Source organism: Pseudomonas serboccidentalis (assembly GCF_028830055.1).
GTDB lineage: Bacteria > Pseudomonadota > Gammaproteobacteria > Pseudomonadales > Pseudomonadaceae > Aquipseudomonas > Aquipseudomonas serboccidentalis.
On the sequence record NZ_CP101655.1, the window covers coordinates 3,849,147 to 3,904,199 of the forward strand.

At 58.1% G+C, this 55,053-nt stretch carries 60 protein-coding genes, 5 tRNA genes and 2 pseudogenes (2 of these 67 running past the window's edge); 22 read left to right on the forward strand and 45 right to left on the reverse strand.

Going from position 1 to position 55,053, the window contains the following annotated elements; all coding sequences use genetic code 11:
• Together NN484_RS17460 and NN484_RS17465 are read left to right on the forward strand one after the other, a co-directional pair.
• A protein-coding gene (locus tag NN484_RS17460; protein ID WP_274657551.1) for a hypothetical protein crosses the window boundary here: on the forward strand, positions 1-54 show its final stretch. The gene continues 222 nt to the left of window position 1, outside the view; the window shows 54 of its 276 coding nt (coding positions 223-276); its start codon lies beyond the left edge, outside the window; the stop codon is at positions 52-54.
• A gap of 70 nt (positions 55-124) precedes the next feature.
• Entirely contained in the window at positions 125-331 is a 207-nt protein-coding gene (locus NN484_RS17465) for a hypothetical protein (protein WP_274659305.1), read from the forward strand.
• A 114-nt stretch (positions 332-445) separates the two neighbouring features.
• Here the strand turns inward: NN484_RS17465 and NN484_RS17470 are convergent, their stop codons facing one another.
• Positions 446-889: a tautomerase family protein gene (locus NN484_RS17470; RefSeq protein WP_274657552.1), complete on the reverse strand. Its 444-nt coding sequence runs from the start codon at positions 887-889 to the stop codon at positions 446-448.
• Positions 890-994: 105 nt separating this feature from the next.
• Between NN484_RS17470 and NN484_RS17475 the strand changes: the two genes are divergently transcribed.
• Together NN484_RS17475 and NN484_RS17480 are read left to right on the forward strand one after the other, a co-directional pair.
• Entirely contained in the window at positions 995-1,957 is a 963-nt protein-coding gene (locus tag NN484_RS17475) for a GlxA family transcriptional regulator (RefSeq protein WP_274659306.1), read from the forward strand.
• A gap of 23 nt (positions 1,958-1,980) precedes the next feature.
• Positions 1,981-2,556 (forward strand): NADPH-dependent FMN reductase, encoded by a 576-nt coding sequence (locus tag NN484_RS17480; protein ID WP_274657553.1) that lies wholly within the window; start codon positions 1,981-1,983, stop codon positions 2,554-2,556.
• Positions 2,557-2,650: 94 nt separating this feature from the next.
• On the opposite strand, the gene NN484_RS17485 is transcribed toward NN484_RS17480, so the two are convergent.
• Entirely contained in the window at positions 2,651-3,553 is a 903-nt protein-coding gene (locus NN484_RS17485) for a LysR family transcriptional regulator (RefSeq protein ID WP_274657554.1), read from the reverse strand.
• A 117-nt stretch (positions 3,554-3,670) separates the two neighbouring features.
• On the opposite strand from NN484_RS17485, the gene NN484_RS17490 reads away from it, so the two are divergent.
• Genes NN484_RS17490 through NN484_RS17500 form a run of 3 tightly spaced genes read left to right on the forward strand, consistent with a single transcriptional unit; the run spans position 3,671 to position 5,748 of the window.
• Positions 3,671-4,090, forward strand: coding sequence for an ester cyclase (locus NN484_RS17490; RefSeq protein WP_215502573.1), 420 nt, complete (start codon positions 3,671-3,673; stop codon positions 4,088-4,090).
• 3 nt (positions 4,091-4,093) lie between these two features.
• Positions 4,094-5,155 (forward strand): SDR family oxidoreductase, encoded by a 1,062-nt coding sequence (locus NN484_RS17495; protein ID WP_215502572.1) that lies wholly within the window; start codon positions 4,094-4,096, stop codon positions 5,153-5,155.
• A 50-nt stretch (positions 5,156-5,205) separates the two neighbouring features.
• Positions 5,206-5,748, forward strand: a complete 543-nt coding sequence (locus tag NN484_RS17500) for a histidine phosphatase family protein (protein ID WP_274659308.1) — start codon at positions 5,206-5,208, stop codon at positions 5,746-5,748.
• A gap of 81 nt (positions 5,749-5,829) precedes the next feature.
• On the opposite strand, the gene NN484_RS17505 is transcribed toward NN484_RS17500, so the two are convergent.
• A complete protein-coding gene (locus NN484_RS17505; RefSeq protein ID WP_215502571.1) occupies positions 5,830-6,891 on the reverse strand; it encodes an acyltransferase family protein in 1,062 nt (353 codons plus the stop codon).
• Positions 6,892-6,972: 81 nt separating this feature from the next.
• Between NN484_RS17505 and NN484_RS17510 the strand changes: the two are divergent.
• Together NN484_RS17510 and NN484_RS17515 are read left to right on the forward strand one after the other, a co-directional pair.
• A pseudogene (locus tag NN484_RS17510) lies at positions 6,973-7,140 on the forward strand (DUF159 family protein); the annotation flags it as partial.
• A gap of 88 nt (positions 7,141-7,228) precedes the next feature.
• Positions 7,229-7,433 (forward strand): annotated as a pseudogene (locus tag NN484_RS17515) (tyrosine-type recombinase/integrase); the annotation flags it as partial.
• A 103-nt stretch (positions 7,434-7,536) separates the two neighbouring features.
• On the opposite strand, the gene NN484_RS17520 reads toward NN484_RS17515, so the two are convergent.
• The 9 genes from NN484_RS17520 to thrS form a co-directional block, all read right to left on the reverse strand.
• A tRNA-Pro gene (locus NN484_RS17520) sits at positions 7,537-7,613 on the reverse strand.
• Positions 7,614-7,702: 89 nt separating this feature from the next.
• Positions 7,703-8,059, reverse strand: a complete 357-nt coding sequence (locus NN484_RS17525; protein ID WP_003179985.1) for a MerR family transcriptional regulator — start codon at positions 8,057-8,059, stop codon at positions 7,703-7,705.
• Positions 8,040-8,342, reverse strand: a complete 303-nt coding sequence (gene ihfA, locus NN484_RS17530; protein WP_002553164.1) for an integration host factor subunit alpha — start codon at positions 8,340-8,342, stop codon at positions 8,040-8,042. Before ihfA ends, NN484_RS17525 begins: the two co-directional genes overlap by 20 nt.
• A gap of 3 nt (positions 8,343-8,345) precedes the next feature.
• Positions 8,346-10,724 (reverse strand): phenylalanine--tRNA ligase subunit beta, encoded by a 2,379-nt coding sequence (pheT, locus tag NN484_RS17535; protein ID WP_274657555.1) that lies wholly within the window; start codon positions 10,722-10,724, stop codon positions 8,346-8,348.
• Positions 10,725-10,750: 26 nt separating this feature from the next.
• Positions 10,751-11,767, reverse strand: coding sequence for a phenylalanine--tRNA ligase subunit alpha (pheS, locus tag NN484_RS17540; protein ID WP_127926600.1), 1,017 nt, complete (start codon positions 11,765-11,767; stop codon positions 10,751-10,753).
• A gap of 109 nt (positions 11,768-11,876) precedes the next feature.
• A complete protein-coding gene (rplT, locus tag NN484_RS17545; protein WP_002553161.1) occupies positions 11,877-12,233 on the reverse strand; it encodes a 50S ribosomal protein L20 in 357 nt (118 codons plus the stop codon).
• 30 nt (positions 12,234-12,263) lie between these two features.
• On the reverse strand, positions 12,264-12,458 hold the full coding sequence (gene rpmI, locus NN484_RS17550; protein WP_002553160.1) for a 50S ribosomal protein L35: 195 nt from the start codon (positions 12,456-12,458) through the stop codon (positions 12,264-12,266).
• 60 nt (positions 12,459-12,518) lie between these two features.
• Entirely contained in the window at positions 12,519-13,070 is a 552-nt protein-coding gene (gene infC, locus NN484_RS17555) for a translation initiation factor IF-3 (RefSeq protein ID WP_170929410.1), read from the reverse strand.
• On the reverse strand, positions 13,070-14,992 hold the full coding sequence (gene thrS / locus NN484_RS17560; RefSeq protein ID WP_007961251.1) for a threonine--tRNA ligase: 1,923 nt from the start codon (positions 14,990-14,992) through the stop codon (positions 13,070-13,072). The genes infC and thrS overlap by 1 nt, the downstream gene beginning before the upstream one ends.
• Positions 14,993-15,373: 381 nt before the next feature.
• Here thrS and NN484_RS17565 point away from each other — a divergent pair, with 381 nt between their 5' ends.
• Together NN484_RS17565 and NN484_RS17570 are read left to right on the forward strand one after the other, a co-directional pair.
• Entirely contained in the window at positions 15,374-15,679 is a 306-nt protein-coding gene (locus tag NN484_RS17565) for a hypothetical protein (RefSeq protein WP_274657556.1), read from the forward strand.
• A 292-nt stretch (positions 15,680-15,971) separates the two neighbouring features.
• Positions 15,972-16,184, forward strand: coding sequence for a cold-shock protein (locus tag NN484_RS17570; protein ID WP_003179963.1), 213 nt, complete (start codon positions 15,972-15,974; stop codon positions 16,182-16,184).
• A 72-nt stretch (positions 16,185-16,256) separates the two neighbouring features.
• Here NN484_RS17570 and NN484_RS17575 read toward each other — a convergent pair whose 3' ends face one another.
• A complete protein-coding gene (locus NN484_RS17575) occupies positions 16,257-16,574 on the reverse strand; it encodes an I78 family peptidase inhibitor (RefSeq protein WP_102356741.1) in 318 nt (105 codons plus the stop codon).
• Positions 16,575-16,742: 168 nt separating this feature from the next.
• The gene (locus NN484_RS17580; RefSeq protein WP_127650464.1) at positions 16,743-17,048 is read right to left on the reverse strand and encodes a hypothetical protein; all 306 of its coding nucleotides are present in this window, start codon (positions 17,046-17,048) and stop codon (positions 16,743-16,745) included.
• A 132-nt stretch (positions 17,049-17,180) separates the two neighbouring features.
• Between NN484_RS17580 and NN484_RS17585 the strand changes: the two genes are divergently transcribed.
• Positions 17,181-17,393, forward strand: coding sequence for a hypothetical protein (locus NN484_RS17585; protein ID WP_274657557.1), 213 nt, complete (start codon positions 17,181-17,183; stop codon positions 17,391-17,393).
• A gap of 32 nt (positions 17,394-17,425) precedes the next feature.
• Here the strand turns inward: NN484_RS17585 and NN484_RS17590 are convergent, their stop codons facing one another.
• From NN484_RS17590 to NN484_RS17625, 8 genes are all read right to left on the reverse strand, one after another.
• Complete coding sequence (locus NN484_RS17590) at positions 17,426-18,454, reverse strand: nucleoside hydrolase (protein WP_127650460.1); 1,029 nt, start codon at positions 18,452-18,454, stop codon at positions 17,426-17,428.
• Positions 18,455-18,499: 45 nt separating this feature from the next.
• On the reverse strand, positions 18,500-18,904 hold the full coding sequence (gene rbsD, locus NN484_RS17595; RefSeq protein ID WP_274657558.1) for a D-ribose pyranase: 405 nt from the start codon (positions 18,902-18,904) through the stop codon (positions 18,500-18,502).
• Positions 18,901-19,818, reverse strand: a complete 918-nt coding sequence (gene rbsK, locus NN484_RS17600; RefSeq protein ID WP_274657559.1) for a ribokinase — start codon at positions 19,816-19,818, stop codon at positions 18,901-18,903. The genes rbsD and rbsK overlap by 4 nt, the downstream gene beginning before the upstream one ends.
• A 24-nt stretch (positions 19,819-19,842) precedes the next feature.
• Positions 19,843-20,862 carry a LacI family DNA-binding transcriptional regulator gene (locus NN484_RS17605; protein ID WP_127650455.1) on the reverse strand — a complete coding sequence of 340 codons (1,020 nt, stop codon included), beginning with the start codon at positions 20,860-20,862 and terminating at the stop codon, positions 19,843-19,845.
• A 3-nt stretch (positions 20,863-20,865) separates the two neighbouring features.
• Positions 20,866-21,843, reverse strand: a complete 978-nt coding sequence (locus NN484_RS17610) for an ABC transporter permease (RefSeq protein WP_025111208.1) — start codon at positions 21,841-21,843, stop codon at positions 20,866-20,868.
• Positions 21,840-23,393 (reverse strand): sugar ABC transporter ATP-binding protein, encoded by a 1,554-nt coding sequence (locus NN484_RS17615; protein WP_274657560.1) that lies wholly within the window; start codon positions 23,391-23,393, stop codon positions 21,840-21,842. The genes NN484_RS17610 and NN484_RS17615 overlap by 4 nt, the downstream gene beginning before the upstream one ends.
• Before the next feature lie 57 nt (positions 23,394-23,450).
• The gene (locus tag NN484_RS17620; RefSeq protein WP_274657561.1) at positions 23,451-24,407 is read right to left on the reverse strand and encodes a sugar ABC transporter substrate-binding protein; all 957 of its coding nucleotides are present in this window, start codon (positions 24,405-24,407) and stop codon (positions 23,451-23,453) included.
• 201 nt (positions 24,408-24,608) lie between these two features.
• Positions 24,609-25,064, reverse strand: coding sequence for a hypothetical protein (locus NN484_RS17625; RefSeq protein WP_215502825.1), 456 nt, complete (start codon positions 25,062-25,064; stop codon positions 24,609-24,611).
• 349 nt (positions 25,065-25,413) lie between these two features.
• Here NN484_RS17625 and NN484_RS17630 point away from each other — a divergent pair, with 349 nt between their 5' ends.
• From NN484_RS17630 to NN484_RS17640, 3 genes are all read left to right on the forward strand, one after another.
• Entirely contained in the window at positions 25,414-26,502 is a 1,089-nt protein-coding gene (locus tag NN484_RS17630; protein WP_127650448.1) for an asparaginase, read from the forward strand.
• 199 nt (positions 26,503-26,701) lie between these two features.
• Positions 26,702-26,971 carry a DUF1654 domain-containing protein gene (locus NN484_RS17635; RefSeq protein WP_371262577.1) on the forward strand — a complete coding sequence of 90 codons (270 nt, stop codon included), beginning with the start codon at positions 26,702-26,704 and terminating at the stop codon, positions 26,969-26,971.
• A 4-nt stretch (positions 26,972-26,975) separates the two neighbouring features.
• Positions 26,976-27,665 (forward strand): endonuclease, encoded by a 690-nt coding sequence (locus NN484_RS17640; protein ID WP_127650446.1) that lies wholly within the window; start codon positions 26,976-26,978, stop codon positions 27,663-27,665.
• Between the two features lie 54 nt (positions 27,666-27,719).
• On the opposite strand, the gene NN484_RS17645 is transcribed toward NN484_RS17640, so the two are convergent.
• Both NN484_RS17645 and NN484_RS17650 read right to left on the reverse strand, forming a co-directional pair.
• On the reverse strand, positions 27,720-28,631 hold the full coding sequence (locus NN484_RS17645; protein WP_274657562.1) for a siderophore-interacting protein: 912 nt from the start codon (positions 28,629-28,631) through the stop codon (positions 27,720-27,722).
• Between the two features lie 86 nt (positions 28,632-28,717).
• Positions 28,718-29,086 (reverse strand): SPOR domain-containing protein, encoded by a 369-nt coding sequence (locus NN484_RS17650; RefSeq protein WP_215502822.1) that lies wholly within the window; start codon positions 29,084-29,086, stop codon positions 28,718-28,720.
• A 250-nt stretch (positions 29,087-29,336) separates the two neighbouring features.
• Here NN484_RS17650 and csrA point away from each other — a divergent pair, with 250 nt between their 5' ends.
• On the forward strand, positions 29,337-29,531 hold the full coding sequence (gene csrA / locus NN484_RS17655) for a carbon storage regulator CsrA (protein ID WP_003179932.1): 195 nt from the start codon (positions 29,337-29,339) through the stop codon (positions 29,529-29,531).
• A 224-nt stretch (positions 29,532-29,755) separates the two neighbouring features.
• Here csrA and NN484_RS17660 read toward each other — a convergent pair whose 3' ends face one another.
• Entirely contained in the window at positions 29,756-30,211 is a 456-nt protein-coding gene (locus NN484_RS17660) for a DUF2214 family protein (protein WP_274657563.1), read from the reverse strand.
• A 1,193-nt stretch (positions 30,212-31,404) separates the two neighbouring features.
• Here NN484_RS17660 and NN484_RS17665 point away from each other — a divergent pair.
• The 3 genes from NN484_RS17665 (at position 31,405) to NN484_RS17675 (ending at position 34,122) form a co-directional block, all read left to right on the forward strand.
• Positions 31,405-32,028: a hypothetical protein gene (locus tag NN484_RS17665; RefSeq protein WP_274657564.1), complete on the forward strand. Its 624-nt coding sequence runs from the start codon at positions 31,405-31,407 to the stop codon at positions 32,026-32,028.
• Positions 32,029-32,191: 163 nt separating this feature from the next.
• Positions 32,192-32,743: a recombinase family protein gene (locus NN484_RS17670; RefSeq protein ID WP_274657565.1), complete on the forward strand. Its 552-nt coding sequence runs from the start codon at positions 32,192-32,194 to the stop codon at positions 32,741-32,743.
• Between the two features lie 365 nt (positions 32,744-33,108).
• A complete protein-coding gene (locus NN484_RS17675; RefSeq protein WP_274659310.1) occupies positions 33,109-34,122 on the forward strand; it encodes a RelA/SpoT domain-containing protein in 1,014 nt (337 codons plus the stop codon).
• Between the two features lie 47 nt (positions 34,123-34,169).
• Here NN484_RS17675 and NN484_RS17680 read toward each other — a convergent pair whose 3' ends face one another.
• Both NN484_RS17680 and NN484_RS17685 read right to left on the reverse strand, forming a co-directional pair.
• Positions 34,170-34,421: a bacteriocin immunity protein gene (locus NN484_RS17680; RefSeq protein ID WP_274657566.1), complete on the reverse strand. Its 252-nt coding sequence runs from the start codon at positions 34,419-34,421 to the stop codon at positions 34,170-34,172.
• The gene (locus NN484_RS17685) at positions 34,421-35,767 is read right to left on the reverse strand and encodes an S-type pyocin domain-containing protein (protein ID WP_274657567.1); all 1,347 of its coding nucleotides are present in this window, start codon (positions 35,765-35,767) and stop codon (positions 34,421-34,423) included. Before NN484_RS17685 ends, NN484_RS17680 begins: the two co-directional genes overlap by 1 nt.
• Before the next feature lie 294 nt (positions 35,768-36,061).
• Between NN484_RS17685 and NN484_RS17690 the strand changes: the two genes are divergently transcribed.
• Positions 36,062-36,649 (forward strand): hypothetical protein, encoded by a 588-nt coding sequence (locus tag NN484_RS17690; protein ID WP_274657568.1) that lies wholly within the window; start codon positions 36,062-36,064, stop codon positions 36,647-36,649.
• A 383-nt stretch (positions 36,650-37,032) separates the two neighbouring features.
• Here NN484_RS17690 and NN484_RS17695 read toward each other — a convergent pair.
• Positions 37,033-37,109, reverse strand: a tRNA-Val gene (locus NN484_RS17695).
• A 184-nt stretch (positions 37,110-37,293) separates the two neighbouring features.
• Between NN484_RS17695 and NN484_RS17700 the strand changes: the two genes are divergently transcribed.
• A complete protein-coding gene (locus NN484_RS17700; RefSeq protein ID WP_274657569.1) occupies positions 37,294-38,577 on the forward strand; it encodes an NAD(P)/FAD-dependent oxidoreductase in 1,284 nt (427 codons plus the stop codon).
• Positions 38,578-38,639: 62 nt separating this feature from the next.
• On the opposite strand, the gene NN484_RS17705 is transcribed toward NN484_RS17700, so the two are convergent.
• From NN484_RS17705 to NN484_RS17720, 4 genes are read right to left on the reverse strand one after another with little or no spacing between them, the layout of a single operon-like run.
• Positions 38,640-39,611: an XdhC family protein gene (locus NN484_RS17705; protein ID WP_274657570.1), complete on the reverse strand. Its 972-nt coding sequence runs from the start codon at positions 39,609-39,611 to the stop codon at positions 38,640-38,642.
• Between the two features lies 1 nt (position 39,612).
• Positions 39,613-40,848 (reverse strand): c-type cytochrome, encoded by a 1,236-nt coding sequence (locus NN484_RS17710; RefSeq protein ID WP_127650434.1) that lies wholly within the window; start codon positions 40,846-40,848, stop codon positions 39,613-39,615.
• A gap of 2 nt (positions 40,849-40,850) precedes the next feature.
• Positions 40,851-41,390, reverse strand: coding sequence for a (2Fe-2S)-binding protein (locus tag NN484_RS17715; RefSeq protein ID WP_025111196.1), 540 nt, complete (start codon positions 41,388-41,390; stop codon positions 40,851-40,853).
• Complete coding sequence (locus NN484_RS17720) at positions 41,383-44,214, reverse strand: xanthine dehydrogenase family protein molybdopterin-binding subunit (RefSeq protein ID WP_215502507.1); 2,832 nt, start codon at positions 44,212-44,214, stop codon at positions 41,383-41,385. The genes NN484_RS17715 and NN484_RS17720 overlap by 8 nt, the downstream gene beginning before the upstream one ends.
• A gap of 194 nt (positions 44,215-44,408) precedes the next feature.
• On the opposite strand from NN484_RS17720, the gene NN484_RS17725 reads away from it, so the two are divergent.
• Positions 44,409-44,678, forward strand: a complete 270-nt coding sequence (locus tag NN484_RS17725) for a hypothetical protein (RefSeq protein ID WP_215502506.1) — start codon at positions 44,409-44,411, stop codon at positions 44,676-44,678.
• A gap of 8 nt (positions 44,679-44,686) precedes the next feature.
• Here NN484_RS17725 and NN484_RS17730 read toward each other — a convergent pair.
• The 13 genes from NN484_RS17730 to NN484_RS17790 form a co-directional block, all read right to left on the reverse strand.
• A tRNA-Asp gene (locus NN484_RS17730) sits at positions 44,687-44,763 on the reverse strand.
• Between the two features lie 94 nt (positions 44,764-44,857).
• Positions 44,858-44,934 (reverse strand) — tRNA-Asp (locus NN484_RS17735).
• Between the two features lie 54 nt (positions 44,935-44,988).
• A tRNA-Val gene (locus NN484_RS17740) sits at positions 44,989-45,064 on the reverse strand.
• A gap of 183 nt (positions 45,065-45,247) precedes the next feature.
• Complete coding sequence (locus tag NN484_RS17745) at positions 45,248-46,024, reverse strand: SDR family oxidoreductase (protein WP_127650428.1); 777 nt, start codon at positions 46,022-46,024, stop codon at positions 45,248-45,250.
• The gene (locus NN484_RS17750) at positions 46,021-47,232 is read right to left on the reverse strand and encodes an O-succinylhomoserine sulfhydrylase (protein WP_127650426.1); all 1,212 of its coding nucleotides are present in this window, start codon (positions 47,230-47,232) and stop codon (positions 46,021-46,023) included. The genes NN484_RS17745 and NN484_RS17750 overlap by 4 nt, the downstream gene beginning before the upstream one ends.
• Positions 47,233-47,312: 80 nt before the next feature.
• On the reverse strand, positions 47,313-48,818 hold the full coding sequence (gene purF / locus NN484_RS17755; RefSeq protein WP_127650424.1) for an amidophosphoribosyltransferase: 1,506 nt from the start codon (positions 48,816-48,818) through the stop codon (positions 47,313-47,315).
• A 41-nt stretch (positions 48,819-48,859) separates the two neighbouring features.
• A complete protein-coding gene (locus tag NN484_RS17760) occupies positions 48,860-49,420 on the reverse strand; it encodes a CvpA family protein (protein ID WP_007961197.1) in 561 nt (186 codons plus the stop codon).
• A 98-nt stretch (positions 49,421-49,518) separates the two neighbouring features.
• Positions 49,519-50,172: an SPOR domain-containing protein gene (locus NN484_RS17765; protein WP_274657571.1), complete on the reverse strand. Its 654-nt coding sequence runs from the start codon at positions 50,170-50,172 to the stop codon at positions 49,519-49,521.
• Complete coding sequence (gene folC / locus NN484_RS17770; RefSeq protein ID WP_127650420.1) at positions 50,156-51,463, reverse strand: bifunctional tetrahydrofolate synthase/dihydrofolate synthase; 1,308 nt, start codon at positions 51,461-51,463, stop codon at positions 50,156-50,158. The genes NN484_RS17765 and folC overlap by 17 nt, the downstream gene beginning before the upstream one ends.
• A complete protein-coding gene (gene accD, locus NN484_RS17775) occupies positions 51,460-52,380 on the reverse strand; it encodes an acetyl-CoA carboxylase, carboxyltransferase subunit beta (RefSeq protein ID WP_127650418.1) in 921 nt (306 codons plus the stop codon). Before accD ends, folC begins: the two co-directional genes overlap by 4 nt.
• 200 nt (positions 52,381-52,580) lie before the next feature.
• Positions 52,581-53,225 carry a phosphoribosylanthranilate isomerase gene (locus NN484_RS17780; protein WP_274657573.1) on the reverse strand — a complete coding sequence of 215 codons (645 nt, stop codon included), beginning with the start codon at positions 53,223-53,225 and terminating at the stop codon, positions 52,581-52,583.
• Between the two features lie 65 nt (positions 53,226-53,290).
• Complete coding sequence (gene truA / locus NN484_RS17785) at positions 53,291-54,115, reverse strand: tRNA pseudouridine(38-40) synthase TruA (RefSeq protein WP_064588347.1); 825 nt, start codon at positions 54,113-54,115, stop codon at positions 53,291-53,293.
• A 269-nt stretch (positions 54,116-54,384) separates the two neighbouring features.
• A protein-coding gene (locus tag NN484_RS17790) for a motility hub landmark protein FimV (protein ID WP_274657574.1) crosses the window boundary here: on the reverse strand, positions 54,385-55,053 show its 3' portion. The gene runs 1,977 nt beyond the window's last position; 669 of the gene's 2,646 nt are visible here — the last part of the coding sequence; the start codon falls outside the window, past its right edge — the gene reads right to left on this strand; it ends in the stop codon at positions 54,385-54,387.

Consider the following 55,053-nt stretch of genomic DNA (forward strand, 5'->3'; position numbering starts at 1 on the left):
GACGCGGCCACCTCCAGCGACTCGGAAGATATTCAGAGCACGCCGAAACAGTAACCACTGGATTGAATGACAGCGAACGCCGATCATGCGGCAGATCGTCAATGACCTGCAGATGAATGACCGAATGCCGAAAAAGCCACCGCAACCCCCAGCCGCGACGACCACCGCAGCTGACATCGAACGCTCGATTCAGGCGCTTAACAAAATGGCCGAGCGCCTTTGGGGCGACGGCCGAGAAGCGGAGGCAAAGGCGCTGCTGGATGCACTGGATGCGCTGAACCGGGCGCTGGACCGGATCAGGATTGGTGAGAGCCGCCGGGTTCTGCATTGAGCCCGGTCTGCGCGCAGCGATCTAGGAGCCTTCGCGCAAAGCTCACGCGCATGAAAAAGGCCGATGTCAGTTCATCACCAGCAACAGGCGCGCATCGAGCCATTGGCATCTATCCTAGTGCGCAAGATGTCCGTATCCGGCAGCACGGGTGAAGTCGGCCAAATGCCAGATATCACCGTTCGCCCCCCAGGTTCCGTCAACAACATCCTCGATTTGTATTGAACTCAGCAACTGGCGCTGATCCCCCGCTGCCAGGCTCGATTGCATCGCGTAATGCAGGTCGCGCACGTAGCGCTGGCGCATCGGCGCATCAAGAACGCCGGCAGGCACCTTGACGATGACCATGCATGGGACAACCCGGGCATGAGGAGCAACACCACCGCACAGCCATTCATCAGCCTGTACCTCCTCGATGAGCACCCAGCACAAGGCGCGCTGCTGAGGGGCATCGCCCATGTGTTCATTAATCATTGCCGCGTCACTCACGCTTCTAAGCAATTGCTGGCGCTGTAGCGGATTGAAAGCGCCGGTAGGCACCTTGATCAGGATGTTTGGCATGGCGAAACCTCGTTGTGACTCGTGGTTGACTGGAGGCGCCATTGGGCCAGTTATCTCCCGACTCGATAAGTGACCGATTCGTCTTCTTTCGGGCATAATCGGACAATGTATGATTTCACTGTTCTGGTCTTCCCCGGGTCGTTCAGCTCAAGCGTAGCCGTCACCCTGGATATCCTCGGCACCGCCGCAACACTTGCGCAGCGGCGAGGCCTTGCCGTGCCACGCTGGCGAGTGTGTGGACCTCAGTCAGGGCTGATAACGCTAGGGCAAGGCATGCAACTGTTGATCGACGAACTGACGACAGACGTCGAGGACCACTCCTGCTGGATCATTCCGGGCCTTGGCATCAGCGACTTCGACGCGCTGCTGCAGCGTCTTGAGGAGGACTGGGTACTTCAGACGCTGCCCGCGCTGAGGGTACATGTGAATAAGGGAAATGAGATTGCAGCCTCGTGCTCGGCAGTCTTTCTCCTGCATGCCGCAGGACTACTGGGTGGTCGACAGGTAACCACCTCCTGGTGGCTCGCTCCCTGGCTGTCGAGCATTGCGCCTGATTGCATTGTCGACCCCAACGTCATGGTGCTCTGCGACGCACCCTTGACGACTGCTGGCGCAGCCTTCGCGCAAACTGACCTGATGCTGCACCTGCTGCGCAGACGCCTGTCGCCGGAGCTCGCCGACTATGTGGGCAAGGCTCTTCTCCTCGACAGCCGCCAATTGCAATCCCCATTCATCAATCCGGCAATCATGGCCCAGGGCAATACGCTGGTCGCCAACCTCACTGCCTACATAGAAGCACGCCTGCCCCACCCCCCCAGTGTCCCGAGCCTTGCGGCGTATGCCGGCATGTCTGAGCGAACGCTGTCGCGGCACCTTCGCAAAGCAACCGGCCTCTCAACCCAATATCTGATCCAGCGTGTGCAACTGAACAGAGCCCGCGTGCTACTGGAAACCAGCAGATACTCCGTTGAATCCATCGCCGAGCAGGTGGGATACCAGGATGCCACGGCCCTACGGCGACTGATGCGCCGCCTGTTGAACGCGTCCCCAAAACAACTGCGCCGGTAAAATCTGTGCATGAGTTCAGGCTCGTGCGAAACTTCACCGACTTGCGAATCACGGACGTTGTTGAAATGGTGTGCCTGCTTGCTGTCTCTGGAAGTCTGCGCCAGACCTCCTCCAACTCGATTTTGCTACGAGCAACTGAGCGTCTATGCCCCGACGGGGTATTGGTCAGGCATTACGAAGGTATAGGTGAATTGCCTCACTTCAACCCGGATCTGCTCGAGGATCCCCCCGAGACAGTCATAGCGTTATGGTCAATTATCGGGCAAGCGGATGGGCTGTTGTTTTCATGCCCCGAATACGCTCGAGGTATTCCCGGCTCATTCAAAAACATGCTCGATTGGCTCGTGAGCAGTGAAGAGTTTCCGGGCAAGCCTGTCGCGCTTTTCAACGCTTCGCCCAGAGCCAGTCACGCGCAAGCTGCATTGCGTCTGGTACTGGATACGATGTCAGCGCGCATCATCGAGGAAGCGTCAATGACTGTTAACCTCCTGTCCAGCCGATTGAGCGCCGAAAGCATTGCCGCCGACCCGGTGCTGGGACCAATGATCGGTACTGCGCTCGACGCTTTTAAACGACGCCTCGACAATCAAAACCTATGATGCTCCAACATGGGTTTCACCCGGTGAAATCGGGTCTTCCTTCGAATTGCCATAGATACCCCGTACGCGGCAGAGATCGGTACTCTTCCGATACTCACAGGCCGCCCCCCAAGCGGTAGCCCTCGCCATTTTCCATGGACAGGGCTTCGAGCATCACCTGCTCCAGGATGACAAAAAAACATTTGATGTGGGCCTGTTTCAAGGCCTGAGGCCGGGTCACCAGATAGACCTCCATATCAGGAAGGTGGATATCCGGGAACAGCTCGATCAGATCCTTCGCCAGTATCCGGGGCAATACAGCCACCCCCATACCTCGCCTCACCGATTCGAGTTGCGCAGCGAACGAGTTCACGCTGATCTGCGCGCGTTCCAGGCCTGCGGCCTTTGCCGTCCGCATTTGCGGCAACATATCCAGCGGAGGAAGCAAGGCAATGGTGACCGCAGTGGCCGGAGTCACCCCCGGATACCGTTTCAGATAACCGGCATCGGCGAAGACACCATAAGCGAGCCTGCCTATGGGTCGATAAATCAGCGACGGTTCGCCCAGGTGGGCAGTGCGTACAGCAATGTCCGCCACACCGCGGACGATCTTGTGAAAGTCGGTGGTTACCATCAACTCCACCGAGCAACGTGGGTGCAGAGACGTGAAACGACTCGCGGCCTCCAGCACGCACGACGAGAACCCCTCTCCGGCACTGACCAGGACACTGCCAGACAGCTCTGTGTTCAGCTCGGATATGCCCGCAGCGGCTTGACGCCTCAAACCCGCTTCCGCCGCCAGAGCCACTTCCACGAGGGATTGGCCCCGCGAGGTCAACCAGCATCCTTCAACACCCCGCTCGATGAGTGGCTCGCCCAGTGCGACCTCCAGTTGGGTCAGGCGGCGGGACACGGTAGACGCCGCGATCCCCAGAAACTGGCCAGCTTGAAGGAAGCTGCCACGCCGAGAAACTGCCAACAGCAGACGAAGATCGTCCCAATTTGCTTGCAACGCCATGCGTCCTGTCCTCCCTGGTCTGCATATGTGCAAAGCCATTATGCAGTAGTCGCTGTTTTTCGGGAGAGGCCTCAAAGGTATATCTGCAGGCCCTCGAAAACGAATGGAATGGACGATATGGCTACTGGCCCCAACGACTTTGCGGAACGCGCCGCCAGCGCCTTCAATCGCCATGATGTGGAGGCGATGCTTGCGCTGTTTTGCGAAGACTTCATCTACCTCGACAGCATGGGAATACAAACCGGTCGCGAAGCCATGCGCAAACGAGAGAACGCATTGCTCGAAGCACTCCCCGATGCCCATGTGATCTTCAGCCCATTCGCCGCCAGTCACGATCGCTTGGCGCTGACTGCCTTCCTGACCGGCACATTCGCCGCACCCTTGGTACTGCCGGACCGGGTGATTCCACCTCATGGACGCCATATCACCGCGTACTACGCCGCACACTTCACGTTCAAAGACGGGCTGGTCATTCGTGAAGAGGCCTTCTTCGACAGTGCAGTGCTGCTGCCGTTAACCCATCCGGCTGAGGGTTGAGCCATGCACAGTGTATTCGTTACTGGCTCGACCGGTTTGTTGGGTAACAACCTGGTACGTGAACTGGTCGCTCGTGGTTACGCGGTCAAAGCCCTGGTCCGTTCAAAAGCCAAAGGAGAACAGCAGTTCGACAATTTGCCGACTGTGGAACTGGTCGTCGGGGACATGGCCGATGTCGACGCATTCGCAGCGTCACTGCAAGGTTGCAATACGGTGTTTCACACCGCGGCGTTCTTTCGCGACAACTACAAGGGCGGCAACCACTGGAAGGAACTCGAAAAGATCAATGTCGCCGGTACGCGTGACCTGATTCACCAGGCCTACCGCGCCGGTATACGACGGTTCATCCATACGTCCTCCATAGCCGTGCTCGACGGCGCACCTGGCTCGCTCATTGATGAAACATGCCTGCGGGCGGACGCCGACGCGGATGACTACTACCGCAGCAAGATCCTCGCCGACCGGGTCGTCTTGTCGTTCCTGCAAGCACATCCCGAGATGCATGCCTGCATGGTCCTGCCCGGTTGGATGTGGGGCCCTGCCGACATTGGCCCGACCTCCTCGGGACAGTTGGTCAACGATGTCGTGCAGGGCAAGTTGCCCGGACTGATCCCAGGCAGTTTCTCCGTCGTCGATGCACGTGATGTGGCATTCGCGCTGATTGCTGCCGCCAAACATGGCCGACGCGGTGAACGCTATCTCGCGGCGGGTCGGCATATGACGATGCGTCAGTTGGTCCCTGTTCTAGGACGTATCGCGGGCGTCAAGACACCCGTTCGACAACTACCGTTCCCCCTTCTATACACTTTGGCGGCTGTGCAGGAGATCTATGCGCGCCTTACCGGCAAGCCCATTCTGCTGAGCATGGCCACGTTGCGTCTGTTAAGACGAGAGAATGACCGCAGCTGTTTCAACCATCACAAGAGTGAGCAGGAGCTTGGCCTGAGCTTCAGGTCGCTAGAGCTGACAATCACTGACACCGTGGCGTGGTACCGTGATCATGGCTGGTTTGAAAACCACAGTGCCTCGAAGAATAAAAGCTCATCCGTCATGATCGACATCTGACGTTAGGAAAAAACAAGGACGTAAAAACTGTGAAAAGGGAAATCATCCTGATGCGTCACGGCCAGCCAAAACTGGCCGCGACGGATAAAATTTCAGTGCACGAGATGAAAGACTGGATCGAACAATACGACCGATCCGAAATTACCCACCACCCGGTCCCACAGGCCAGTGTGCAACTCGCCGCAACCGCCACGGTGATTGTTTCAAGCAGCGCACCGCGTGCGCTGAGCTCCGTCCAGGCGCTCGGCTTGAAGCCTGCACTGGTCGACGGGCTTTTCTGCGAAGCACAACTACCTTATGGTCATTGGAAACTGCCACGGCTATCGCCGTTTACCTGGGCAATTATCCTTCGCGTCTTATGGCTGTGCGGTTACTCACGCAACGTCGAATCCGCCGGCGTTGCGAGGAGGCGCGCCAGTACGGCAGCCAAGCGATTGCAGTCCATTGCCAGCGATGGACCGGTTTTGCTGCTCGGTCATGGCTTGATGAATCGAATGATCGCCAAACAACTGATGGCCGATGGGTGGGCACGCCAAAAACGTAACGGCAGCCAGTATTGGAGTGCGACTGTGTACCAATATGGCGGTGTGTAAGAGGCGCCAACTGATCGGTTCTGCCGAACGAAAAAATCCAGACCCAATAAATAGGCCCGCTCAGCGGCGGGCCTATCCGGCCTAAATGTGAGAAAGCTCTCTGCGCTCTGGCCGCTTCATCACGCGGTGTATCCAGTTCTGGCTTGGTTTCTCGATCACCTGATAGCTCAGGAACCCAAAAGCCAGGGCGATCACGCCCCAGATGAACAAGATCAGCAGACCGGGCAACACATCAAAAAGGCCTGACATTTCGGTCAGCTTGAGCAATATCGCCAGCACCAGTTGGTGCCAGATGTAGATCGAGTAGGACGAGTCGCCCACCTTCTGCAACCAGGCCGGTAGTGTAACGCCGCTGGATATTTCAATGGCGATGGCGCCATAAACAATCAACGCGCAAGGGATAGTGAAGTACAGCGAGCGCCACCACGGTGCCCAGTTACCATTTTGAGAGTGAGCCCAGACCGCAACGCAAAACAGCGCCACACCCGCCATCAGGGACTGCCAGCCATACGCCTTTACGCCACGATCCACCATGAAGGCCAGGATGCATCCGGCGCCGAACTCAAGAATCAGCGGGCTCAGTGGCACGTAGTTGAACATTTGCAAGCCGCCGCCACTGGCCCAGATGGTCAGGCCGATCTGTAAAGCGATCCATCCAAGCACCAGCTCATACACCTGCTTTGGCCGAATCAGGATGATCAGCGCCAGCACCAAATAGAAGAACAGCTCGTAACAAAGTGTCCAGGCCAGTACCACACGGTTGTTGTTCGTAGTGGCCAGCGTCACCAGCCGCCAAACGCGCTCGGCTGCCATGCCTGGGTCAGCAGTCTGCACGTATGGCGCCAGGGCAAAGGATACTGCCAGGACGATCCAGTAGACGGGATACACCCGGAACAGGCGTTTAATGCCGAAGCGAGTTGCTGCCGTGATTGGGGCAAGATCCTCCCGACCGGCCTTCGCCGCCGTGTAGCAGACGATGAAGCCCGATATGACGAAGAACAGATCCACGCCAGCCGGGCCCACCCACCACCATTTGAAAAGAAACCAGTCAGCGCCCAAGCCGTGCTTGGTGCTGAGCAGATGAATTAGAAAGACCATGCAAGCCGCAACGCCGCGCATGGCCTGGAGGTTGTAGAATTTCATTCCCTGATCCTTTTTTAATTGCGCGGATCATATACACAACCGCATGTATCCTCCAGCTATCGGCCTCCCGGTGGTGCTGACGCCGGATTGGCCCAAGAATGGCGGGCCCCGGCCACGCCGAAAGAATGCACCGAGCAGATGGTCCTGCACCAGGGCGAGCCGACAGCGGTTTTCGAATGGTTCAAGGTTGATCGGGCTGTAGGGAATGTCCGCAACCAAGGCTCGGAGCTAATCAGACCAGCCGACTGACTCAGCTCTTCGTCAGCATCTTCAGGCGCTCCACCAGCGCAACTTCAAAAATGATGTACAGCCTTTCAGCTGTCGCCGGCGCGCAATCAAGGTCAACACCGGTTGCCGGGAGCAGGAGGTTTACAAAGCTTCAGTGGAATCGGGAAATTGCGGTATCGGAACTGGGAACAAGTGTGTTCTTGATCCCGGCAGGGTTTGGGGGCAGTAGCGCCAGGTCTGGCGTGAAGAACCGAGACGAACGTCCGGTCATTTTGAACGACGTGGCCAAGTTCGTGATCGAGAAACCATTCGGGCGCTGAGCCAGGGCATTTGATCGAGTTTTGCGCGGGTTTTGCGCAGGCACAAAAAAGCCGATCTTACTGATCGGCTCAAGTGTCTGATTTTACTCAGGAATAATGGTCGGGACGGAGTGATTCGAACACTCGCCCCCTAGCACCCCATGCTAGTGCGCTACCGGACTGCGCTACGCCCCGACTGGTTTGGAACCTTGCCCTTCATCTCGAAGAGCGCTCAAGAATATATCGCAAGCTTTTGAAAACTGGAAGTATTTAAAAGCCGCTTTTTATTTCTTGAGAACCACCAGTACATCTTCAAGCTCAGCGATCATCTGGCGGATCATTTGCTTGTATTGGGTGGTGTCGTCTTTGGCTTCATCGCCGGACAAACGCAGGCGCGCGCCGCCGATGGTGAACCCCTGATCGTAAAGGAGCGCGCGGATCTGCCGGATCATCAGCACGTCCTGGCGCTGATAATACCGGCGGTTTCCGCGGCGTTTGACGGGGTTGAGTTGAGGAAACTCCTGCTCCCAGTAGCGCAGCACGTGTGGTTTTACCGCACACAGCTCGCTGACTTCACCAATGGTGAAGTAGCGTTTGCCCGGGATGACGGGTAGTTCGTCGTTATGACTTGGTTCCAGCATAAGCCTCAACTCGGGCCTTCAACTTCTGCCCTGGACGAAAGGTGACCACACGGCGAGCCGTGATCGGGATTTCTTCCCCCGTTTTCGGGTTGCGGCCAGGCCGCTGGCGTTTGTCCCGAAGGTCGAAATTGCCGAAACCGGACAATTTGACCTGCTCGTTGTCTTCAAGAGCGTGCCTGATTTCCTCGAAAAACAGTTCAACCAATTCCTTGGCTTCCCGCTTGTTCAGGCCCAGCTCTTCATACAGACGTTCCGCCATCTCAGCTTTCGTCAAAGCCCCCATACGTCACTTCCTTAACGTGGCGTTCAACCTTTGTTCGAGCGAGGTGAGGATATTTTGCGTCGTCGAATTCACCTCATCGTCATTAAGAGTGCGCGATGGATGCTGCCAGGTCAAGCCAACTGCAAGGCTTTTTCTATCAGGATCAATACCTTTACCCTGATACACGTCAAACAGCCTGAGATCCGTGAGCCATTCGCCTGCATTTTCACGGATTACGTCCAGCACTGCCGAGGCCGCGACGTCTTTGTGCGCGATCAGGGCAAGGTCACGACGCACTTCAGGAAAGCGCGACAACTCGTGGAATTGCGGCATTTTTCCGGCTGCCACTTCCGCCAGAACCAGCTCAAAGACGAAGACTGGACGATCCAGACCCAAGGCTTTGGACAATTCAGGGTGGATTGCGCCGATAAAGCCGACTTCACGCCCGTCACGTTCGATGCGCGCGGTCTGACCCGGGTGCAGCGCCGGGTGTTTGCCCGGGGCGAAAGTGAAGGTATCCAGAGCACCGGCGAAACCCAGCACGGCTTCAACGTCAGCCTTGACGTCGAAGAAATCGACCGTGTCACGACCTTGCGCCCAGCCTTCCGGCAGGCGGCTGCCGCACACGACACCCGACAGCATCGGTTCTTGCTTCAGGCCTTCCAGCTGACCGACGAAGCGCAGACCGCTTTCGAACAGACGCACGCGATCCTGCTGACGGTTCAGGTTATGTTGCAACGCCTTGACCAGACCGGGCCACAGCGACGAACGCATGGCGGCCATGTCATTGGAAATCGGGTTGGCCAACAACAGCGGCTCGACGCCTGGGTTGAACAGTTCGAACTGCTTCGGATCGATGAAGCTGTAAGTGATCGCTTCCTGATAGCCACGGGCTACCAGCAGACGACGCAGCTCAGGCAATTCGCTGCGCGCTTCAGTCTTGGCTTGTGGCGCCAGACGCGCTTGCGGGTAACGAACCGGCAGACGGTTGTAACCGTACAGGCGAGCCAGTTCTTCGATCAGATCGACTTCCAGGCTGATGTCGAAGCGATGGCTTGGCACGTCTACGCGCCACTGCCCTGCTCCGTCAGCGGTAATTTTCAGCCCCAGGCCGCTGAGCAGACGCTCGACCTGAGCCGAATCCATTTCCATGCCCAGCATCTGGGTGATGCGTTGGGCACGCAGGGTGATCGGCGCGATCGACGGCAGGTGCTGCTCGCTGACGGTCTCGATGATCGGACCGGCTTCGCCACCAGTGATTTCCAGCAGCAGGCCAGTGGCGCGCTCCATGGCTTCACGGGCCAGTTGCCAGTCCACGCCACGCTCGTAACGGTGCGAAGCGTCGGTGTGCAGGCCGTAGGAACGTGCCTTGCCAGCCACAGCGATCTGATCGAAGAACGCCGACTCAAGGAATACGTCGCGCGTGGTCGCAGACACACCGCTGTGCTCGCCACCCATCACGCCGGCAATCGCCAACGCACGAGTGTGGTCGGCGATCACCAGCGTATCGCTACGCAGACTGACTTCCTGACCGTCGAGCAAAACCAGTTTCTCGCCCTCTTCCGCCATGCGCACACGGATGCCGCCATTGATTTCGGCGAGATCGAAGGCATGCAGCGGTTGACCCAGCTCGAGCATCACATAGTTAGTGATGTCGACGGCAGCGTCGATGCTGCGTACTTCGGCGCGGCGCAGACGCTCAACCATCCACAGCGGGGTTGGCCTGGACAGGTCGACGTTGCGGATGACGCGGCCCAGGTAACGCGGGCAGGCGGCTGGTGCCAGCACTTCTACCGATCGCACTTCGTCGTGCACGGCTGGAATGGCCATGACCACCGGACGGGTGACCGGAGCAGCGTACAGAGCGCCGACTTCACGGGCCAGACCGGCCAGCGACAGGCAGTCGCCACGGTTCGGGGTCAGGTCGACCTCGATGCTGGCGTCTTCCAGGTCCAGATACACGCGGAAGTCTTCGCCCACCGGCGCATCGGCCGGCAGCTCCATCAAACCGTCGTTGCCCTCACCGACCTGCAGCTCGGTTTGCGAGCAGAGCATGCCGTTGGACTCGACACCACGCAGCTTGGCCTTCTTGATCTTGAAGTCGCCCGGCAGCTCGGCGCCGATCATGGCGAACGGAATCTTCAGGCCCGGACGCACGTTTGGCGCACCGCATACGACCTGGAAGGTTTCCGCGCCATTGCTGACCTGGCACACACGCAGCTTGTCGGCGTCAGGGTGCTGCTCGGTGCTCAGCACCTCGCCCACCACCACGCCGCTGAATACACCGGCGGCCGGGGTCACGCTATCGACCTCCAGGCCCGCCATCGACAGACGAGCAACCAGCTCGTCGCGACTTACCTGCGGGCTAACCCAGCCACGCAGCCATTGTTCACTGAATTTCATCCTGCTCTCCTAAGAATTCGTTACGACTAGCGAAATTGCGCGAGGAACCGCAAGTCGTTGTCGAAGAACAGACGCAAGTCGTTCACGCCGTAACGGAGCATCGCCAGACGCTCGACGCCCATGCCGAAGGCAAAGCCGGAGAACTCTTCCGGGTCGATGCCGGACATGCGCAGCACGTTCGGGTGCACCATGCCGCAGCCCATCACTTCCAGCCAGCCGGTCTGCTTGCAGACGCGGCAGCCTTTACCGCTGCACATCACGCATTCCATGTCGACTTCAGCGGATGGCTCGGTGAACGGGAAGTACGAAGGACGGAAACGTACGGCCAGCTCTTTTTCGAAGAACACCCGCAGGAATTCTTCGATGGTGCCTTTGAGATCGGCGAAATTGATGTCGCGATCGACCAGCAGGCCTTCGACCTGGTGGAACATCGGCGAGTGGGTAATATCGGAGTCGCTGCGATATACACGGCCCGGGCAGACGATGCGGATCGGTGGTTGCTTGGACTCCATGGTGCGGACCTGTACCGGCGAGGTATGGGTGCGCAGCAACATGTTCGCATTGAAATAGAAGGTGTCATGCATCGACCGGGCCGGGTGATGACCTGGGATGTTGAGCGCTTCAAAGTTGTGGTAGTCGTCTTCGACCTCAGGGCCTTCGGCGATGCCGTAGCCAATGCGGGTGAAGAACTGTTCGACACGTTCCAGAGTCCGGGTCACCGGATGCAGACCACCGGAGGTCTGGCCACGGCCCGGCAACGTCACGTCAATGGATTCGGCAGACAGTTTGGCAGCCAGTTCGGCTTCTTCAAACACAGCCATGCGCGCATTGAGAACGCCTGTGACACGTTCCTTGGCAACGTTGATCAGGGCCCCGACTTGCGGACGCTCTTCTGCCGGCAAATTCCCCAGGGTCTTCATCACCTGAGTCAATTCACCCTTCTTGCCAAGGTATTGAACCCGGATTTGCTCCAGGGCATTGATATCTTCAGCGCTTTGCACAGCCTCTAGTGCTTGAGAGACCAGCGCATCCAGGTTTTCCATGTACAGACTCCAGATACAAAATAGGGGAAGAGCTTGAAGGCTCTTCCCCTATTTATGACGTTTAACACCTGGCCCCACAGAGGTGAGGCCGGGTGACTGTCGGGGGTACTTAAGCCAAGGTGGCTTTAGCTTTCTCGACAATCGCAGCAAACGCCGCTTTTTCGTTCACTGCCAGATCAGCCAGAACCTTACGGTCGATCTCGATGGACGCTTTTTTCAGGCCAGCGATGAAACGGCTGTAGGACAGACCGTTAACACGAGCACCAGCGTTGATACGAGCGATCCACAGAGCGCGGAACTGACGTTTTTTCTGACGACGGTCACGGTAGGCGTATTGGCCTGCCTTGATTACCGCTTGCTTGGCAACACGGAATACGCGGGAGCGTGCACCGTAGTAGCCTTTAGCAAGTTTCAGAATTTTTTTGTGACGTTTACGGGCAATGACGCCACGCTTTACACGAGCCATGAGTTACTTCCTCTATTCTTGATCCAAAAATTAACGAAGGCGCAGCATGCGCTCGACTTTTGCCACGTCAGACGGATGCAGCAAGCTGCTACCGCGCAGTTGACGCTTACGCTTGGTCGACATTTTGGTCAGGATGTGGCTCTTGAAAGCGTGCTTGTGCTTGATACCGTTAGCAGTTTTCAGAAACCGCTTAGCAGCACCACTTTTGGTTTTCATCTTTGGCATGTTCGGATACTCCGCATTCAGTTGATAAACATAATCAGAAGGCCTGCCGTGCCCTGTTGATTACTTCTTCTTTTTCGGGGCGATGACCATGATCAGCTGGCGTCCTTCCATCTTAGGATGCTGTTCGACCGAACCGTACTCGAGCAGGTCAGCTTCAACCCGCTTGAGGAGTTCCATCCCCAGCTCCTGGTGGGCCATCTCACGGCCGCGGAATCGCAAGGATACCTTGGCCCTGTCCCCGTCACTCAGGAAACGTACCAGGTTGCGCAGTTTTACCTGGTAATCCCCTTCCTCCGTCCCTGGACGAAACTTGATTTCTTTTACCTGAATCTGCTTCTGGTTTTTCTTCGCCGCTGCAATCTGCTTCTTCTTTTCGAAGATCGATTTGCCGTAGTCCATCACCCGGCAAACCGGTGGGACTGCGTCAGCAGAGATTTCTACCAGATCAAGCTTTGCTTCTTCAGCAATACGAAGCGCTTCATCAATCGAGACGATGCCAATCTGCTCGCCATCAGCGCCAATTAACCGAACCTCGCGTGCCGAGATATTCTCGTTGATCGGGGCTTTCGGTGCAGCTCGTTTATCTTGTCTCATTTCACGCTTAATAATAATTACTCCGAATCTGGGCGACCACGCCGGGAAACCGCTTGCGCGAGAAACTCAGCGAACTGGGCGACGGGCATCGAGCCCAGGTCAGCACCTTCACGAGTACGCACAGCGACAGTCTGCATCTCGACTTCCTTATCTCCGATAACCAAAAGATAGGGAACCTTGAGCAAAGTATGCTCGCGGATTTTAAAGCCGATCTTTTCATTTCTCAAGTCGGACTTGGCACGAAATCCGCTTTCGTTGAGAGTTTTTTCAACCTGGGCGACGAAATCTGCCTGTTTATCAGTGATATTCATGATCACTGCCTGGGTTGGCGCCAGCCACGCAGGGAACGCACCTTCGTAGTGCTCGATCAGAATCCCGACGAAACGCTCGAACGAACCGAGGATCGCACGGTGCAGCATCACCGGGTGTTTGCGGCTGTTGTCTTCGGAGACGTATTCGGCGCCGAGACGGACAGGCAGGTTGAAATCGAGCTGCAAGGTACCACACTGCCACACGCGGCCGAGGCAATCTTTCAGCGAGAACTCGATCTTCGGACCGTAGAACGCACCTTCACCCGGCTGCAGATCGTACGGCAGGCCCGCGGAATCAAGGGCTGCAGCCAGTGCCGCTTCGGCGCGGTCCCACAATTCGTCGGAACCGACGCGCTTTTCCGGACGAGTGGACAACTTCATCTCGACATCGGTAAAGCCGAAGTCGCGGTAAACGTCCATGGTCAGTTTGATGAACGCAGCGGATTCAGCCTGCATCTGCTCTTCGGTGCAGAAAATGTGGGCGTCGTCCTGGGTGAACGCACGTACACGCATGATGCCGTGCAGCGCACCCGACGGCTCGTTACGGTGGCAGGCACCGAACTCGGCCAGGCGCATCGGCAGCTCGCGGTAGCTCTTCAGGCCCTGATTGAACACCTGCACGTGGCACGGGCAGTTCATTGGCTTGATGGCGTAGTCGCGGCTTTCCGACTCGGTGGTGAACATGTTGTCGGCGTAGTTGGCCCAGTGCCCGGATTTCTCCCACAGGCTGCGATCGACCACTTGCGGGGTCTTGATCTCGAGGTAGCCGTTGTCACGCTGCACCTTGCGCATGTACTGCTCGAGCACTTGGTACAGGGTCCAGCCGTTCGGGTGCCAGAACACCATGCCCGGCGCTTCTTCCTGGGTGTGGAACAGGCCCAGGCGCTTGCCGATCTTGCGGTGATCGCGCTTTTCCGCTTCTTCGATGCGTTGGATGTAAGCCGCCAACTGCTTCTTGTCAGCCCAGGCTGTGCCGTAAACGCGCTGCAATTGCTCGTTCTTGGCATCGCCACGCCAGTAGGCGCCGGACAACTTGGTCAGCTTGAAGGATTTCAGGAAGCGGGTGTTCGGCACGTGCGGACCGCGGCACATGTCGACGTATTCTTCGTGGTAGTACAGGCCCATGGCCTGTTCATTCGGCATGTCCTCGACCAGGCGTAGCTTGTAGTCTTCGCCACGGGCCTTGAACACTTCGATCACTTCGGCGCGCGGAGTGACTTTCTTGATGACGTCGTAATCTTTGTCGATCAGCTGATGCATGCGCTGCTCGATGGCGGCCATGTCGTCCGGCGTGAAAGGACGTTCGAAGGCGATGTCGTAATAGAAGCCTTCGTCGATGACCGGACCGATGACCATTTTGGCCGTCGGGTACAACTGCTTGACCGCGTGGCCAACCAGGTGCGCGCAAGAGTGGCGAATGATCTCCAGCCCCTCTTCATCCTTTGGCGTGATGATTTGCAGCGTCGCGTCGCTGTCGATGATGTCGCAGGCGTCGACCAGCTTGCCGTTGACCTTGCCGGCCACGGTGGCCTTGGCCAGGCCTGCACCAATGGATGCGGCGACCTCGGCTACGGAAACCGGGTGATCGAATGAACGTTGACTGCCGTCGGGAAGAGTAATAGTTGGCATGGCGCCTCCTCTCCTAGTGGTGACCCCTACCAAAGGTCACGTGGGTTGGGATGAGCCAGTACAAGATCCGATCCAGGCCATTCAATGACGAACGCCTGCCTTACAGCGGCAGGAGCCTTGCGGCCAACCGGAAAACCGAACCAGAGTGACTGGGATTCAAATCAGAATGTTCGCACGCTGACCGCTGCCGGGGCTGAAGGCCGTCCGGAGCCTGAGAGCGCTTGAGCCCGGCATGCTAGCACAGATGAGCGGTCATCGACTCGAACGATTTGCAGCGCTGAAGATTTGTGCATTTTTGCGGCGCGAAGTGAACTTGGGATATACGCTTTGCCTCAAATAGGCTGAGAATCGTCGCCGATATCACACCAAGGAGTTTCAGACATGCGCCTTATCCGACTTTTTGCTTTCGCGGCCCCGCTGGCCCTGCTGCTGCCGCTGAGCGCCAACGCTGCGTGGCCTGCTGGCGTCAAAGCCCAGTACATGAAGGACTGTACAGCTGCTGCAAGTCAAAATAACAAAGTCAACACGGCCGAAGCCGAAAAACACTGCGGCTGCGGCGCCGACGTTTTGGAGAAGAAATTCACCACGCAGGAAATCTCGCAACTCATGGATCCAAAAACGCCGCCAACTGCAGAACTGGGTCAGCGCGCACTGAAAGAAATCTCGGTTTGCCGAGTGCAGAAATAAGCGCTGACGATTGCTTTTTCGGGTCTGCGACAGCCTTAAAACCGCCAAAAAGACCCTGATTTCGATAATTTACGCAGGTTTTATAGCTTTTTTTACGCCCTTGAATCTCGGCTGAAAGCCTCTGAAACCGGGGCCTGCAGACATTTCAGAGACTGAAATGAATGCAATATGAAAGCAAACAGCACGTCCAGGGGGCTACCAAAGCGAACATTTCGACTATGATACCCGGGTGTGCCCAGTTGGCCTGAGCAGCACAGTACTACTGAAAATATATGTTTCTTGGAGATACACCATGTCTAATCGCCAAACCGGCACCGTTAAATGGTTCAACGATGAAAAAGGCTTCGGCTTCATCACTCCTCAAGGTGGCGGTGACGACCTGTTCGTACACTTCAAAGCTATCGAATCCGACGGTTTCAAAAGCCTGAAAGAAGGCCAGACCGTCTCCTTCGTGGCTGAGAAAGGCCAAAAGGGTATGCAAGCTGCACAAGTTCGCCCAGAGTAATTTCCCGGCGCACTAAAAAAACCCCGTCCATGTGACGGGGTTTTTTATGCCTGCAACAAAAGCTTTCTGTGATCAGCCGCAGTTGACGCGGGTGACCACCAGATTGGCGTCTGTGTTCAGGTTCAGGCGATCGGAACGATACTCCAGGGTGATCATGTCGGTCGGCTTGAGAAATCGGGCATTTTGCGCGCCAGCCTTGGCGCGAGCTTGATCCAGCAGCTCAGGCGAAGCCTTTTTACCAATGGCAAATTCCGCTGCCTTTGCTTCACAGCGGCTATGACCGGCATCGGTCGCCACAGGATCCTTTGCCGACTCGCTGGAGGTTGTGCTGCAACCGGCCAACATGGCAACGGCCATAAGTGCACCCAGAGACGCGAACTTCAAAGGCATGAAGCCTCCTTCTTTCAAATGGTTAAGCTGAGATCGTGCGACCGCCAATCCGGCGTTTGGTTTCACAGCGAGTGCCATCACCCTGCCCCACGATCCGGAAAAACGCTGAGTCTGCCTGAACAGCAGGCAATGCATCCTCAGACAATCGTCACCGAATATTAACCAAGCTCAGTAGATGTCGATGTAGTCGAGCGGTGGATTCGGCCAGTTGTCCTTGAGCGCATTGAAAATCTGCATGACCCAGACTTCATCACTGGCCGCGACGTTGCCTACATAACCCGAACCCTTGGCCCAGGTCTCCAGCCGAAACAATAGGCCGTCAATGTCCTGGCCACCCGTCACGCCCGAAGAAATATAGGCAATCCCGCCCTTGGTCACGCGCAACTGCGTGTGCACATCATCGCTGGCCGAGGCCAGCAACTGGCGCACCGCCTCGAGTGTCAGGCCGTCGGGGGCGTTCAAATCAATCTGCACAGCGCATTCCTTGGATCAGTCGGAAAAGACCAAGTGTCGCATAGCGTCGCGCTCATGCCTAAGTCGCAGTGCCAAATGCCCGCCAAAGTGGTTAACTCAACTCCAAGATCTTCCGATTTTTCGAGCGCTCTCATGACCACCATCAGCATCGACGCCGACATCAAAGCCAAATGGGCAGACGGACACAGCTCTTACAGCCCGGGAAACACCGAAGAACTGGCGCTGATTGGTATCGATCTATTGGTCAAAGAGCTGGGCACTGAAGCGGCCCAGCAATTCATAAAGCAGATTTTCGAGCGTTACCCGACCGAACAGGTCGACCATGAACACGCAAAGAAGGGATAAAACCCGCAGGCTGGCACCTGCGGGCGAATAATTTACTTCAGGCGTTTCAGACGCTCGGTCAGCAAGTCAAAGAAACCCTGCGCATCGCCATTTTCAACCCAAAAGGCGTTCTTGGGTGCCTTCAGGCCGTCGTACCAATCGACAATGGTCTGGCCGAAAGTCGGCCCTTCACGGCTATCGACAACGACATTCACCGAACGGCCGGTGAACAATTCTGGCTTGAGCAGGTAGGCGATGACGGTAGCGTCATGCACCGGGCCACCCGGAATACCGTAGTGTTCCATATCACCCTTGATGTACTCATTGAGAATGTCGCCCACAATCTTGCTCGCATTATTGTTGAGCGCAGCAATCTGCTTCAGGCGGGCGTCGCTGGTGAGGATCTTGTGGGTCACGTCCAGCGGCAAGTAGGTCAGTTTCACGCCGCTCTTGAGTACCACTTCTGCCGCTTGCGGGTCGGCAAACAGGTTGAACTCGGCCACCGGGGTGATGTTGCCGCCATTGAAGTGCGCACCGCCCATGATCACCACTTCCTTGATGCCCTGAACGATCTCCGGTTCCTGGATCAGCGCCAGCGCCAGGTTGGTCTGCGGGCCGAGCATGGCGATGGTGATGCTGTGCGGCTTGGCCTTTTTCAGGGTGTCGATCAGGTAGTTGACCGCATTGCCTTCGGCCAGGCCTTTTTTCGGCTCATGCACCGTAACACCCGACAGGCCTTCCTTGCCGTGGATGTTCTCGGCATAGATCGGCGTGCGCATCAGCGGCTTTGGCGCGCCGGCGTAGACCGGGACGTCCTCGCGCCCTGCCCACTCGCGAGCCAGGCGCGCGTTGCGCGAGGTCTTGTCGAGCCGCACGTTGCCGGCCACGGTGGTCAATGCGCGAATGTTCAGTTCCTCCGGCGATGCCAGGGCAAACAGCAAGGCGACCACGTCGTCAGCACCCGGATCGGTGTCGATGATCAGATCGATCTTTTCAGCGGCCTGAGCGCCGGTGGCGGAGATAAAAGACAAAAGCAGCAGACTCCGAAGCAATTGGTGCAGTTTTTGAGCGTAGCGGTGCATGGCGCATTCCTTGTGCTTATGAAAATTTAAGGGGCGAAACCCCGATTAGAAGATAACTCCCGCCACGAGCACGATGTTGCAGTACGGCTGACATTCGCCTGTACGAACAATCGCCCGTGCCTGTCGGCTGAGTACCTTGAATTGCTCATGAGTCAGCAGATCACGCCGACCGAGGGCGCCCTCTTCTTGCAACTCATCCAGCGTGCTCAACGCCGTCGGCTGCTTGTCGAGAATTTCGTTGGCCAGCACATGGCTTTCCACCTGCATCTCGCTGAGCACGACTTTCAGGGTGCTGATGAAATCCGGAACGCCGTGAGTCAACGCCAGATCGATCAATTCAACACCCGGCGGCACCGGCAGCCCGGCATCACCGATGACCACCATGTCGCCATGCCCCAGGGAGGCGATCAGCCGCGACAAGGCGACATTGAGTAAAGGAGTCTTTTTCATGCGGGTTTGAACGCCTGTACGTCGGACATGGTTGGAATGGAAGGCTGCGCACCAGCCCGGGTCACAGACAGCGCCGCAGCAATCTGCCCGTAACGGATGGCTTCGGCCTCGGACTTGCCACTGGCGAGCGCCGCCGCAAACCCGCCAACGAAGGTGTCCCCCGCTGCCGTGGTATCGACCGCTTTCACTTTGGGTGCCGGAAAATGCTCGAACCCCTGTCCATTGGCGAACAGCGAGCCTTGCGCACCGAGGGTGATGATGACCTTGCCTGCGCCCATGGCAATCAGGTGGCTGGCCGCGCTTTCAGCGGTTTCCAGCGAATCCACTGGCAACCCGCTCAACGCAGCGGCTTCGCTTTCGTTGGGAATCAGGTAGTCAATCGCCGCAAACCAGTCTGCCGGCAGCGGACGACTGGCCGGTGCCGGGTTGAGGATCACTGTCTTGCCCAGCTCACGCGCACGCTTGAGCGCATGGCCCACCGTTGCATCCGGAATCTCGAGCTGACAGATCACCACATCGGCGGCCTGCAGCACGGCATCAAAGCGGTCAATCACTGCGGGGGTCATCGCACCGTTGGCGCCGGCGACAATCACAATGGCGTTCTGACTGTTGTCGTCCACGATGATCAGCGCCACCCCACTGGAATCCTCCACCGTGCTCACTGCCCGGCAATCGATCTGCTCGGCCAGCAATGCGTCGCGCAATTGCACCCCGTAATCATCGTTGCCAACACAGCCGACCATCGCGACCTGCGCCCCCAGGCGCGCAGCAGCCACCGCCTGATTGGCGCCCTTGCCGCCGGACACCGTGGCAAAGGAATGACCGATCAGCGTTTCACCGCCCTTGGGCAGCCGCGGCGCCCGGGTCACCAGATCCATGTTCAGGCTGCCTATTACCACTACATTTGCTGGCATACATCGCTACTCGTCAATTCGGTTTCAGCGGTACTCGGTGAATACGCCGGACAGCGGCGCAGTCGATTCGCGCAAGACAATACTCGGGGTCACGATCCGTTGATCGGTGACCAGGCTCGGGGTGGCAATTCTTCGCAGCAACACTTCGGCAGCCATCTCGCCCAATTGCAAGATCGACTGGCCGACTGTGGTCAGCGCCGGGTACACATAACGGCTCATCTGGATATCGTCGAAGCCGATCACCGACAGCTCGCTCGGCACCCGCACATTGCGCTCGGCCGCCGCACGGAGCACGCCGATACCGATCATGTCGTTACCGGCGAAAATCGCGCTCGGTGGGCGGCTTTCGAGCAGGATCGCTGCTGCGTTGTAGCCGCCGGTGCTGGTGAAATCGCTTTCCAGCATGCGCTCCGGGCGCACCTTGATGCCAGCCTCCTTCAATGCCCGGCAAAAACCGGCCTGACGCATTTGCGCCACGCTGGTACTCGACGGACCGCCGATGGTGGCGATGTCGCGATGCCCCAACTCCAGCAGGTGCCGGGTCGCCAGATACGCGCCATATTCATGGTCGATGCGCACCAGATCCGCATCCACGCCTTCCAGCCCCCGGTCGACAATGACCATCGGCGTTTTCACGCCAGCCAACCCTTGCGCCAGGCCGATGTCGCCACCGGCGGAAGCGACGATCAGACCGTCGATGCGTTTCTCCAGCAGCACTCGTAAATAGCTGCGCTGTTTTTCCGGGTTGTCGTCAGAGTTGCAGAGGATCACGCAGTAGCCGTTACGCTCGCAGTAATCCTCGATACCCCGAGCCAACTCGGCAAAATACGGGTTTAGGCTGTTGGGCACCAATAAGCCAATGGTCGCAGTGGTCTTGGCTTTCAGCGAGCGCGCCACGGCACTGGGCACGTAGTCGAGGCTTTTGATGGCCGCCTCGACCTTCAGCCGCACTTCCTGGCTGACCGGGCGCGTCTTGTTCACCACATGCGAGACGGTCGTGTAGGAAATCCCTGCGAGCGCCGCCACATCCTTGATCGTTGCCATGACTTAGCCCCGTCGACTGGCGCGTTGACTGCGATAGGTATCAAGCACGACCGCGATGACAATCACCGCGCCGGTGATGATGCGTTTGGTGGGCTCAGTCGCACCGATTTGCGCCAGGCCGGCAGCCAGTACCGAGATGATCAACACACCAAAGAAAGTACTGATCACCGAGCCGCGCCCGCCCATCAGACTGGTCCCGCCGATGACCACGGCAGCGATCACTTGCAGCTCCAGGCCGGAGCCGGCATTCGGATCTGCCGCTTCCAGACGGGAAATCTGGAACAGTGCGGCGATGCCGGCCAGCAACCCCATCAGGCTGAACACCAGAATCTTGTACGGTTTGGGGTTGATCCCGGCCAGACGCACGGCTTCTTCGTTGGTGCCGATACCGATCAGGTAGCGCCCGAACACCGTGCGAGTCAGAACGGCCTGCGCAATGAAGATCACCAGCAAGGCAATGATGAACGACGGCGAAATACCGAAGGCGATCGGGTTCGAAAGCCAGGCAAACGAGTCACCGATGTAGGCGGTGCGCGAACCGGTCATCTGGTACGCCAGGCCCCGCGCCATTTCCAGCACACCCAGCGAAACGATGAACGACGGAATCCGCCACGCCACAGTAATCGACCCGGTGACCGTACCGGCCAGTGCCGCCACCGCCATGCCGAGCAACGCGGCCGGCAACACGCTCCAGCCCCAACCGAGAATCGCCACGCTGACCGTCGAGGCGGCAAGCGCCAGCACCGAACCCACCGACAGATCGATGCCGCCGATGATCAACACGAAGGTCATGCCCACCGCCAGCACCATCAGATCGGGGATCTGGTTGGCCAGGGTGCTGAAGGTGTTATAGGACAGAAAGTGGCTGCTCATCACCGAGAACAGCGCCACCATCGCCAACAAGGCACCGGCCAGGCCCAGATAGGTGCCCAGACCGTAGAAATTGCCACTACGTTTGCCGGCAGAAGATGCAGTTTTCATGGGAGTTCCCTAGGCGCCGCTTCATTGAGCAACGCATCACGTTTTTGGTAGCCGGCGAACGCGGCGGCAAGCAAATCATCCTGAGTCCAGCTGTCGCGCTCGAAGGTATCGATCAAACGCCCTGCCGACAGCACACCGATCCGGTCGCAGATCAGCATCAGCTCGCGCAGGTCACTGGAGACCACCACCAGCGCCTTGCCCTGACGCGTCAACTCGCCAAGCAAGGCATAGATGTCGAACTTGGCACCCACGTCGATGCCACGGGTCGGCTCGTCGAACAACAGCACCGAACAATCGCGCTCCAGCCAGCGACCGATCACCACTTTCTGCTGATTGCCGCCGGACAGTTCCGACACCAGCTGAGTGGGGCTCGAACTGCGGATGCGCATGGCATCGATCTGGCGCTGCGCCAGGGAGGTTTCGTCGCTGTTATTGACGATCCCGGCCCTGGAAATTTCCGGCATGTTGCCCAAGGCGATGTTGGCGCTGATCGACTGACTGAGCAGCAGGCCTTCGCCCTTGCGGTCTTCGGTAATCAAGGCAATGCCATGGTTCACCGCATCAACCGGGGAACGCACACTGACCACCTGCGCCGGCGAACCCAAAGCGATCGTGCCGCTGTCGGCCAGATCGGCGCCGAAAATCAGCCGCAGCAATTCCGTGCGTCCGGCCCCGATCAGCCCGGAAATCCCGAAGATCTCGCCGGCACGCACTTCGAAGGAAACATCGCGCACCTTGTCGGAGCGGGTCAGCCCCTTGACCGTCAGGGCCGGCGCACCAATCTTGCGTGGACCCATGTCGATGTGTTCGCCCAGTTCGCGACCGACCATCAAGGTGACCAGTTGCTCACTGTTGTAGTTGGCCATCGGCTCGACGCAGACCAGATTGCCGTCACGCAGTACGGCAATGCGTTGCGCGACTCGCGCCAGCTCTTCAAGACGATGGGAGATATAGATGATCGAGACACCGCGCGCCTGCAAGCGAGTGATCTGCTCGAAGAGCATTTCCACTTCACGGGCGGTGAGCATCGCCGTTGGCTCATCAAGAATCAGCACATGGCAATCGCCGATCAGGTTGCGCGCGATCTCGACCATCTGCTGATGCCCGATACCCAGCTCGCCGACCAGAGTGTCTGGATCGATGGCATCGAGGCCGACCTGAGCCATGGCTTCGATAGCAGCTTTGCGCAATTGCTTGCGGCTGATCCAGCCACCGTTGCTCGGCAGATTGTCGAGAAACAGGTTTTCCGCCACCGACAGGGTCGGCAACAGATTGAGTTCTTGCATGACCATGCGCACGCCCAGCTCTTCAGCCAGGGTACGGCTGCCCGGGCGGTAGTCCTTGCCCTGGAACTGCATCTGGCCCGTGGTTGGCGTGACCAGACCACCGATGATCTTGGACAGCGTGCTTTTACCGGCACCATTTTCGCCGGTCAGCGCCAGCACTTCACCGCGCATCAGCGTCAAGTCGATGCCTGTGAGCACCGGTTGCGCATAGGTCTTACCGATACCGCTGACCGAGAGGACAGCGTTCGGGGCGGAAACTGACATAAAAAACTCTCCATGCGCTCGCCCGGACGGACGAGCGCCGTTGTGTCGCCAGAAGACTTACTGGGTGACCAGCTCGACCGGCGTTTCGATCACGCCATTGACGCCGCTGTCGATTTTCTCGCCCTTGAGGATTTTCAGCGCGGTCTGGATACCGAACACCGCCTGCTTGGCGGCGAACTGATCGGCAGTCGCCAGTACACGGCCATCCTTGAGCATCGGTTTGATGGCGTTGATGTTGTCGTAGCCGACCACTTGCACCTGCCCCGCCTTGCCGGCAGCACGCACCGCAGAAACGGCGCCGACGGCCATGCTGTCGTTACCCGCCAGCAGTGCTTTTACATCCGGGTATTCGCTGAGAATCGACGCGGCCACCTTGTTGCCCTTGTCGATCTCCCAGTCACCGGATTGCAAAGAGACCACCTTGATCTGCGCCGCTTCCATTGCATCCTTGAAGCCTGCGGTGCGCTGCTGGGCGTTGGTGGTGGTGGACACGCCTTCGATAATGCCGACTTCGTCACCGGCCTTCAGTTTTTTGGCCAGGTACTCACCGACCAGACGCGCACCCTTGCGGTTGTCCGGGCCTACGAATGGCACGCTGATGTTCTTGCTTTTGACGATCTGCGGGTCGAGCTGGTTGTCGATGTTGATCACGGTGATACCGGCATCGACGGCTTTCTTGATCACCGGCACCATGGCCTTGGAATCGGACGGTGCGATGACCAGCGCATTGACTTTCGCCAGAATCATTTGCTCGACGATACGGGTCTGGCCAGCGGTATCGGTCTCGTCCTTGATGCCGTTGGAGATCAGGTCGAAATCGGCGGAGTGTTCTTTCTGGTAGGCCTTGGCGCCATCTTCCATGGTCAGGAAGAATTCGTTGGCCAGGGATTTCATGACCAGCGCGACTTTGGGTTTTTCCGGGGACTCGGCGAAGGCCGAAGAGACAGGTAGTGCGGCGGCTGCAGCAGCCAGCATAGCGACAGCAAGAAGACGTCCAGCAAATGGCAGCTTCATGGGTTCACTCCGATCTTATGATTATTGTGAGCAACGCTCGCGCTGGCGTAAGCTTGATCGCTTTCTTCCGGGCAATACTGCATCGGGAAAGCCGCGCAAACGTTTGCGTAGACCGAACTATGCGAATCCAGCCGACATTTGTCAACAATCAGAAATCGGTATTGATTTCGGGGCGTATCCGCCGATTCGCCCCTTCGATGCTCACGCCGTGGTGTTGACCATGCTGCCGCTGGTGGAACCCTTGGACATTTCCTTGAGCAGCGCAGCCGAGACCTCCATCAGCGCCCCGCTGGTTTGCGCGATCTGCCCCTGAATGGACATGACTGCCTGCGACTTGGCCTCCGGTGTCGGATAGCTCGCAGCCTGAGCCGCCGCCAGTTGCTGTTGTTGCTCCTGCAGTTGCTTTTGCAGCTCCTTCATCCGCTTGAGCAACATTTTGACGGTGACGTTCAGGCTATCGCCGCTGTCAGCGCTATCAGCCTTGTTGGCTTCTTGCGCAGGACCACCGGTTCTGACCTCTTTGCTCGGTTCCTTTTCGACGCCCAGCGCTTCGGCAGAAGCATCCGCTTCCGCCTGATTCATCGCCTTGATCGTCGCTGCGGTTTTACCGCCAATGGTGACTGCGCCGGGATTTGAAAGACCGATCGTCAGTGACATGTGAACTCCCTAAATTAGCGTTTCCTTGAACACCCATCGGCCTGCAGACGGGTTTCTTTAGCAGAAAAACTGAAACCGGCAAGCTGTTTCGTTCGCCAGGAGCTGTAGTCCCTTTCGGTAAGCCGAACGCGAAAGCTTCCAATGTTCGGAAACCCGGATGAGCGATGCGTTCCCTGGTTTGACCACTTATAAAAACTTGATATAAATCATGAAGTTAAACATTTCTCTGAAGCAAAGTACGGCTGGTACAGATCCTGCTCCCTAGCCTGCACCCCGAGCATTCAGATGGGCTCGGGGCGCATCTAGATGAACCTGCATCAGCACCGTCTCACTACTAGAGAGAAAAATAATGAAATCTGCTTTCAACACCTTGGTACCGGGCGCTTTGGCCCTCCTCCTGCTCCTGCCGACCGCTCTTCAGGCTAAAGAAGTCGAAACCCAGACCAAACTCGCCAACGTCGTGGTACTCGCCACGGGTGGCACCATTGCCGGCGCTGGCGCCAGCGCGGCCAACAGTGCCACTTATCAAGCAGCCAAGGTCGGCGTTGAACAACTGATCGCCGGCATCCCGGAACTGAGCAAACTGGCAAATGTGCGTGGCGAACAAGTCATGCAGATCGCCTCCGAAAGCATCACCAATGACAACCTGCTGCAACTGGGCCGTCGCGTGTCCGAACTGGCCGATAGCAAGGACGTCGATGGCATTGTCATTACCCACGGCACCGACACCCTGGAAGAAACCGCCTACTTCCTGAACCTGGTCGAGAAGACCGACAAACCGATCATCGTGGTCGGCTCGATGCGTCCGGGCACCGCCATGTCGGCGGACGGCATGCTCAACCTGTATAACGCCGTTGCCGTCGCCAGCAGCAAAGAAGCGCGCGGCAAAGGCGTGCTGGTGACCATGAACGATGAAATCCAGTCCGGTCGCGACGTCAGCAAGATGATCAATATCAAGACCGAGGCGTTCAAAAGCCCTTGGGGTCCGCTGGGCATGGTGGTTGAAGGCAAATCCTACTGGTTCCGCCTGCCAGCCAAGCGTCACACCATGGATTCGGAATTCGACATCAAAAACATCAAGAGCCTGCCTGACGTAGAAATCGCCTATTCCTACGGCAACGTCGACGACACTGCCTACAAGGCTCTGGCCCAGGCCGGCGCCAAAGCCATCATCCATGCCGGTACCGGCAATGGTTCGGTATCTTCGCGCGTAGTGCCAGCCCTGCAGGCCCTGCGTAAAGATGGCGTGCAGATCATCCGCTCGTCCCACGTCAACGCCGGGGGTTTCGTCCTGCGTAACGCCGAACAGCCTGACGACAAGTACGACTGGGTTGTCGCTCACGATCTGAACCCGCAAAAAGCCCGCATCCTGGCCATGGTCGCCCTGACCAAAACCAACGACAGCAAAGAGCTGCAACGGATGTTCTGGGAATATTGATTGACCCTCGCCTGACCCTTTCCGGGTCGGGCAGCTTGCTCACCACTCGCCCGCGCGGCGGGTGGTACTGCCACCTACGCTGAGCGCGACTTTTTCGCACAAAATAATCGACCCGACTTACACCAAAACCGGAAAAGCGCTGTCAGAGGATTTTCTTGAATTTTAAGCAGTTGCGAAAATGCTTACAGTTAAATACTGTATGCACGTACAGCTTAATAAGGATAACCTCGTGGCCACCTCTCCTGATGCTCCTGACGCTTACGAACGCATGGGCATGCGCGTTCAGAAAATCATCAATTCTCCCACCGCACAAAAAGCCAAAGCCGCACTGATCTTCCGTCTGCCGGACGAGCCGATGGATGCCTGGGAGCAACTGCTCGAGGAAATCGACGAGAACGACAACGTCACACTCGCCTATCGCGACGATGGCGGCGTGCAGATTTTTTGGGTTGTGCCGAAGGAAGATTGATTCAATGAGTGTCCGCTGTTTTGCTTTGCTGTTGCTGTTCATCGCGTGTGGTGCCCAGGCTGGCGCGCCCCGCACCTTTACCGAAGCCAAGAAGGTCGCCTGGAAACTGTATGCACCACAATCCACCGAGTTTTACTGCGGGTGCAAGTACACCGGCAACAAGGTGGACTTGAAGGCTTGCGGCTACGTGCCGCGCAAAAATGCCAAGCGCGCTTCGCGCATTGAATGGGAACACATTGTGCCGGCGTGGGAATTCGGCCATCAGCGCCAATGCTGGCAGTCGGGCGGGCGCAAGAACTGCACGCGCTATGACCCGGGCTATCAGAAAGCCGAAGCCGACCTGCACAACCTGGTGCCGAGCATCGGCGAGGTCAACGGTGACCGCAGCAACTTCAGCTATGGTTGGCTACCGGTGCAATCCGGCCAATACGGTTCCTGCCTGACCCAGGTCGACTTCAAGGCCAAGAAGGTCATGCCCCGCCCGTCGATTCGCGGCATGATCGCTCGCACCTACTTCTACATGAGCAAGCAGTACGGTTTGCGCCTGTCGAAACAGGATCGACAGCTATATGAGGCATGGGACAAGACTTACCCGGTGCAAGACTGGGAACGCCAGCGCAACCAGAGCGTGGCGTGCGTGATGGGACGCGGCAATGAGTTTGTCGGCCCCGTGAATCTGAAAGCCTGCGGTTGATTGTCCCACTAAAAGAAAAGGCCTCGAACGTGGTGTTCGAGGCCTTTTTTGTGCCTAGCTGCCTGGCTTGTTGTGGCGCCAATACCCCATCAGGTTGAGCGAGTCGCGCGGGATCCCGCACACCTTGATCAGGTACTTGCGCAGTTGCATGACCGCCGCGCTTTCTCCGGCAATCCAGCCATAGAATCCTTCAGGGGCGGTATTGGCGATCTCCCAGAGAATGTCTTTGTCGATATCGACCTCAGCCAGTTCGGCAGCCTGACCGACTGATGGATCATCGGCCGGCAGGAAGGCTTGCTGCACCGCCTGCACCATCAGCGCTCCAGCGACGGTTGCCGGCGCCTGATCACGAACCAGCCACTGCACCGACAGCCCAGGCCAGTCTGGCACCGGGAGCATGTCTGGCACGCTGTCCACTTCAAAGTACGCCTGAGTCCGGGGCGGTTCGGCCATGGCGGCCAACTCTTCGAGAATGCCCATGGCTGCCGGCAATGCCGTGGCATCGGCCACCAGCAACACCTGCCTGAGCACCTGCGGTGGCTTCCATTCGAACCCGCCAGCGTCCTGTGCCGAGAAACCGCTGTCGGGAGCGAGAATCTGCATCGACGCGCCCGGCTGCGCATGCAGCGCCCAGCGCGAAGCGGGACCGGTCTCGCCATGCAGGACAAAATCGATGTCGACTTCGCCTTGTTCGGCGCGCAAATGACGGAGGGTGTAAGTGCGCATTGCCGGTCGACGGCTCGCGAGCATCGAACGAAAACGCGCGTACCAACCCTCCTCCTGCGCGAGCCTTGCAGGCGATCCGTCTTCGGCAGGGAAGAACAATTTGACACGCTGGTCCGGCGCCCAGGTGGCCATGCCACTGATCGAAGGGTCGGCGAGCGTGATCCGCATCATGTGCGGACTTACCAGCGTCTTGCGGTGCAGAACCGCATTGAAGAGCTTGTAGGGAGCGATGGAAGCCATGCGGAGCTCCTGCAAAAAATCGTGATTGACTCGTATAAGACGAGTCGCCTGCGATCTCCTTTAGGCCGCTCCGCCGAATGTGCTGCTTACGGTGCGAGCGGATGCTCCACGATCACCGACTCGACGTTCTGTTTCTTGGCCTTCACCAACGCTGCATCCACTTGCACCTTGCGCGCTTCAGCCTCGGCCTGGGAGCTGAACGGGCCAATCAGGATCCGCGTCTTGCCGCTGCTGTCCTTGATCACGGTCGGCACGAAAGCGTGCTCGATCAACCAGCCACTCAGGTCGCTGACAGCCTGAGGCGTTTCGCCGCGTACTTCGAGATCCCACTGCGGAGCGGACGCAGCCGCAGGCGCGGCCGCAACGGCCGTTTTCGGCTTCTGCACGTCTACACTCTTGCCTTCACCACATCCTGCCAATGCCAGTGCCGCGACCATCCAGACCAATTTGCGCACAACGCTTTCCTCGAAAATCTCAAAGCGGCGATCTTAACATTCATAAATACTTCGCGAGGCCCGCAAAATGGGCACAAAACAACGAGATTGATGATTGCAGCCTCTGTATAGTTACGCCCTGGGAATTAATGCCGCATCTGCACGTCAGAAAGAGGCACCCAAACCGTGAGACTTCGCACTAATCTATACGTACCACCGACCTCTGCACTGTCTGAATCAGGTGCCCTACAAAGCAATCAAGGAGAAGACCATGCTGATACTCACCCGCAAAGTCGGTGAAAGCATAAACATTGGTGATGACATTACGATCACCATCCTCGGCGTAAGCGGTCAGCAAGTCCGCATCGGCATCAACGCCCCGAAAAACGTTGCCGTACACCGTGAAGAGATTTATCAGCGCATTCAGGCTGGCCTGACCGCCCCGGACAAGCCACAAACTCCCTGAGCCGCATCGCAGTCAGTAGCCAGTTCGTTTGCTCTGCGTAATGACTGGCTAAAGATTCACGCGCCGTACTTGCCATCCGCGCCCCAGTCCACTGGGCACGGCGCCTGATATACCCTCGCCTGCGCTTCATTTGCTTCCTTTCCCCTCTTGCAGCGCGATACTACCTGCGGCTGCCCAGCCTGGCTGTCAGACATTTCCGAGAGAACACAGGGAATTGCTCCCTGTTAGCTGAACGTCACGCCTCGCGCCATGCCGGTGGCTGCAATCACCATCAGCACCAACAGCAGCGCCTCGACGTGACTGATCCGCGCATACAGCTTTGCACGTCCGGTATCGAGCGCCTTGCCTCGCGATAATGCGATCCGCCATTTGACCAGCGTGATCATCGGCGCCAGCTCTATCAGCAGAATCAACACGAACAGCGTCATCTTCAAATGAAACAGCGGTTGATGCAGATAGTAGTCAGTACCTTTTTCAAAGCCGCCGAAGGCGCGCATGCCACCGGTTACCAGCAACACCAGCGCGGCAATCCCCCATAGATTATCGGCAAGCAAAACCTGCCTCGCTTCGCCGACGCCAGCAGCCAGACGACTGAACGCCGTGCCACGGGCCAACACAGCCCAGAAGCCCAAGGCAAAAGCCAGTAGATGGACAGCAGCAAGAAACCAGTGAACCAGCATCGACGAACTCCTTTGAGAAAGCCCTGGAAAACGCCAGTCAGTAGTAGTCGAAAAAACTCGATTACGCCTGCACACAATGATGGGGCTGGAAGGCCTCGCGCAGGAAGCAGGGAAACAGAAAGCGCGATTCGCCAAATCGCAGGCAAAAAAAATCCCAAGCAGCTGATGGAAGCTTGGGATTTAAAAATGCATAAACCGTGGTGGTGAACGCGGGGCGAATGTTACTGAAGTTCACGATAAGCAACAACATTTTTTTGATAACCGACCGGTTAAAAATACCGGTAACCCCTTAAATATCCACACTTTTTTAACGGATCAAAAAAAGGAAAGAAAATTATATGAGCAGGCCGTGTTATTTCGAAACACGCTAAGCGCTCAGGGTAACGACAGATGCGAAGGCGTCGATGAAAGCGACTGGAGCAAGGCCTTGGGTAAATCGCAGACAACAAAAAAGGGCCCACCTTTCGGTGAGCCCTTCTAGACCGCCCAGCAGAGCGGATTTTGTTTGGTAGGCGCGATTGGACTCGAACCAACGACCCCCACCATGTCAATGTCTGCTTGAGCAAGCTGCAAGCTATGGTGTTCAAGGGCTTCACAGAACGCCCATTCACATTATGAGGCGTCAAAAATGGCCACTTTCCGCCCACTCCCCTCCGGCAACTGGAACGCCCAGGTACGGATAAAGGGTAAATCTCCCCAGTCGAAAACCTTCAGCACTAAGTCAGAAGCAGAGTCATGGGCGAAACAGATCGAAGCCGTAACGATGGATCACAAGCATCACACTATATATACGCTGGGCGATTCAACCAGTGACGCCACAATCCACAACCGTTGCCATCCATTCATGTTGGTCTCCGTTGGAATGTCTTCATTATCTACCTGGTGGCCGTGCTGTAGGCGGCTTTGAGTAATCCAGCTACAGCAGGTAAGAACATGATCGCCATCCCCGCTGGGATTCTCAAGCTCCGTCATTCGCCGCTATCAACGCAGTAGAAGCGCCACGACTTATGCAGGCTGTTCGGCGACGCGGGAATCAATTGGTGAGGGGCATGAATAAGGTCAAAATGCGTTTAACCGCGAATGGTAGACCTCATAAAACCCTTATAGAATCTATTGTGATTCTATAAAGACTCTGCGTAGAATGCGATACGGACCTGTGTTGGGTCTTTGGATAATCTATGTGGAGTATTTTTATGAGCGATTTTTTCTCGAAGTTGGAAGCCAAGCGGAAAAGGGCTGCTTTGACTGAGTCGATGACCATACGAGTCACTGTGGAAGAGGATGCCGCAATCAAGGAGCTGGCGAATGTCTACGACCTTACACGGCAAGATTTAATACACGACTTGATCGTCGAGTACGTACTTCCAGCGTGGAAGAAGGTTGAGTCAGATGCTGCTAGTCAGATGGCTCCGCCGCCCAGGGATGATGGAAGACTGTTCCATTACGTATTGAATACGAACAAAGCAAACAGCTCTGAAGACCATGAATGGATGATCGCAGACGGCATCGCGGCGGCGTTCGAGGATGGGTACAAGGAAAAGATTGACCGTATTAAGAAAGATGACGTCGTGTTTCTTTATGAGTCCGGCAAGGGCATCGTGGGCTACGGTAAGGCCAATGGCGAGACCGAGGAGCGTGATCATTTTGGTGTCCCTGGCAAAACTAGATTCCAGCGACTTGATGGCTTTGTTCGGCTCGAAAAGCCGGTGTCTGCAAAAGATATCTGTGTTCGCTTGGGTCGCACTATCAAGTTTGCTCAGACACTGACCTATATATTCGATGGGAAGAAGCTGCTCGAATCCCTCGACGGCAAGTGAATTCGATAAAGGGACGTCTCCGGACGTCCATCGCATTCATTTGGGTACACCCTAGTGACCGTGCGCCGGAAAATACAAAATATGTATTCAATAGGGTTTGATTGAGATTATGAATACGTTCATATTTCAAGCCTCTGGAGGCAAATGAATACAGAGGGCGGGTATGTCGAGCATTGGCTATGTACGGGTTTCATCCAACGATCAAAACACGGATCGTCAATTGGATGGTGCTGCACTGGATGAGGTGTTCACTGACAAGGTGTCAGGCGCTACAACAGAACGTCCAGAGTTGCAGGCGATGCTTCGTCACATTCGCAAAGGTGATGTTCTCCACGTCCACAGCATCGACCGTCTGGCTCGTTCATTGGAAGACTTGCTGTCTTTGGTGAAAGGAATGATTGCAAAGGGTGTCGAGGTGCAGTTCCACAAGGAGGGGCTCCACTTCACTGGTGAAGCCAGTCCTATGCAGGAACTCATGCTCGGCCTGCTGGGAAGCGTTGCTCAGTTCGAGCGTGCATTGATCCGAGAGCGTCAGGCGGAAGGTATCCAGAAGGCCAAGGCAGCGGGCGTTTACAAAGGACGTGTAAAGACGGTGAATGATGAAGCCATTCGCAAGGCTATGGCAGAAGACGGGGCTTCATTTCGCAAAGTAGCAAAAGCTCTTGGCGTGAGTCTGAGCAGTGTACAACGGGCTATGAAAAACCAGCCTCTCTGAAGACCCCACAAGTTCGCTCAAGGTGAGCTTTGTTGGCCTAGCCCGTTGACTGGGCCTGAAGAGGCGGTCTCTGAGGGGGCTTGAGAGGCCTCTGGTGACAGAGGGTTATTTCTATATTACTTAGCTTTCTATTTACTTCCGTTGCGCTGTGTTAAGCACCCCAGATAGGTCGCAAGATTATTTTCTGGCTGGAAAACCCAGACGAGTCTCGAATTGCATCGAAAAAAATCGGCGGGTATGGGGTAGTTTGGCAGGAGGGGCACGCTGGGGGGGGCAAGCTGTAGCTTTTTCTATTCGCTTCTCATACTCTCCGACAAGAATCTATCACACAGTGCTGGCAGCAGGGACGAAATCAATTGAATGACATGGTTGTAGGTTTCCCAGGTGGTTCAAAGTCACGCGTTAATGCTGCTGGCTATAGCATCCGTGACCAGCGTGCGAGCATTGAAGATATGCACGTAATTGACGAGTGGCGAGCCGCCCACCGTATCGTTTTGAACACCTTTCAAGCGAGCCTACGAAGTCGCACTCGAGGCAAGCAAATCGTTGTCGCTCAAAGGCATAAACGTAAGAACACGATTTTCCATAAATTGATGCGACTTCCAAAGATGGAATTGTCCCGCATGGATGATGTAGCGGGGTGTCGCCTTATATTTCGCTCGATTGAAGAGCTATATGAGTTTCGAGAGAGTTTTCATAAAGCACGATTCAACCATAAACGGAAAAATGAAGTAGATAAGTATGACTACATCAAGCGCCCAAAACAAACGGGCTACAGGGGTATTCATGATGTCTACTCATATGACGTGCGGTCAAAAAACGGTGATCAGTACCGCGGGCTTTTGCTCGAAATCCAGTATCGAACGTTAGTTCAGCATGCTTGGGCAACGGCAGTTGAAGTGATTGGATTTATCACTGAAAGTCAGCCTAAGTTCCAGCAGGGCGATAAACGATATGAAAATTGCATGGCTCTCGCTAGCGAGATTCTCAGTAGAGCTCACGAAGGAAAGACTGGCCCATTTCCTGACTATAGCAATGGGGAGCTGCTTCAGCGATTTGAAGATGTCGATAAAGAGATTCATATTATCAGAACCCTCACAGGGCTGAATTCTTCGGAAACTGTGTACACAGATAGTCGTAACTCCATTCTTATATTCAAGGATGATGGTAGTCTCGAAGTGAAGAGCTTTAAAGAAGCGCCAGACGCATTAAGGGAGCTATTTCGATTGGAGAGAGACTTTCCCACACTTGATGTAGTTCTGGTTAAGGCGGACACGAACGAAGAAATTCGAATGGCATTTAAGAACTACTTCTCTGACGCAAAGGATTTCATCAAGCTGCTGACGGACGGACAGCGAATCCTTGAGTTGATTGCCTGAGCCTGCAAGAGCCCAGAGCCCGCCGTTGAGCGGGCTTTTCTTTTCTCTCAGCTCTTAAAGCCCGGTAGATTATGCTCACAGCAATAGTCACCTACGGTGCGTGTCACTCCATCTGCTGAATCATCCTCGCCAGCCTCTGGGTAGAACAGTAAGTCGCTTCCTGCCGGATGGGGAACAATCTTGTTGAAGTGATCGACAAGCTCGCCCCGTTCATCCTCGGTCTTTGCGTCTTCAATCGCCTGAATCAGCGACTTGAATTCCTGTTCGGTGTAGTCAGCCAACTGGCTCTTCAATTCCATTACTCAACTCCCCTGTGAATGTCGATATGGCGTCTTGGGGTGACGACATTGATGTTGTCGGTATCGTATACCGCACCACCATCCTTGATTAGTTCGATGTGGTGCAGCTCGAATGCGATTCGCTTTCCTGCATGTCCGGCCCTCGGTGTAACAGGTGCCAGACCATTTAGCATTCCTTTCAGATTACGTTCGTTGAATTGCTGACTGAGCTCTGGGTCTTTAGCTACAAGCACCCAGAAGGTTTGCCGGAAAGTGTCGAAGTCCTTGAATTCCCGTCCCCGCAGTTGGTTTGCGATCTGTGAGGGAACAGGTACGCCAAGCCCCACACCAGCGCCTGCAAGCCAGATTCCTACTACGTCCTGCCCTTGGCCTGTAACAGTGCCTGGCTTTCGACGGACGTTCATCACGATGTAAAGCGGCTGCACTCCCGAGTCGGCAGGGAATACCAGAATGAAGTCTTTGTACTCGGGCGGGTAGATCGGGTTAACGATGATGCTATCTGCTTTCTCAGACGGTGGATAAATCCATATCTGCGGGGCTTGAGGTGCACCCTCTAACGGTGGGATTCCATTCGTACTGGATGGGTCAACGGCTGGTGTCCAGATCAGGGTTATACCATCTCCGAATTCTGCCACCTGCTGAGAGCCTTGCTCAACAAATTGCACCACGGGAATCATCTCCCAGTCAGTGCGCCTCTGTGTGTTGTAGCCGTATCCCTTTAAGGTGCCATCGGCCTGTTGCTCGACGTGAATCCGAAGCCGTGTGCGACCTTGCTTAAGGGATTGAAGCTGTTCATCTGTGTACAGGCTGCTATCACCCAGACTGGAAGGCCACAGCAGGGCTACAAAGCCAGCTAACGCACCAGCAGCAACACCAGTAGTGATCACACCGCCAGTTGCTCCCGTAGCGCCTATGCCCGTTGCAGCACTTCCACCAGCAGCACCGGCACCAGCCACCCCGGCTGTACACAGACCACCACAGGACACGCCAGCAGCCGTCGCAGCAGCGCCGCCCAACATGAGTGTTCCAAGGGTTGCCGGTAGCGCACCACTCACTTTCTTTAGGGGAATGTTCCCCTGTGCGTCCGTCTCACGGCCACCGAGGATGGCAAGCTCACCGTAGTTGCTCACCTTCTCGACAGGGATGAATCCGGCTGGTTTCTCGTGGTCGATCACGCCGTCTGGAAGATCGCAGCTCTTGGCGAACACACACCCCAAGCTATTTGGCTTGGCTTCCTCTTTGGGGGTAAGGTCTTTGTATTCAGCCCAACGCTGGGCGTGGATATCGACAGGCTCAACACCGCTGTAGCGGTAGCCCTTCGGTGGGTTGGGTACATAACCAGACATGCAGCTTCCTTTCGTCCTTGGGAATTCCAGCCGTAGCTGGGGCAACATTGACGTTATCGAGAAGCGCACGCAATGGCTGTAGGACTAATCCCAAAAGCCCTGCAGATGGTTCTCTGTATTCCGTGTCGTTTGCTGAGGGAGCGAAGGATAAATGGTTGGGGCGAGACTTTGAATGGTGGCTACAGGCCAGTTCAAAACACTTTTGATTAACTAAATCTCTTCGTGGGGAAGGTGCTTGGCTAGGAATCTCAATCGCTTCCGGCTAGTCTCCGGCCTTAATCAAAAGGAGTTGTCATGAGTCCGAGATTCATACTGATTGTTGCGGGCGTCGCCCTGTCGCTCATGGCAGCAGTCGTTACAGCTTACCTCGATATGTACGGCGTCAGTCGCGTATATGACCAAGCAATGTGGGGCGCATTCGGTGATTACTTCGGCGGAATCTTGAATCCGATATTTGCGTTGTTTGCCTTTCTCGGCGTGCTTTGGTCGCTTGACGTGCAAATGAAGCAGGTTCGGCAGCTTGCATTGGACAAAAAGGCGGACGAAATCTTGCAAGTTGTGAAGGATATCGATGCGCGTCTTTCCGAATTACTCCAAACGCATTTAGGGCAAACGTCTGGTTTCGATATTCACATTTCGCACATGGTTGCAGAAGCAGGTCGGGGGGCTAAACAAAAAGGGGATTCGAATAGCTACAACCAGTTTCTACAGATATCCATCGATCCAGGGTCATTGGTGGAGGCAGCAGTCAGAGAAATTCTGACATCAAGTTTCAACAATGTGCGAATTCCTACAGAGCTACCCTCAGCAACAAGGTGGCGGGTAAACACCGATAATCGAGTACTACGCCAGCAAAACCTCCCGCTTGATTCCGATGCTTAATGACTTGGGCGGCTTACCCGATTCCACCCGAGCTTTTTTCGCCCTAAGGAAAAGGAGCGGAGGTAACGGCTTTCAAACATCACTGTAGGGAATTCCAAAGCTACTGGGTGCAGGAAGTGCAGGAAGTGCAGGAAGTGCAGGAAGTGCAGGAAGTGCAGGAAGGTACAGTCGAAATGCACAATGAAATTGTTATTTTCGGTATGAACCTCAACGAACATTGCCTGACACCCACTCTACCGTGACCGCAGCAATACCAACGTTCACATTGCCGGGTGTGAACGAACTCGATATTTTGCGAACGTTCTGCAAGAAATCCAAGACAACAAAAAAGGGCCCACCTTTCGGTGAGCCCTTCTAGACCGCCCAGCAGAGCGGATTTTGTTTGGTAGGCGCGATTGGACTCGAACCAACGACCCCCACCATGTCAAGGTGGTGCTCTAACCAACTGAGCTACGTGCCTGCTGTGAGGCGGCATTCTACGGAATTCCGGAGGGGTGTCAACACCTTTTTTTCACCTAACCCTATGAATATGCAAAATATTTAATTTCGGGCCGGCGAAGAAGATTTTTCCGGTGGCTGGCGGAGGTTTTTCAACTCGGGTAGGATCGGTGCACTCGTAAAATATATTAAACAGAGGCTGCAGGATGGCGAACACCCCTTACCCAGAGTCTTATTACGCTGCGTCGGCTAATGCCGTACCGCCACGTCCGACCTTGCAGGATGATGTGGAGACGGATGTCTGTGTGATCGGCGCCGGGTACACCGGGCTGTCCTCGGCGTTGTTTCTGCTGGAGAACGGTTTTCGCGTGACGGTGCTGGAAGCGGCCAAGGTCGGTTTCGGTGCTTCAGGGCGTAATGGCGGGCAGATCGTCAACAGCTATAGCCGCGACATCGACGTTATCGAACGCACTGTCGGCCCCAGGCAGGCGCAACTGCTCGGGCAGATGGCTTTTGAAGGCGGCCGGATCATCCGTGAGCGCGTTGCCAAGTACAACATCCAGTGTGACCTGAAGGATGGCGGCGTGTTCGCCGCCCTCTCCGCCAAGCAGATGGGCCACCTCGAATCGCAGAAGCGCCTGTGGGAACGCTTCGGCCACACGCAACTGGAACTGCTCGACGAGCGCCGCATTCGCGAAGTGGTGGCCTGCGATCAGTACGTCGGCGGCATGCTCGATATGAGCGGCGGCCACATCCATCCGCTGAACCTGGCGCTGGGTGAGGCCGCCGCGGTGGAATCCCTCGGCGGCACCATTTACGAACAATCGCCCGCCGTACGCATCGAGCGCGGCGCCAACCCGGTGGTGCACACGCCGCAGGGCAAGGTCAGGGCCAAGTTCATCATCGTCGCCGGCAACGCCTACCTCGGCAATCTGGTGCCGGAACTCGCGGCCAAATCCATGCCATGCGGCACCCAGGTGATCACCACCGAACCGCTGGGCGAAGAACTGGCAAAATCCCTGCTGCCACAGGATTACTGCGTCGAAGACTGTAATTACCTGCTCGACTATTACCGCCTGACCGGCGACAAGCGCCTGATCTTCGGTGGCGGCGTGGTTTATGGCGCGCGGGACCCGGCGAACATCGAAGCGATCATCCGCCCGAAAATGCTCAAGGCGTTCCCACAACTGAAAGACGTGAAGATTGATTACGCGTGGACGGGTAACTTCCTGCTGACCCTGTCGCGCCTGCCGCAGGTCGGTCGCCTGGGCGACAACATCTATTACTCGCAGGGCTGCAGCGGCCACGGCGTGACCTACACACACCTGGCGGGCAAGGTGCTGGCCGAAGCGTTGCGCGGTCAGGCTGAGCGTTTCGATGCGTTTGCCGACCTGCCACACTACCCGTTCCCCGGCGGGCAGTTGCTGCGTACGCCGTTCGCCGCGCTGGGCGCGTGGTATTACGGCTTGCGTGACAAACTGGGCTTCTGACCGCAGAAAAAATTGTGGCGAGGGGATTTACCCCCTCGCCACAAAAGCGCTATCAGATCGTTTCAGAGTTGGTCTCGGGCAATCCCGCTACGGATCCGCAAGATATCCGCCAGCACCGCCAGGGCGATTTCCGCCGGTGTCTTGCTGCCCAGGTTCAAGCCGATCGGCGCATGGATCCGCGCCAGTTCAACCTCCCCCAACCCGCCAATCCTGCGCAGGCGCTCGAAGCGCTTCTGCGAGGTCTGTTGCGAGCCCATGACGCCGATGTAAAACGCCTCGGTGCGCACCGCCTCCATCATCGCCAGATCGTCGATACGCGGATCGTGAGTCAGCGCCACCACCGCGGTATCGCGGTGACAGCCGCCGTCGGCAATAAACACCGATGGCAACTGCCGACGAATCTCCACGCCATTCAGCACTACGCCTTCGAGCACTTCATCGCGCGGATCGCAGAGAATCACTTCGAAGCCAAGACCGACCGCGAACTCGGCGCAGGCCTGCGCCACGCTGGAGTACCCCGCCAATAGCAAGCGCTGAGCGGCACCCACGCGAATCCGCACCCGGTCGATCTCGCGCTCGATGCGCGCGCCCTGCTCGCGATCAGCGAACAGACTGCGCGCACCACTGGCCAGATCGACTTCGCGAATCAAGCGGTGCTGACCGAGCAGCGCCGATTCGAGCTCACGCAGATGCGCCTGCACCTCGCAGCCGGCGTCAAATTTCTCTACCAGTACGTCGAGGATGCCGCCACAGGGCAGGCTGACCCGCGAGCGCGGATCATCACCTTCGCCGTAGCGCACCACGCTGACCGCATCGAGAAACGCGCCTTCCGCCACGCGCTCGAGAAAGTCCTCCTCGACGCAGCCACCGGACAGCGACCCGATCCACTGTCCGCCATCGTTCACTGCGAGCAGTGAGCCCGGCGCACGCGGCGCCGAGCCGTAGGTGGTCAGCACCGTGCAGAGCCAGATGCGCTGCCCCGCCACCGACCACTCCAGCGCCCGTCGCACCACTTGCAGATCGAGATGCTGCATGTCAGTGCGCCTTGTGCTCGACGGCCGGAACTTGCGCTTGCAGCTTCTGCACATCGCTGACCGCCAGCTCCGCCGATTGACCGCCCCAGCCTTGACGCAGGTAGTTCAGCAGATCGGTCAGTTGTTCAGCGCTGAGCTTGTCGGCAAAACCCGGCATCGGCTGCATGTGCTCGAACCCGGCGAATTTCTGTTCGCCGATGCCGTCCTCGATCACCCGCACCAGGTTGCGCGGATCCTCCAGACGCAGCGTGGTATTGCCACGCATGGCCACGGCGATGTGCGGCTTGCCTTCACCACCGGCGGCATGGCAACCGGCGCAGACGTTCAAATATTCCTGACGGCCGCGCTGGGCGCTCGGGCTGAGCTTGTCCACCGATACCTCAACGAGCTCTTTGGCTGCAGGCGGCTTGTCACCAAGCAGGAACGTCGCCATCGCCGCCAGATCCTGATCGTTCAGGCCTTGGGTGCTGTTGTGGAATACCGGGAACATCTCGTTGAACATCGTGCCCTGGGCGCTCATGCCGTGCTTGAGGAACGTGCTCAGGTCCTGCTGATTCCAGCCGCGCGCCGCCAGATCAGTGGCGAGCAGGCTCGGCGCCAGATAGCCATTGAGGATACCCCCAGTCAGACGCTTGTCCAGTTGCATCGCACCCGGCAGGCCGCGTGGCGTATGGCATTCGCCGCAGTGACCGAGCACTTCGACCATGTACTGGCCGCGCTTCCAGGCCTCGCTTTTGCCTTCGCCAGGCTCCAGCTTCAAGGCTTTGCCGTAGAGCATGTTCCAGCCCATCAGACCCAGACGCACGTTGAACGGAAAGCTCAGACTGGTGACCGGCGCGGCGCGCTCGATCGGCTCGATGGTTTTCAGGTACGCGTGGATCGCATCCGAATCTTCCCGCGGCACCAGGTGATACGAGGTATACGGCATTGCCGGGTACAGATTCGCCCCGTCGCGACGCTTGCCTTCGGTCAGCGCCGCGAAGAACTCGTCATCGCTGTACAGGCCGATGCCGTGCTCTTTGCTCGGGGTGATGTTGGTGCCGTAGATCGTGCCGAACGGCGAGACGATCGGCAGCCCGCCAGCAAACGGCGCGCCACCCGGTGCGGTGTGGCACGCCATGCAGTCGGCGGCGCGGGCGAGGTATTCGCCGCGCTTGACCTGATCGTCGGCGTGGGCAAACACCACCGGCGCAGCCAGCCCGACCGCCAGGGTCAGGCGGGTCAGTAGATGCTTCATGCTCAACCCTCCTTGACCAGGCCGAGATCGGTCAGCACGTTGCGGGTGGCGTTGTAATAACGCACGTACCCGGTGCAACGGCAGACGTGATGGCCGAGGCTGTCCTCGATGACCTGTTCCAGCTTGCTCTTGGCGATCGGCTGGCGCTGCAGCTTCTCCACCAGCACCGTCGCGGCGTTGACGAAGCCCGGTGCGCAATAGCTGCACTGGAAGGCGAATTCGTCGACGAAGCGTTGCTGGATCGGGTTCAGCTCAGTGACCTGACCCTGCTCGTCACGCTTGGCGTGGGCTTCGATGGTGCGCACTTTCTTGCCTTCGAAGTAATGCGCGCCGGTGATGCAGGTACGCACTTCTTCGCTGGTGCCGTCGGGGTTGTCGACGATCACCACGCAGGCGTGGCAGATGCCCTGACCGCAGCCCAGGCGCGAACCGGTGAGGTTCTTGTATTCGTGCAGGTAGTCGATCATCGGCAGGTCATCAGGGATGTCCACCGGGCCGACGGATTGACCGTTGAGGGTCAGTTGAAGCGGACGGTTAGCCATTGAGGGCCTCCTTGATGCGCGCAGCAGTGATTGGCAGATCGCGAACACGTTTACCGATGGCGTGTGCCACGGCGTTACCGATGGCACCGACCACCGGGATCATCACCACTTCGGCGATGCCTTTGGACGGATCGCTCGGCGACAGCGGCGGCAGAATCTCCGCGGTCTGCTTCCACACCGCAACGTGGCGGGCCATCGGCAGGCGATAACGGTTGAAGTTCCAGTCACCCTCCCCCGGTCCGCCTTCGTACAGCGGCATCTCTTCCATCAGCGCGTGACCGATGCCCATGGCGATCCCGCCTTCGAGCTGGCCCTTGACCAGTTCTTCGACCAGCACCCGACCGCACTCGACCCACGAGTGGTGGTTGAGCACTTCGACTTCCGCCGAGCCTTTGTTGACCTTCAGCTCTACCAGCGTCGCGACCGGGCTGTAGTAAGTCACAGCAGCGTTGTTCAACTGGACAACCGGGTAGTTGATGTTCTGGCGATCCAGCAGGTGGAAACCCGCCGTGCTCATCAGCGCTTTCTTCGCCTTCGGCGCGCCATCGCCGTACTTCACCGCCAGACCGTCGAGCGGCAGACGCTCGCGCACGCCGTCGATGCTGTATTCGGCCTCGGCCCAGCTCCAGCGGTTGAACGCATGAACGGTGGCGCCGGTCACCAGACCACGCTCGTGAGCGTGCTTGGCCAGCTCTTCGAAGCTCAACGGCTGCATGCCGTTGGCGGTGAGCTTGCCGTCGACCCAATGCGCATCTTCGCGACGTACCACGTAAGGGTTGGCTTGACCGCCATAAGGGCCCTGACGCCAGATCTCCATGGCCGCCGGCCACAGACCGTTGTTGAACAGCACGCGTGCCGCTTCACGGGTGGCGTGGCTGAAGTAGTAAGCCGAGTTGGTCGCGGACGATGCCGAGGCCAGCTTGCCGACCCAGCGCGGATTGCGCAGCAGGTTGTCCTGCTCGGCCTGACTCATGATGTAAGGGTTGCCGCTGGTGATCAGCTGCATTTCCTTCCATTCGGTTTCGCCGGTCTTCACGTCATGCGCCGGGCTGCCGAGGAAGTCGGCCACCACCAGCGCTTGCGAAGTGGACATGCCGGTGCCGATTTCAATGCCGATGTGGCGCAGGGTGATGCGACCTTCAGCGCTGAATTCGATGCTGGCCATCGGCGCTTCGGAACCGGTGCCGAAGTCTTTTTGGCAAATGGCAAAACCCACGCCGTACCAGTTATCCGGGTCCGCAGCTTCGCGCTGCTGCTTGATCGCGTCGCGGTTTTTCCAGACTTCGTGCACCGAGGCCTTGTCGAGAATCTCGTGCAGGCGCAAGGCACCGGCCGGGATCGCGCCCTGGGTGTTTTTCATGCCCGAACGCAGGGCGTTCTTGCGACGCAGATCGATCGCGTCGATACCGAGGCGATTGGCGATTTCGTCGACCATCATTTCGGTCGAGGCCATGCTTTGCAGCGTGCCGTAGCCGCGCATCGAACCCGCTTCAACACCACGGGAGTGGTAGGCGGTGACCTGCAGATCGTTCTGCGGCATGTAGTAAATCGACTGCGCCGCCGTGGCGCCCACCGCCGCCACCGACGGGCTGTAGTTGATCCGACCGCCGCCGTCGACGCTCATTTCAGCGCGGAAAATCTTGAAGCTGTAGTCGTTCTTGTCCACCGCCAGTTGGTAGCGGATATCGAACGGGTGGCGCTTGATGCCGCTCTGGAACTGCTCGTAGCGATCGTTGGCCAGACGTATCGGCACACCAGCGCCGTACAGCGCCGCGAGGGCGGCGTAGTAGACGAAGATGTTGTGGTCTTTGGAACCGTAACCCACGGTGTAACCCGGGTGCATGTTCAGGTTGGCCAGACCGAAGCGCGACGGCGCGATCATTTTCGCGGTCTCGGTCGCCGCTTCCAGCGGGCACTGGGTGGCAACCACGAAGTGCAGGGTCTTGGTTTTCGGGTCGTACCAGCCGTTGCCGTTGTCCGGCTCCATCGCGGCCGGTTCGATCGACGGGGTCTTGTAACGCTCATCGAACACCAGCCAGTTGTCCGGCGGTGTATCGATCTCTTTCTTCATGCGGTCAGCGTAAAACAGACCACGTTCGGTCAGGTTGCCGTGCAGGTTCGGCTGGGAATTCCACACCGGACGACGGTTCTTCAGCATCGGGAACAGGATCGAGTCCTTGAGGCTGGCGAATTCGTCTTCGTCGGCCGAGGTGGGACCGCCCACGCGCACGTAGCGGAAGCTGCCATAAGGGTCGCCTTCGTAGTACGGCACTTGCGCACCGTAACGAATCGCCTTGTCATTGAATTTGAGTTTGTTCTTGGCCTGGCGGAAACGCTCGAAATCGTTCCAGATCAGGATCGCTACCGGATGACCGATGAACATCGGCACTTTGCCTTCAGGCAGCAATGGGTCCGGCGCGTGCTCTTCCGGGAACACAATACCGTCCTTGTCCAGGTCGGCTGCGGTGACGATGCGGTCAGGTTGCAGATCAGCGCCGAGCCACGACAGGTCGTAGCCATCGTAGATTCGGTCGGCCTTGATGGTTTTGAGCAGCATGGCGTGGCCCTGTTGCTCAGGCCAGCCCGGCATGTCCTTGGAACGAATGTCACGGGCAAATACTTTGCTGCCACAGACTTTGGACAATGCGTCGTTACGTTGGCGCGCCTTGCCATTGTTGCCGAGCCACTTCTCGGACGGCACGGTCACGCTGTTTTCCATCAAGGCAGCCAGCGCCTGACTGCTGAGCGGCGCAAGCGTAACGCTCACACCCGCCACCAGCCCGCCCTGAAGGAACGAGCGCCGGGATATATCACGGTTGGACATGGATCATCCTCTGGGCGGTTATGTGTCCGCCCTTCTGGTTATCTACTGGGAATCTCGAGTCTTGCAGAAGCCCTTTTTGGCTAAACAAAGGGCGTAATGACAGTGCAAAGCTGACCGAAAGGTTAACTTTAAAGGTTTCCGGGCTCGCAGCAAACAACCAGTTACAAAAATTTGACTAAAGAATCAAAAAATCAATGCGACGTGGCACCGCAGCAAACAGCAAAAAACCCTGTAGGCGCTGCGGCACGCTGCGATCTTTTGATGTCGATCTTGAAAAATCAGAATCAGGATCAAAAGATCGCAGCGTGCCGCAGCGCCTACAGGGCTTGGGCATGAAGCAGGAAATGGGAGAAGGTCAAATTTCAGACACAAAAAACCCCGGTCTTTCGACCAGGGTCTTTGCTATCGATTCCGAACCAACCAAAGGTTGCTTTCGGTGTTCCAAGGCGTTCAGTGGTCCTTGAAACAGATATGGCGCAGCGGACGGGACTCGAACCCGCGACCCCCGGCGTGACAGGCCGGTATTCTAACCGACTGAACTACCGCTGCGTATCGCTTTGAGCTTGCGCTCAAGTAACTCGTTTTGATTGAAAGCTTCGGTGCTTTTCAATCGCGAACCAGACAATGCCTGACTCGTAAAATATGGCGCAGCGGACGGGACTCGAACCCGCGACCCCCGGCGTGACAGGCCGGTATTCTAACCGACTGAACTACCGCTGCGCGTCGGTGGAGGCACTTTCAGCCTACCTCTTGCTTTCGCAAGTCTCTCGGGAGTGGTGGGTGATGACGGGATCGAACCGCCGACATTCTGCTTGTAAGGCAGACGCTCTCCCAGCTGAGCTAATCACCCGTTTGCATCTCCGAGGCCGCGAAATTTACGCAGGTAGCGAACCTAAGTCAATAGCAGGATTGAAGTTTTTTTCAAAAACAGTTTTTAGCGGCAAGTCTCAAGCTGCAAGAAAAAGCATAAACATCTAAACCAGATACACCGTGATCTCGCCTCAACTTGCAGCTCGACGCTTGCAGCTGCCTCTCACTGCTCGTAAATCATCTTTTTCGTCATGCCACCGTCGACGACAAATTCCTGCCCGGTCACAAACCCGGCATTGCGCGACAGCAGCCACGCCACCATCGCCGCCACATCCTCGACCGTCCCTACCCTGCCCGCCGGATGCTGAGCATGATCGGTATCGGCCAATGGCTCGGCACGCCGCGCCGACGGATCGCGCGCATCGATCCAGCCTGGGCTGACCGCATTGACGCGGATCTCCGGCCCAAGGCTGATCGCCAGTGCATGCGTGAGCGCCAACAGCCCGCCCTTGCTCGCCGCATAAGCCTCGGTATCCGGCTCGGACTGGGCCGCACGGGTCGACGCCAGATTGACGATCGAGCCGTTGTGCGCCCGCAGATACGGCGCACAGTGCTTGGCCAGCAGCATCGGCCCGCTGAGATTCACCGCCAGCACCCGGTTCCAGTAAGCCAGATCAAGGCTTTCCAGAGTGATGTTGTGCGGATCCGCCACCGCCGCGTTGCACACCAGCGCATCCAGACGACCGAATTGCCCGAGCACTTCGGCAACGCCGAGCGCTACCTGGCTTTCATCCGCCACGTCCATGGCGATGAACCAGGCATTCTCGCCCAGCACCTTCGCCACTTTCGAACCACGCACACGATCAAGATCCGTCAGCACCACTTGCCAGCCTTCGCTGATCAGCCACGCCGCGATACCCAGACCGATGCCGCGCGCAGCACCCGTGACCAGCGCGACGCGGCCATGAGTGCCTGCTGTCGGAGTAGACAACTCGATCACAACGCCGCCAGACCGCGCGACAGATCGGCCTGCAGGTCCGCCACGTCTTCCAGACCGACCGCAATGCGGATCAGGCTGTCACGAATTCCCGCCGCTTCACGTTCCTGCGGCGCCAGACGGCCGTGGGAGGTAGTGCTCGGGTGGGTGATGGTGGTTTTGCTGTCACCGAGATTGGCGGTGATCGAAATCAACCGGGTCGCATCGATAAAGCGCCAGGCGCCCTCTTTGCCGCCCTTGACCTCAAAACTCACCACCGCACCGAAGCCTTTCTGCTGACGCTGGGCCAGTTCGTGCTGCGGATGGCTCTTGAGACCGGCGTAATGGACTTTCTCAATACCGTCCTGCTGCTCCAGCCATTCGGCCAGTTGCTGGGCGTTGGCGCAGTGCGCCTTCATCCGCAGGTTCAGGGTTTCCAGGCCCTTGAGGAAGATCCACGCGTTGAACGGGCTCAGGGTCGGCCCGGCGGTGCGCAGGAAACCGACGACTTCCTTCATCTGCTCGCTGCGACCGGCCACCACACCTCCCATGCAACGACCCTGGCCGTCGATGAACTTGGTCGCCGAGTGCACGACGATGTCCGCACCGAGTTTCAGCGGTTGCTGCAGCGCAGGCGTGCAGAAGCAGTTGTCGACCACCAGCATCGCGCCTTTGGCGTGAGCGATTTCTGCCAGCGCGGTGATATCCACCAGCTCGGCCAGCGGGTTCGACGGCGACTCGACGAAAAGCAGTTTGGTGTTCGGTTTGATCGCCGCGTCCCACGCCGACAGATCGGCCAGCGGCACGTAATCGACTTCCACACCGAAGCGCTTGAAATATTTCTCGAACAGGCTGATGGTCGAACCGAACACGCTGCGCGACACCAGTACGTGATCGCCAGCGCTGCACAGGCTCATCACCACGGCCATGATCGCAGCCATACCGGTGGCGGTCGCAACGGCTTGCTCGGCGCTTTCCAGCGCAGCAATACGCTCTTCGAACGCGCGCACGGTCGGGTTGGTGTAACGCGAGTAAACGTTGCCCGGCACTTCCCCGGCAAACCGTGCAGCCGCGTCGGCAGCGGTGCGGAACACGTAGCTGGAAGTGAAGAACATCGGATCACCGTGTTCGCCTTCCGGCGTACGGTGCTGACCGGCACGTACGGCCAGGGTATCGAACGCTACGCCTTCGAGGTCGCTATCCAGCCGACCGGCATCCCATTCCTGACTCATGCTGTCACTCCTTGCCCTGTTCTGAATAAGTAAAAGTCTTTTGCCAGATACAAAACCGGCCCCTCAGGGCCGGTAGAAACTCAGTTGTTGTACAGATCAATGATCGCACTGACCGCCTGGGTCTTGACCTTGGAGGCATCGTTGCGCGCCTGCTCGATCTTGTTCAGGTAAGCCTCATCGACATCGCCGGTGACGTACTTGCCGTCGAACACCGCGCAATCGAAGTGCTCGATCTTGATCTTGCCGCCACCGACCGCTTCGATCAAGTCAGGCAGGTCCTGATAGATCAGCCAGTCCGCGCCGATCAGATCCGCCACGTCTTGTGTCGAACGATTGTGCGCGATCAGCTCGTGAGCGCTCGGCATGTCGATGCCGTAGACGTTCGGGAAGCGTACTGCCGGAGCAGCCGAGCAGAAGTAGACGTTTTTCGCGCCGGCTTCGCGGGCCATCTGGATGATCTGCTTGCAGGTGGTGCCGCGCACGATCGAGTCGTCGACCAGCATCACGTTCTTGCCGCGGAATTCCAGTTCGATGGCGTTGAGCTTCTGCCGAACCGACTTCTTGCGCGCAGCCTGGCCCGGCATGATGAAGGTACGACCGATGTAACGGTTCTTGACGAAACCTTCGCGGAATTTCACGCCCAGATGGTTCGCCAGCTCCAGCGCAGCGGTGCGGCTGGTGTCCGGAATCGGGATGACCACGTCGATGTCGTGCTCTGGACGCTCGCGCAGGATCTTCTCGGCGAGCTTCTCACCCATGCGCAGACGGGCCTTGTACACCGACACGCCGTCGATGATCGAGTCCGGACGCGCCAGGTAGACGTGTTCGAAGATGCACGGGGTCAGGGACGGGTTGGTCGCGCACTGACGGGTGTGCAGCTTGCCGTCTTCAGTGATGTAGACCGCTTCGCCCGGAGCCAGGTCGCGAATCAGGGTAAAGCCGAGCACGTCCAGCGAAACGCTTTCGGAGGCGATCATGTACTCGACGCCTTCGTCGGTGTGACGCTGGCCGAACACGATCGGACGAATGCCGTGCGGGTCACGGAAACCGACGATGCCGTAACCGGTGACCATCGCGACCACCGCGTAACCGCCGACACAACGATTGTGCACGTCGGTCACGGCGGCAAACACGTCTTCTTCGGTCGGCTGCAGCTTGCCGCGCTGGGCCAGCTCGTGAGCGAACACGTTCAGCAGCACTTCCGAGTCGGAACTGGTGTTGACGTGACGCAGGTCGGATTCGTAAATCTCCTTGGCCAACTGTTCAACGTTGGTCAGGTTGCCGTTGTGCGCCAGGGTGATGCCGTACGGCGAGTTGACGTAAAACGGCTGAGCCTCGGCCGAGGTCGAGCTGCCGGCGGTCGGGTAACGCACGTGGCCAATACCCATGTGGCCGACCAGGCGCTGCATGTGACGCTGATGAAACACGTCACGCACCAGGCCATTGTCCTTGCGCAAGAACAACCGGCCATCATGGCTGGTCACGATACCGGCAGCGTCCTGGCCGCGGTGCTGGAGCACGGTTAGCGCGTCATACAGCGCCTGATTGACGTTCGACTTACCGACGATACCGACGATGCCACACATGCGACGCAACCCCTACTTAATGGATCTGAACTGAACAACACTCACTGTGGCGTTTTGGCCGACGGCAAGAGCTGCTCCTTGAACGGAATATCAGCGGGTACGCTGATTCCGCTGGCAAGCCACTGACTGCTCCACCCGAGAATCAGGTTTTTGGACCAGTCGGCGACCAATAGAAACTTTGGCACGAGCTGTGATTCTTTCCACCACCCGTCCTGCTGTACCGGCCCCAGGCTCAACAGCCCGACTGCCACGACCACCAGCAACACGCCACGCGCTGCGCCGAAGGCCATGCCCAGGAATCGGTCGGTGCCGGACAACCCGGTCACGCGAACCAACTCGCCGATAAGATAATTGATCATTGCGCCCACGATCAGTGTGGCGACAAACATGATGGCACAGCCCGCGATCACGCGAGCCGATGGGGTTTCGATGTATCCGGCGAGGTACTCGGACAGTGAGCCACCGAACATCCAGGCAACGGCTCCTGCAATGATCCAGGTCACCAGCGATAGTGCTTCCTTGACGAAGCCGCGGCTCAAACTGATCAAAGCGGAGATGGCGATGATTGCAACGATCGCCCAGTCAACCAGGGTAAATGGCACAGTGCAGCCTACAGACGGATAAGGCGGCGCATTTTAGCAGAGCGCATGGCTGTCGGTAAGCTGCGATTTTCAGTGCATTTCAATCGAATCGATAGATCCTAGCCGCGCTCGGGCTGGAAGCGCACGACAAAACCCTTGAGGTTCTGCTGACGGCTCAACAAATCACGCAGACGATCGGCCTCGGCACGTTCGATCAGCGGACCAACGAACACCCGATTTTTGCCATCGGCAGAGCGGATGTAAGCGTTGTAGCCCTGGCTGCGCAGGGTTTTCTGCAGGCTCTCGGCGCTGGCACGACTCGACAGGCTGGCCAGTTGCACCGACCAGCTGACCGACAGACCGTTGGCGTCGACGCGGCTCTGCGTGGTGTCAGGCTTGGTCGGGGCCGCCGCAATCGGCTGGGCCGGTGCCGTTGTCGGCTTGGCCACCGGCGCTGGCGCCGGTGCAACCGGTTTGGCGACTGGAGCAGGCGCTGGCGCAGGCGCAATCGGCAGCGACGGCGCCGATTGCTCGGCCACTTCGTCATCGCTCGGCACTGGTTCTTGCGGCAGCGTTTGCGGCTCAGGCACGGCGACCGGCTCAAGCTGCACTTGCGGCACAGCCGGCGCTTGCGGCGCGGCGGGCGCCTCAACCGTCACCTGACGCTGCTCGTCCTGGCGGGAAAACAGCATCGGCAGGAAAATCACCGCCAGCGCCACCAGCACCAGCGCGCCAACCATGCGCTGCTTGTACGCTTTATCCAGCAAAGCCATTTGCCGCTTCCTCCGTGGAGCGCCGGGCCAGCCATTCGAGGGCCTCGGCGACACAATAAAATGATCCGAACAACAGAATCTCGTCGTCGCTGGTGGCCACTGCACATTGCCCTTCCAGCGCCGCCGCAACACTGTCATAGGACGTGACGGACGCGCCAAGGTTCTGCAGCGCAGCGTGCAATTCACTGGCCGGGCGCGAACGCGGCGAATCCAGTGGCGCGACCGCCCACTGCTGGACACTAGCATTCAATTCGCCGACAACGCCATCCAGATCCTTGTCGGCAAGCAAGCCGAACACCGCCAGGCGCTTGCCCACCGGTGGCCGACTGGCCAGGCGCCGCGCCAGATACTCCGCCGCGTGCGGGTTATGCCCCACGTCCAGCAGCAGGTTCAGACGCTTGCCATTGAACTGAAACGAGCGACGATCCAGGCGACCCACCACGCGAGTCGCCTGCAAGGCCGCCACGATCTGCGCTGCATCCCACGGCAGACCGAGCAACAGATATGCCTGCAATGCCAGCGCCGCGTTTTCCATCGGCAAATCCAGCAGCGGCAGGTCGTGCAATTCGACCTGCTGACCTTGCGCATCGGTACCGCGCCACTGCCAATGCTGATCGGAAATACCGAGGTCGAAATCACGCCCACGCAGGAAAAACGGGCACGCCAGTTCACGCGCCTTGTCGAGCAGGGGTTGCGGAGGGTTCAGATCGCCGCACAAGGCAGGTTTGCCCTGACGGAAAATCCCAGCCTTCTCGAAGGCTACGGATTCGCGGGTATTACCCAGGTACTCGGCATGATCGACGCCAATGCTGGTGACCAGCGCGATATCGGCGTCCACCACATTGACCGTATCCAGACGCCCACCCAGACCGACTTCCAGCACCACCGCATCGAGCCCGGCCTGCTGAAACAGCCAGAACGCCGCCAGGGTGCCCATTTCGAAGTAAGTCAGCGAGGTTTCGCCACGGCCGGCTTCAACCGCCGCAAAGGCGTCGCACAGCTGTGCGTCAGTGGCTTCGACGCCATTGAGCTGCACCCGCTCGTTGTAACGCAGCAGGTGCGGAGAATTGTAGACACCCACGCTCAGGCCCTGCGCCCGCAGCAACGAAGCCACGAATGCGCAGGTCGAACCCTTGCCGTTGGTGCCGGTGACCGTAATCACCCGAGGCGCCGGCTGGCCCAGCCCCATGCGGGACGCTACCTGTTGCGAACGCTCCAGCCCCATGTCGATGGCCGATGGATGCAACTGCTCAAGGTAGGCGAGCCACTCGCCAAGGGTACGCTCGGTCATACGTTGGCAGGCACCGGCGGAACGACGATTGGCTCGACTGGAGCGGCGATGTAGGTCGGTGTCGGCTGGCCGGTCAGTTGCGCCAGCAGATTGCCCAGACGCGGACGCAGTTCACGACGATCGATGATCAGGTCGATGGCGCCGTGCTCCAGCAGGAATTCGCTGCGCTGGAAGCCTTCCGGCAGTTTTTCCCGCACGGTCTGCTCGATCACACGTGGACCGGCGAAGCCGATCAGTGCTTTCGGCTCACCGACGATCACGTCGCCGAGCATCGCCAGACTGGCGGAAACGCCGCCGTAGACCGGGTCGGTCAGTACCGAGATGAACGGGATGCCTTCTTCACGCAGACGCGCCAGCACCGCCGAAGTCTTGGCCATCTGCATCAGCGAGATCAGCGCTTCCTGCATCCGCGCACCACCGGAAGCGGCGAAGCAGATCATCGGGCAACGGTTTTCCAGGGCGTAGTTGGCGGCGCGCACGAAGCGCTCACCGACGATGGCACCCATGGAACCGCCCATGAAGCTGAATTCGAACGCCGAAACCACCACCGGCATGCCCAGCAGGGTGCCGCTGACGGAGATCAGCGCGTCTTTTTCGCCGGTCTGCTTCTGTGCAGCGACCAGACGGTCCTTGTACTTCTTGCCGTCACGGAATTTCAGACGGTCAACCGGCTCCAGATCGGCACCCAGCTCGTTGCGGCCTTCGGCATCCAGGAAGATGTCGATGCGCGCCCGTGCGCCGATGCGCATGTGGTGGTTGCACTTGGGGCAAACGTCCAGGGTCTTTTCCAGCTCAGGGCGATACAGCACAGCCTCGCAGGACGGGCATTTGTGCCACAGACCTTCAGGCACCGAGCTCTTCTTGACCTCCGAACGCATGATCGAAGGGATCAGTTTGTCTACCAACCAGTTGCTCATGCTTTCTTTCTCCAGTACCGGCGGCCCGAACGCTCTGGTTCGCAGCCCCGCGTATGCCCTTCAGCTAAATTCATGTGTGTGGCGATGGTCGGTGGAACCCCGCGGTCAGCGCGAAACATGACCTGCGTGCAACTCCAAAAACCCTCAGCCTCGCCTGCTTTGTGCAAGTGCATTGATGGACGGCGGCAGACTGCCAGCCGTCACATCGAAATAGGCGCTCCCTGTGAGCTTCTACGTACGGCATCGATGAACGCGCGGATCTTCGCATGATCCTTGATGCCCTTGCTCGCCTCTACCCCACCGCTGACATCGACCGCGTACGGCTTGACCCGGGCTACGGCGTCAGCGACGTTGTCCGGCGTCAGACCACCGGCCAGGATCAGCGGCTTGCTCAACTGTTGCGGAATCAATGACCAGTCGAACGCCTCGCCAGTTCCGCCAGGCACGCCTTCGACGTAGGTGTCGAGCAACACGCCACTGGCGCTCGGATAGGCATCGACGGCGGCCGCGATGTCGTCGCCGGCCTTGACCCGCAACGCCTTGATGTAGGGACGATGCCAGCCCTCGCACTCTTGCGCACTTTCATCGCCATGAAACTGCAGCAGATCCAGCGGCACGGCATCGAGGATTTCCCCCAACTCGCAGCGGCTGGCATTGACGAACAGGCCGACGGTGGTCACGAACGGCGGCAAGGCCCGGATGATCGCCCTCGCCTGCTGCGCGCTCACCGCCCGCGGGCTTTTCGCATAAAACACGAAACCGATGGCATCGGCCCCGGCCTCGACCGCTGCCAACGCATCTTCTATGCGGGTAATCCCGCAAATCTTGCTGCGAACGGCGGACATGTCGATAAAAACCTCAAGGTAAAAACCGGGAAAGTCCCGGATGGTAACAAAAGCGTCCGGGGGCGTCAGCCGTCGAGGCCAGAGAAACCCGTAAGGAAATGTGGCCCGATGAAACGCTCAGGCAACGGGAACTCGTCGTGGTACTCGACCTGCACCAGATACAACCCATACGGATGCGCTGTCACACCGCCGGAACGCCGCTCGCGACTCTCCAGCACTTCCTTCATCCACTCCACCGGGCGCTCGCCAGCGCCAATCGTCATCAGAACACCGGCGATGTTGCGCACCATGTGGTGCAGGAATGCGTTGGCGCGGATATCGAGCACGATCATCTTGCCGTGACGGGTCACGCGCAGGTGGTGCATTTTCTTGATCGGCGACTTCGCCTGGCACTGGCCGGCGCGAAACGCACTGAAATCGTGGGTGCCGATCAGGTACTGCGCCGCTTCAGCCATGCGCTCGACGTCCAGCGGGCGATGGTTCCAGGTGATTTCTTCGTTGAGATGCGCCGGACGAATCTGATCGTTATAGATCACGTAGCGATAACGTCGGGCGATAGCCTTGAACCGCGCATGGAAATGCGCCGGCATCACCCTGGCCCAGCTGACACTGATGTCGTGGGGCAGATTGATGTTGGCACCCATCACCCAGGCTTTCAGCGAGCGATCGACCGGCGTGTCGAAATGCACCACTTGCCCGCACGCATGCACCCCGGCATCGGTGCGACCGGCGCACTGCAACGAAATCGGCGAGTTGGCGACTTTCGACAAGGCTTTTTCGAGCTCTTCCTGCACCGTGGCGACACCCGTCAACTGACGCTGCCAGCCGCTGTAACGCGAGCCTTTGTACTCGACGCCCAGTGCCACGCGGTAAAAGCCTTCGGGTGCCATTTCGGCGACCGGGTTATCTATGTTTGCCAAGGTGGGACAGCCTGCTGATCTACAAAGGCGGGCATTATAAGGCGGTGGACCGGGGATGCCAGAATTCTCTATCAGCGGTTCGGCCGCCATCGCGAGCAGGCTCACTCCTACAGGGGAAAGCATTCCAACTGTAGGAGTGAGCCTGCTCGCGATGACGATAGCGCAGCCGCTACAGATACCCACCCAAACAAAAACGGCAGCCTCAATGGGCTGCCGTTCTGTTTACTGCTGACGCTGAATCAAGCCAGGTGCGACAGCATTTCCTTGGCTTCGCCACGCTGCTTCTCGTCACCCTCGGTCAACACTTCGTTGAGGATGTCGCGGGCACCGTCGTTGTCACCCATGTCGATGTAGGCCTGGGCCAGATCGAGCTTGGTGGCCGCTTCATCAGTGCCGGCGAGGAAGTCGAAATCGTCTTCGCCCAGGTCATCACCCATCGCCGCATCGGCTTCGGTGAAGGTCGGCTCGGCAATGCTCTGCGACAGGCGATCCAGCTCGGCGTTGACGTCATTCAGCTCGGCGGCGAAGGCATCCGGTTCGGCCGGATTGCTGTCCATCTCGTCAGCCAGTGACAGATCGAAATCTGCCGGCAGCTCCAGATCGTCCTGTGGCGCTTCGTTCACCACGGCAGGCTCGACCGGCGACAAATCTTTCACGCCTTCGTCCAGATCCAGCAGGAAGTCATCGTCCGCCAGGTCAGCCGCAGGGGCTGGCGCAGGTTCGGCACCGAGGTCCAGATCCAGGTCGAAGTCCGACAAGTCGTCGAGGTTTTCCTTGATTTCGGTCTGCTGCTGCAGCACCGATTCAAAGCTCAGATCGTCGTCTGCCGGGAATTCGTCCAGCTCCACCGGCGCTTCAGGCTCCACGACAGGGGCCGGCTCTACCGGAGTAATGTTGTCGAGGTCATC

Excerpts from the sequence above, each read along its gene's own strand:
- NN484_RS17575 (WP_102356741.1), bottom strand. The coding sequence starts at position 16,574 with ATGCCTTTGAAGTTCGCGTCTCTGGGTGCACTTATGGCCGTTGCCATG.
- NN484_RS17570 (WP_003179963.1), top strand. The coding sequence starts at position 15,972 with ATGTCTAATCGCCAAACCGGCACCGTTAAATGGTTCAACGATGAAAAA.
- NN484_RS17685 (WP_274657567.1), bottom strand. The coding sequence starts at position 35,767 with ATGTCTGGTTATGTACCCAACCCACCGAAGGGCTACCGCTACAGCGGT.
- NN484_RS17465 (WP_274659305.1), top strand. The coding sequence starts at position 125 with ATGCCGAAAAAGCCACCGCAACCCCCAGCCGCGACGACCACCGCAGCT.
- NN484_RS17750 (WP_127650426.1), bottom strand. The coding sequence starts at position 47,232 with ATGAGTCAGGAATGGGATGCCGGTCGGCTGGATAGCGACCTCGAAGGC.
- NN484_RS17615 (WP_274657560.1), bottom strand. The coding sequence starts at position 23,393 with ATGTCAGTTTCCGCCCCGAACGCTGTCCTCTCGGTCAGCGGTATCGGT.
- NN484_RS17660 (WP_274657563.1), bottom strand. The coding sequence starts at position 30,211 with ATGCTGGTTCACTGGTTTCTTGCTGCTGTCCATCTACTGGCTTTTGCC.
- NN484_RS17585 (WP_274657557.1), top strand. The coding sequence starts at position 17,181 with ATGACCACCATCAGCATCGACGCCGACATCAAAGCCAAATGGGCAGAC.
- pheT (WP_274657555.1), bottom strand. The coding sequence starts at position 10,724 with ATGAAATTCAGTGAACAATGGCTGCGTGGCTGGGTTAGCCCGCAGGTA.
- purF (WP_127650424.1), bottom strand. The coding sequence starts at position 48,818 with ATGTGTGGCATCGTCGGTATCGTCGGTAAGTCGAACGTCAATCAGGCG.
- NN484_RS17780 (WP_274657573.1), bottom strand. The coding sequence starts at position 53,225 with ATGTCCGCCGTTCGCAGCAAGATTTGCGGGATTACCCGCATAGAAGAT.
- NN484_RS17710 (WP_127650434.1), bottom strand. The coding sequence starts at position 40,848 with ATGAAGCATCTACTGACCCGCCTGACCCTGGCGGTCGGGCTGGCTGCG.
- folC (WP_127650420.1), bottom strand. The coding sequence starts at position 51,463 with ATGACCGAGCGTACCCTTGGCGAGTGGCTCGCCTACCTTGAGCAGTTG.
- NN484_RS17525 (WP_003179985.1), bottom strand. The coding sequence starts at position 8,059 with ATGCTGGAACCAAGTCATAACGACGAACTACCCGTCATCCCGGGCAAA.
- NN484_RS17605 (WP_127650455.1), bottom strand. The coding sequence starts at position 20,862 with ATGGCAACGATCAAGGATGTGGCGGCGCTCGCAGGGATTTCCTACACG.
- rbsK (WP_274657559.1), bottom strand. The coding sequence starts at position 19,818 with ATGCCAGCAAATGTAGTGGTAATAGGCAGCCTGAACATGGATCTGGTG.
- NN484_RS17630 (WP_127650448.1), top strand. The coding sequence starts at position 25,414 with ATGAAATCTGCTTTCAACACCTTGGTACCGGGCGCTTTGGCCCTCCTC.
- csrA (WP_003179932.1), top strand. The coding sequence starts at position 29,337 with ATGCTGATACTCACCCGCAAAGTCGGTGAAAGCATAAACATTGGTGAT.
- NN484_RS17705 (WP_274657570.1), bottom strand. The coding sequence starts at position 39,611 with ATGCAGCATCTCGATCTGCAAGTGGTGCGACGGGCGCTGGAGTGGTCG.
- NN484_RS17475 (WP_274659306.1), top strand. The coding sequence starts at position 995 with ATGTATGATTTCACTGTTCTGGTCTTCCCCGGGTCGTTCAGCTCAAGC.
- rplT (WP_002553161.1), bottom strand. The coding sequence starts at position 12,233 with ATGGCTCGTGTAAAGCGTGGCGTCATTGCCCGTAAACGTCACAAAAAA.
- NN484_RS17725 (WP_215502506.1), top strand. The coding sequence starts at position 44,409 with ATGCGACGTGGCACCGCAGCAAACAGCAAAAAACCCTGTAGGCGCTGC.
- NN484_RS17640 (WP_127650446.1), top strand. The coding sequence starts at position 26,976 with ATGAGTGTCCGCTGTTTTGCTTTGCTGTTGCTGTTCATCGCGTGTGGT.
- rbsD (WP_274657558.1), bottom strand. The coding sequence starts at position 18,904 with ATGAAAAAGACTCCTTTACTCAATGTCGCCTTGTCGCGGCTGATCGCC.
- NN484_RS17495 (WP_215502572.1), top strand. The coding sequence starts at position 4,094 with ATGCACAGTGTATTCGTTACTGGCTCGACCGGTTTGTTGGGTAACAAC.
- NN484_RS17665 (WP_274657564.1), top strand. The coding sequence starts at position 31,405 with ATGAGCGATTTTTTCTCGAAGTTGGAAGCCAAGCGGAAAAGGGCTGCT.
- NN484_RS17720 (WP_215502507.1), bottom strand. The coding sequence starts at position 44,214 with ATGTCCAACCGTGATATATCCCGGCGCTCGTTCCTTCAGGGCGGGCTG.
- thrS (WP_007961251.1), bottom strand. The coding sequence starts at position 14,992 with ATGCCAACTATTACTCTTCCCGACGGCAGTCAACGTTCATTCGATCAC.
- NN484_RS17485 (WP_274657554.1), bottom strand. The coding sequence starts at position 3,553 with ATGGCGTTGCAAGCAAATTGGGACGATCTTCGTCTGCTGTTGGCAGTT.
- NN484_RS17675 (WP_274659310.1), top strand. The coding sequence starts at position 33,109 with ATGGTTGTAGGTTTCCCAGGTGGTTCAAAGTCACGCGTTAATGCTGCT.
- NN484_RS17620 (WP_274657561.1), bottom strand. The coding sequence starts at position 24,407 with ATGAAGCTGCCATTTGCTGGACGTCTTCTTGCTGTCGCTATGCTGGCT.
- NN484_RS17470 (WP_274657552.1), bottom strand. The coding sequence starts at position 889 with ATGCCAAACATCCTGATCAAGGTGCCTACCGGCGCTTTCAATCCGCTA.
- NN484_RS17690 (WP_274657568.1), top strand. The coding sequence starts at position 36,062 with ATGAGTCCGAGATTCATACTGATTGTTGCGGGCGTCGCCCTGTCGCTC.
- NN484_RS17680 (WP_274657566.1), bottom strand. The coding sequence starts at position 34,421 with ATGGAATTGAAGAGCCAGTTGGCTGACTACACCGAACAGGAATTCAAG.
- NN484_RS17625 (WP_215502825.1), bottom strand. The coding sequence starts at position 25,064 with ATGTCACTGACGATCGGTCTTTCAAATCCCGGCGCAGTCACCATTGGC.
- ihfA (WP_002553164.1), bottom strand. The coding sequence starts at position 8,342 with ATGGGGGCTTTGACGAAAGCTGAGATGGCGGAACGTCTGTATGAAGAG.
- NN484_RS17610 (WP_025111208.1), bottom strand. The coding sequence starts at position 21,843 with ATGAAAACTGCATCTTCTGCCGGCAAACGTAGTGGCAATTTCTACGGT.
- NN484_RS17670 (WP_274657565.1), top strand. The coding sequence starts at position 32,192 with ATGTCGAGCATTGGCTATGTACGGGTTTCATCCAACGATCAAAACACG.
- truA (WP_064588347.1), bottom strand. The coding sequence starts at position 54,115 with ATGGCACCCGAAGGCTTTTACCGCGTGGCACTGGGCGTCGAGTACAAA.
- accD (WP_127650418.1), bottom strand. The coding sequence starts at position 52,380 with ATGAGCAACTGGTTGGTAGACAAACTGATCCCTTCGATCATGCGTTCG.
- NN484_RS17590 (WP_127650460.1), bottom strand. The coding sequence starts at position 18,454 with ATGCACCGCTACGCTCAAAAACTGCACCAATTGCTTCGGAGTCTGCTG.
- NN484_RS17505 (WP_215502571.1), bottom strand. The coding sequence starts at position 6,891 with ATGAAATTCTACAACCTCCAGGCCATGCGCGGCGTTGCGGCTTGCATG.
- NN484_RS17765 (WP_274657571.1), bottom strand. The coding sequence starts at position 50,172 with ATGGCTTTGCTGGATAAAGCGTACAAGCAGCGCATGGTTGGCGCGCTG.
- NN484_RS17700 (WP_274657569.1), top strand. The coding sequence starts at position 37,294 with ATGGCGAACACCCCTTACCCAGAGTCTTATTACGCTGCGTCGGCTAAT.
- NN484_RS17565 (WP_274657556.1), top strand. The coding sequence starts at position 15,374 with ATGCGCCTTATCCGACTTTTTGCTTTCGCGGCCCCGCTGGCCCTGCTG.
- NN484_RS17715 (WP_025111196.1), bottom strand. The coding sequence starts at position 41,390 with ATGGCTAACCGTCCGCTTCAACTGACCCTCAACGGTCAATCCGTCGGC.
- NN484_RS17645 (WP_274657562.1), bottom strand. The coding sequence starts at position 28,631 with ATGGCTTCCATCGCTCCCTACAAGCTCTTCAATGCGGTTCTGCACCGC.
- NN484_RS17635 (WP_371262577.1), top strand. The coding sequence starts at position 26,702 with ATGCACGTACAGCTTAATAAGGATAACCTCGTGGCCACCTCTCCTGAT.
- rpmI (WP_002553160.1), bottom strand. The coding sequence starts at position 12,458 with ATGCCAAAGATGAAAACCAAAAGTGGTGCTGCTAAGCGGTTTCTGAAA.
- NN484_RS17490 (WP_215502573.1), top strand. The coding sequence starts at position 3,671 with ATGGCTACTGGCCCCAACGACTTTGCGGAACGCGCCGCCAGCGCCTTC.
- NN484_RS17500 (WP_274659308.1), top strand. The coding sequence starts at position 5,206 with ATGCGTCACGGCCAGCCAAAACTGGCCGCGACGGATAAAATTTCAGTG.
- pheS (WP_127926600.1), bottom strand. The coding sequence starts at position 11,767 with ATGGAAAACCTGGATGCGCTGGTCTCTCAAGCACTAGAGGCTGTGCAA.